The sequence below is a fragment of the Gorillibacterium sp. sgz306347 genome (assembly GCF_059735245.1).
This window is the reverse complement of sequence record NZ_JCAPET010000015.1, coordinates 1-57671: the sequence shown is the minus strand read 5'-3', so window position 1 is coordinate 57671 and position 57671 is coordinate 1. Positions and strand designations below refer to the sequence as shown.

The following is a 57671-nucleotide window of genomic DNA, read 5'->3' as shown; positions in this document are numbered from 1 at the left end:
AGGAAACGCAGCAATTTGAAGCAGCCCGCACACGCGGGAACGGACGGAGCAGCGGCTGAAAACGGCATCCGCCGGTTTCCAGCCGGACTGCCGGAAAGGCGGGAGGTAGCATGCCGGCTGGAGAGCAAAAGGCGCTCTTGCGCCGCGAAATGCTGGACCGCCGTCAATCGCTCGCGCCGGAGGAGCATAAACGGCTTTCCCGGCTGCTCAGCGAGCGCCTGAAGGATACAATCGCATCTTTACGGCTTTCGGGGAGTGAAACGACGCTGGTCTTCTTTCCGTTTCCACCCGAAGCCGACATTTCGCCGGTTATCGAATGGCTGTGGGCGGAAGGAAGAACCGTAGCCGCACCGGTCACCCGCAAAGAGCCGCGGAGGCTGGAATGGCGGGTAGTGCGCGGATACGGTGACCTGCAGCCGGGCGTATGGGGAATCCGGGAGCCGTCAGCCGGCTGCCCTCTTCTCGAAGCCCCGGAGCGGGCCGGTCTGATTCTGCTGCCCGGGCTGGCTTTTGACCGGCTTGGCGGGAGGCTGGGGTACGGCGGCGGCTTTTACGACCGCTTCCTGGGCGGAGCGGACCCGGCAGCCGCATCCCGGCCGGAGGGGATCAAGCTTTCGCCCGCGTTCGGATTTCAGCTTGTGGAGCGCGTGCCGATGGAGCAGCACGACAGCCGGTCGGATCTGGTGGTAACCGAGTCGGAGACCGCTGCGTGCACGGACGCGGGACAAGCCGCTTTTGGAGCCGGATAGCGGCAATGCGGGCTGTGGCGGGCGGGTAACTTGTTCGCTGCTTGGCTTACGTTCAAAAACGTTCATTATACTTGTTTCATTTATAGAAAGCGAGGAGACACCATGCGCTGGAAAGTTGCGATTTTGACAGCCAGCGACAAAGGATCGCGCGGAGAGCGGGAGGATACAAGCGCTCAGGTGATCCGGGAAATCGTCGAAGAGGAGCTGGACGGGGAGATTGTGGAATATCGCGTCGTCCCGGATGAGAAAAGCGATATCATGGCCGCGCTGATCGAGATGGCGGACTATTACCGCGCCGATCTGATTCTGACGACAGGCGGCATCGGCGTGGCGCCGCGGGATGTCACCCCGGAGGCGACGCTCGACGTAGCCGACCGGCTGGTACCCGGCATTCCCGAGGCAATGCGGCAGGCTGCGCTTCAGCGGACGCCGTACGCCATGCTTTCCCGCTGCGTCGCCGTCATTCGGGGCAGCTCGCTGATCATCAACCTGCCGGGCGAACCGCGCGGCGTGCACGAAAGTCTGGCGGCGATACTCGGCGTTTTGCCGCACGCCCTCAGCATGCTTTCCGGCGAGGACGCGCATTTTACCGAGTATTTCTAAGGCCTCTGGAGGGTTGGTGGCGAGACGCTCATACGAGCCTTCAGGACCGGTCTGCCGGTTGCAAGGATTGGGTAGCTCGGACAAGACTGTTGATAAAGTAAGTCTGCACCCGCCGGAGAGAATCCCGTTGATTGAACAGCAAGCTAACCGAAGAAAAGTTTGTCGATTGCTCAGCAAGCTAACCGGGGAAAAGTTTGTCGATTGCTCAGCAACCTAACCGGAGAAAATCCTGTCGATAGAACAGCGGGGGAAGGGCTTGCCGATTGAGCAGCCAGTCACCGGAAAGAACCCTGTGGAGTGAACATTAGCGAGCCGCATAGAAGCTTGCCGATTAACAGCAAGCCCGAGAAAAGCTTGCCGATTATTGCCGATTAAAGGATAGTCGAAAAAATCCCGGCGATAAAAAAAGCTGTCGAAAAAGATTCCGTCGGCCGGAAAACTACGGAGAGGGTCAGCATTGGGAAGGCGAACCTTGGGTTCGCCTTTTTTGCGTCGTGAGATCTTGGTGGATTGCCCTGGTCCAAGGCGCCAAAGCTTCGGAACCTGCAGCCGTTATTCTACCCGAAAATAACGCAACTTCATCGTCTGTGGTGCCCGCCAGGGCATGGGTGGCTAACGGTTGCCACAGCGCTTATTCGCCCAAAAAACCCCTGTTTCCATTTCTAACGGTTGTGGAAGCGCTTATTTGCCCCAAAAAGACCAAAACTCTCCCTCTCCGAGCCAAATAAGCTCCGTGGCAACCGTTAGATTTTGAAACGTCTCGTTTTAAGCCAAATAAGCTCGCTGGCAACCGTTAGAATTTGTCCGGCCCCTTCCGGCGCCCCATGACCAAAGCTCCCGGCGCGTGATGGACATTGGACCACGGCATAGCCAAAAAATCCACCCCGAAATAACGCGACTTTATTTTCATTTTCTGTGGTGCCCGCCAGGGACCACCATTTGCGATCACTGTTCGCCACTCATGCCCGCCGGGACCACCATTTGCGTTCGCTGTTCGCCACCCACGTTTGCGGGAGAGTTCCTTTTCGGGCGATGCGCTTTTTCAAAGCTGGACTATGGCGGTGGTCAAGCAATAAAATTATTTTTTAGCAATCCCACTATCCGACGAAAAAAGCCCTCCTTGCTGAACCACCCCGCCTCGTAAGAGTTTATCATGAAGGGTTTTCCATGTTCCCGATAAAACATACATATAGCGCGGGATGAGAGCGATTGTCTCTATACAGGCCCAGTCCCTCAGGCTCGATGGGCGATTTTGTCCGTGTGAGCGGGGGGAGGCCGTTTTTTGCATGCCGCTTTCCGGTATGGTACAGTTAAGCAGGTTGGGACAGAGGGATTTTTTATGGTTTTACCCGCCACCCCCCTTGCAAAATGATGCCAAAAACCGTATCATAAGAATTGTTGTTAGCACTAAGCATGGTCGAGTGCTAAACGCTACATATCAAAAGGAGGCAGTTGTTCCATGATTAAACCTTTGGGCGATCGCGTAGTAATCGAGGCAGTGGCGAAAGAAGAAACCACCGCAAGCGGAATCGTGCTGCCGGATACGGCGAAAGAAAAGCCGCAAGAAGGCAAAGTCGTCGCGGTCGGAAGCGGCACCCTCAAAGACGGAGAACGCGTACCGCTGGAAGTCAAAGAAGGCGACCGCATCATCTTCTCGAAATACGCCGGCACCGAAGTGAAGTTCGAAGGCCGCGAACTGCTGATCATGCGCGAAAGCGACATCCTGGCCGTCCTGTCCTAATTGGCGTACGGAGCTGGCTGCACGCGCCGCAGGCTCCGCCGCAACGAAACTTACTCCGCAGGTAAAGCACGGCGGAACAGCCGCCGATAGATAACACTATTTTTCGGGAGGTATATTACGCTATGGCAAAAGATATTCAATTTGGCGAAGACGCGCGCCGCGCAATGCTGCGCGGGGTTGACGCTCTGGCAAACGCAGTAAAAGTAACACTCGGACCGAAAGGCCGCAATGTCGTTCTGGAGAAAAAATTCGGCAGCCCGTTGATCACGAACGACGGCGTGACGATTGCCAAAGAAATCGAGCTGGAAGATGCGTTTGAGAACATGGGCGCTCAACTGGTTAAAGAAGTCGCTACCAAAACCAACGACGTCGCCGGTGACGGAACGACGACCGCTACGGTTCTGGCGCAAGCGATGATTCGCGAAGGTCTGAAGAACGTAACCGCCGGTGCGAACCCGATGATCATTCGCCGCGGCATCGAGAAGGCCGTAAAAGCCGCTGTGGAAGAGCTGGCCCGCATCTCCAAGCCGATCGAAGGCAAAAACTCGATCGCGCAAGTTGCCGCCATCTCCGCTGCTGATAACGAGCTCGGCCAGCTCATCGCCGAAGCGATGGAGAAAGTCGGCAACGACGGCGTCGTAACGGTGGAAGAGTCCAAAGGATTTAACACCGAGCTGGAAGTCGTGGAAGGGATGCAATTCGACCGCGGCTACATCTCCCCGTACATGATCACCGACACGGACAAAATGGAAGCCGTTCTTGACGAGCCGTTCATCCTGATCACCGACAAGAAGATCTCCAACATCCAAGAGATCCTGCCGGTTCTGGAAAAGGTCGTCCAACAAGGCCGCCCGCTCGTCATCATCGCGGAAGACGTGGAAGGCGAAGCGCTGGCGACTCTGGTCGTCAACCGTCTGCGCGGAACGTTCACCTGTGTGGCCGTCAAAGCCCCGGGCTTCGGCGACCGCCGCAAAGCCATGCTGCAGGACATCGCCGCTCTGACCGGCGGTCAAGTGATCACGGAAGAGCTCGGTCTGGACCTGAAAAGCACGACGATCGAGCAGCTCGGCCGCACGCGCCAAGTTCGCGTGACGAAAGAGAACACGATCATCGTCGACGGCGCTGGCGACAAGAAAGACATCGGCGCACGCGTCGCTCAAATTAAAGCACAATTGGAAGAAACCACTTCCGAATTCGATAAAGAAAAACTGCAAGAACGCCTCGCCAAGCTCTCCGGCGGCGTAGCCGTCGTCAAAGTCGGCGCCGCTACGGAAACCGAGCTCAAAGAGCGCAAGCTGCGCATCGAAGACGCCCTGAACTCCACGCGTGCTGCCGTGGAAGAAGGCATCGTCTCCGGCGGCGGCACGGCCCTCGTGAACGTCTACAGCGCCGTTGCGGCGGTTGAAGCCGCAGGCGACGAGAAAACCGGCGTCAACATCGTGCTCCGCGCTCTGGAAGAGCCGGTTCGCATCATCGCCACGAACGCCGGCCAAGAAGGCTCGGTCATCGTCGACCGCCTGAAGAAAGAAAACCTTGGCGTCGGCTACAACGCCGCCACCGACGAGTGGGTCAACATGTTCGAAGCCGGTATCGTCGACCCGACGAAGGTAACCCGCTCCGCGCTGCAAAACGCTGCTTCCGTAGCGGCCATGTTCCTCACGACGGAAGCCGTCGTCGCCGACAAACCGGAAAAAGACAAACCCGCTATGCCCGACATGGGCGGCATGGGCGGAATGGGCGGCATGATGTAAGAAGGCGCCAACGCCTTCTGCATCAAGGGCTCCTGCTTGCGGAAAACATGGTATGACCACGCTTTGATCACACAAATAACAAGGAAGCCTCTCAGAAGTTCTATGAACTTTTGAGAGGCTTCTTTTTGTTTGGGGATAACAAGGCGGAAGCAGCGGGATTGGGGAAAACGAGCATAGCCATTTCGTACAACTTTAGAATTGGGGGAACATGGTTCATTCCGAAGCCTCAGGGTTAAATAGAAGGGAATTCCACTACAACAGGAGGTGCCATCATGACGGAAAAAAACCATGTGATCTCCAAAGACGGGCAGCTGAATGAACAGAAGATCGGCGAAGCAGTGGAACGAATGGGCAGCGATCGCAAAGACGAAGTCTTAAGCGATTTTGAAGGGTTTAAATCGTTTTTAGCCAAGCGCATCAAAATAGGCGAAAGCATCGGCCTCGGCGAAGAGCAGCTGGCTGTTGCAGCGGAAAAAGTCGCCGACTATCTGGCCGCCAAGGAAGCGCCCCGAAACAGCGAAGAGCGGCTTTTGCAGCAGCTCTGGCAGGTCGGCGAAAAAGACGAACGCCACGCTTTGGCCCATATGCTGGTGCGACTGGCGCAAGCGAACTAAGCCGGTTCCTCAACGATAAAGAAACGAAAACAGCGTCAACGGGAGTTGACGCTGCATGCGCACAAAAAAGCGGGCTTCCTTCCCCGGAAGGCCCGCTTTTTCCAATTTCCCGTTACGCGTTACTCCAAGGGCTCTTCCGCTGCCAGCGCTTCGATTTCCTCCGCTTCTTGCGGATCTCTGGCAATCAGCTTGTCGTACCAAGCCTGGTCGGATTGGCCTTGCTTGGAAAGGGCGGCCAGATAGGTGCGCAGCACCTGAACATTTTCCGGCTCCTCCAGATTGTCGCTCAGGAAGGGCTGCAGCATGGCGGAAGCTTCGGCATAACGGCCAAGCTTAAACTGGGACTGAGCCACCGGCAGCGCCATGTTGCGCGTTACATCCAGCGGATTGTAGATGGTGATAACGTCAGGAATTTTTTCGGTTTTCGCTTTCTGCGCCAGCACCTTTGCATGCAGCTCGATGGCTTTATCCCAGTGACGGATGGCTTCACCCGTCTCTCCCGCCGTTCCTGCCCGTTCGCCGAGAATGTAGTGCAGCGTCATGGCTCTTTCGTAATAAGCGGGCTGCCAGGGGTTGAGGTCAAGCTGTTTTTCGATTTGCGCCAAAGCTTCATCAAACCGTCCTTGCTTAACCGCCCAATTATATCGGTATTCAGGAGCTTCGATGAGGAAAGGCTCCCGCTTGTCCAGCGCCTGGAGAATCTCTTCTCCTTTTACCATATAGTCCGTGTTTTCTCCTTGCATGAATGCCTGGTTATATAAATTGGCCTTTAACAGCTTGTAATCCGTATTGGTCGGATGCAGCTTGGAGGCTCTGTCCAAATCGTTCATGGCGTCCGGCAGGTTAATCTGTTTGTTGGAAAGTGCCGCAAGAACCGGCTTTACGCTGCGGTGTCCCATGTACATCCGATAGGAAACGACTATCATCATTAGAGCCATAACGCCGACAAGAGAGGGATAAAGCCAACGGGTGCGCTCCCAAAACGAAGGCTTTGCCGGTGTATCGTCTCCGACGGGCTTTCGCGAAGCGGCAAATACCGCGCCCAGGCACAGAAACACCAAAGCGGAGATGAAGGCGTAGCTCATATCAAAATCGATAAAAGCATGTGCCAGCAAGGAGGCGGCCAGAATGAAAAATACCGTATACTCTCGTCCGGCCTGTTTCGCTTTCAGCACATGGCTCAGGAAGAGAACCAGAACAGCAAGAATAAAGCCGAAGACAATTACCGTTCCAAATAATCCGACATCGTCCAAGACCTGAATCAAGAAGTTATGTGACTGGCGGCTGGTGTAGGGATAACTCTGGTAGATATGATAAAGAGCGCTCCAACCACCGCCGCCGGTCCCGAAAACGGGATAGTCTTTGAAAATCTTCAATGCATCCTCGTAAAAATAACCTCTTTCCAGAACGCTGTGCTGGTTGAAATTAATGTTCCCAACCCGCTGAGCCACACTCTCCGGCAAAAGGTTCACCAGCGGAGTAGTGACGAGAAGAAGAACAACAACAGCACCCAGCACCACGGCAGCCAGTGGAAACCAAATATTCGAAAACCGAAGGCGCCCGATTTTATCCGCTGCTTTTGACAGGTAGCGTTCCGTCAGCCAGTCAATGCCGACGGCCCCCACTGCAGCAAGAGCCGAAACGGCAAGGAGAATTCCCCAGGATTGAAGCATAAGGCCTTGCTCGTAAGCTTCCTGAAGCTTCAGGCCGTTTGAATTGGTCACGTTGGTGATCGCCAATGCAGCGACTCCGGAAAGCAGCAGGATGAGGGTTGCCTTAATCTGACGGTCAAAGCGCAAGAACAGCAAAACGAAAATAAAAAGGACCGGAAACACCACAAGACCGCCCCGCGACAGCGTGAGGAAAAGAGAAACAAAGGACGGCACCAGGAAACAAGCATGGTAGAAGACGCCTTTGCGTGTCGTGGAAGTGGCGCTCAAGTAGACCGCGGCCAAAAGGACCGCTAGCAAAAAGCCGGCGTATGTATTCGCATACGTAAAGATCGAGGTCAACCGAATGCCGGTCCCGTCATTGACGATGATTCCAGGCCTTGTAATGTTGGCGAACCAGTTCAGCATGCCATAAAGCACAATTAGATATCCGGAGAGCATAAGCCCTTGAGCCAAAACATTCGCTCCCGATTTATTCCGCGCCAGTACAGCTCCAATCAGGAAAAAGGCGGCGAACATCAGCTGCAAATAAGCTCCCTGCAGGGACATGAAAACGGAGACGCCCTGAAAAACCGAGATAAAGTAGGAGAGCGGAATCAGCCATACGGCCAGCAGCAGGTAGTCGCTTTTTTGCCGGATGGAGAAGAAAAAGTAGTAATAGAAAGAGAGCACAAGCAAAGCAAGAAAGACAAAGGTTAAAGCGATATAGAGCGGGCCTTGAAAAGAGATCGCCATTTGCGGGTTGAACTCGTTGCGGTTGGAAAGGAAGAGACCTTTCGAATAAGGGGCGATCAGGAAAAACAACAGCGTAAAACACATCAAGCTCCAGTACAAAATTGACGAACGTTGGGGATCCTGCCGGGAAGCGGCTAACCCGGTTTGCTTATTGCGGCTCATAATCGGCTCCTTCAAATAACAAAAGATTTCATACGAAAAGCCCGAAGTCGAGCTTTATTCCAATCTTATGACATCGTTTCCTATTAAGCAATGAAAAAGAGGCTGTCTTCTGTCGAAGACAGCCTCTTTTGAGTCCTTAGGCTCAGTTGATGAACTCTGCTTTGTGCAGGAAGTGGGTGAGAAGGGTTGCCGCTTCGGCGCGGGTCGTATTCCATTCGCTCTTCAGAGCGGTCGGCGATACGCCCAGCACGATGCCGGATTTAATGGCGGCGGCAAGCTTTTCTTTTGCCCAGCCGGAAACTCCCGCAGCGTCGTTGTACGGCGCATACAGAGAAGTTTGCTCGGCGGCCGTTACCGTAACTTCCTTATCAACGAAGGCGAGGGCGTTCACGATGATAACCGCTGCTTCTTCGCGTGTAATCTTGGCGTTCGGTTGGAACGTGTTGTTGCCGTAGCCGGAAACGAGTCCGGTCGCGGCAGCCGAGTTTACGGCATCCGCATACCACGCGGTGGATGCGACATCCGTAAAGCCGGCGGAAGAAGCGTCATTCACTTTCACGCCGAGCGCGTTAACAAGCAGCGCGACAAATTCGGCGCGGGTGATGTTGTTCTTCGGCTGGTAAGTACCGTTTTCGTATCCGGCAATTACCTGTTTGTTGGCAAGCGTTTCAATGAAGTTTTTGGCCCAGTGGGTCGAAACGTCACTGAAGGTCTTGTCGGAAGCAATCGCCGTGTACACGGAGTTGCCGATTCGTTTCAGCGTCAAAACCGTTTGGTCTCCATCCTGCGAGAAGACGGAAGGCACGAAGGTCAGCTCGCCGTTCGCAAACAGAACACCCGTAGACTGATCCGGAACGATCTGGCTAAACGGCTTGTCGATGTTGATCGTGCGCAGCGTGTACGTATTTCCGAAGTCGACCGGAATCGCCGTTTTGCCGGGGGCTTCCGCCAGGACTTCAAACTCTACGCCGTTCGTCAGAACCGTGCTGTCGCCGTAGGTAGCCGCGACAATCGCGGATTGCGTTGCCGCATCCACTTCCTCGATGGTCACGCGAATCAGCAGATCGCTCGTCGTCACGCCAAGCTTGGTTGCCAATGCTTGAGCATTCAGCAGACCGAGCGGAAGCGTGTAGGAGCCGGTATCATTTTGCACCTTCAGCGTTCCGTTCCCCGTAAGGGCGGAAGCCGGAAGAAGAACAAAATCGCTGGGGATGTCGAGCACTGCGTTCTGGCTGCCGGAAATCAGCTTAGCCAGATCGCTAGCATTGGCCTTACCGTCCGCACCGATGGCCACATTTCCGCCAGTGGTCGGCGGGAAGTAGATGGGGCCTCCTGTGTAAGGGGGGAGAGGAGTCTTGTAGACGGCAGAAGGAACGTCGACAAGCTTGACACCCTCGTCGTCATAGACAGCCAGCCAAACCGGATTGTAAGTATTGTAGGTTACACTGGTAACCGAGACAGGATCCCGGAAGGTGTAGCGGTAACCTTTTCCTTCTTCATAGTAATTGTCATAAGTAGCTTTAATTGCGCTGATGAAAGTCCCGTCTTCCTCATACACCGATACAAAAACGGTGTTGGCCTCCTCCGGTTCTTCATCTAAGTACACGGCTCCGCTTACAACCCCATCGCTGCTGTATTGTACATTTTCAAAGTCAGCAAATGCAAGAGCAGGCAAGAGAATCGAAAGCATCAAAAGCGTGGCCAAAAGCCCGGATGTTTTCTTAACAACAGTGCTCTTCAACAAGGTGACACTCCTTCCATAGGAACTACTATCATTGTTTGTATTGCTTTTTGTTGTATCCATTGTTTCACCTCCTATCCCAACTCTAGTATCTCAAGGGCATCCTTGAGATAATTTGTCTTTTTGTGGGAAAGACTTTACTATTATAGCATATTGCAAGCTTGACTTCATAATCCCTTAATCCATAGTTTCCCAATATAGTACTTACTCAGGTTTAGTATGTTTGAATCGGAAATTATGACCGGGAAGCAAATTTATGGAATGGTTGGAGAAAGAAAACGAGGAATTGTTCCTTAAAAGTAAGAGGTGTGATAAACTTATAAACTGATAATTGTGGATTGCTGGCTGCTTTCGTAATGCTATTCTTGTACTCAGAGGAGTTTTATGGGAATGAATACCTTTTCGTCATCAATAAAAAGTAAGTCCCTGTACAGGAACTTGATTGTTCAATTTATTAAAAGAGACATTTCAACCAAATATAAAGGCTCCCAGTTAGGCTTTTTATGGTCGGTTTTGAATCCTCTTTTAATGTTGACGGTTTACACTTTTGTTTTTAGTGAAATTTTCCAGGCGCGCTGGAGCGCGGCATCCTCCAATAAGATGGAGTTCGCCATGATTATTTTTACCGGAATATTAACCTACAATATTATGTCGGAAGTTTTGGTTCGTTCCCCCGGTATTATTTTGAGCAATTCAAATTATGTGAAGAAAGTGGTTTTCCCTCTTGAAATATTCCCGATCGTCCTAATTGGTTCTGCGTTAATTCAAAATTTGATTGGATTCGTTATCTTGATTATCAGTCTAGCTATCTTTTTGGGTGTAATTAACGTTACACTTTTTTTACTTCCTCTGGTATTAATTCCTCTTGTTCTCATAACGATGGGGCTAAGCTGGATGCTTTCGGCACTGGGGGTTTATCTTCGGGATATATCGCAAGTAGTAGGTGTAGCTGTGCAAGCGTTAATGCTCCTCAGCCCAATTTTTTATCCTATTGAATCAGTTCCGGAAGAATTGAAGGTCGTCTATAACTTAAACCCCGTTGGCTTTGTGGTGGAAGATATGAGAAGGATTGTTATATGGGGGGAAATGCCGAATTGGCATTGGCTTCTTGTTGGTTCGATAATCGGTTTGATCATCTCTATGGTCGGATACTTTTTCTTTAAGAAAAGCAAAAAAGGTTTTGCAGATGTTATTTAACGCAAGATAACGAGGTGTCCATATAATGAGTAATGGAAATTCCATTGAGGTCAGTAATTTGAGCAAAGCATATAAAATATACGAGAAACCGCATGATCGTCTTAAACAAAGTATCTTTCGAGGGAAAAAACAATTCTATAAAGAATTTTGGGCACTCAAGGATGTTTCTTTCTCCATTCTAAAGGGCAGAACCGTGGGAATCATTGGACGCAACGGTTCAGGGAAGAGCACGCTTCTTCAAATGCTAGCCGGTATTTTGGAGCCGACCGGCGGAATGAAAAGAGTGGAAGGAAGGATTGCGGCCCTGCTAGAGTTAGGAAGCGGGTTCAATCCGGACTTTACTGGAAGGGAGAACATCTATCTTAACGGGGCTATTCTGGGGATCGGCAAAGAAGAAATGAACAATAGAATGGAGGAAATTTTGGAGTTTGCCGAGATTGGGCCATTTGTGGACCAACCAGTAAAAACCTACTCCTCCGGAATGTTTGTAAGATTAGCCTTTTCGGTGGCGATTAGCGTTTCACCCGATATTCTAATTGTCGATGAAGCTTTGGCTGTTGGAGATTCCCGGTTTCAATTGAAGTGCTTCGAGCGGATAAAATCAATTCAAAAAGCAGGGGCTACGGTACTGCTGGTTTCTCATGATCTTCAATCCATCAGACAGTTCTGCGATGAGGTGATGCTGTTTGATAAAGGAAGACTCCTTGAACAAGGAGAACCAAATACAATTGTTAATCATTATACTAAGCTCTTGTTTTCATCCGAGCGCAACGAATTGAAAGAGCTTGATACACCAAAGGACTCAGATCCAATTGTAAATTCAGCCCAGCAAGTCGAACAGAGTGAATATCGTTACGGAAATGCGAAAGGGTATATCGATTCTTTTACGATAAAAAATCAAATGGGTCTGTCTCAAACCATATTTACTTCCGGGGAACAGGTTGCCATACAGATGTGTGCCAGAGCAGAAAAATTTGTTGAGAAACCCATTTATGCTATGACAATAAAAACCGTAAAGGGTTTGGAGGTTTACGGAACAAATACTTATTTCCAAGACATGCCCTTTAAATCATTAAATGAAAGCGAATCAGTCATGGTTGAATTTACTCAAGAGCTTAATCTGATTCCTGGGGATTACTATTTCTCTTTTGGTTTTGTGGAATTGGAGAATGATGAAATTGTACCGCTTGACCGGCGATATGACGCTCTTGAAATTAAGATTTTGCCGCGAGGAAAGGATCGAAGCTTCGGTTACGCAAACCTTCACACCAAAATCAGCGTTGAAAATTTAAAAATGACCGGAAACGAATAACTTCTTTACATTCTTATAGTTGATGAGGCGATCAAATGGTTATTAGAGATGTTATCGATCCCCTGGATGAAAAAGTTGTTATTTTGTCCGACAAAAGAGCAGTTGAGGACGATTATCAAGGGACCTATACCGATTTAAGTAGCGAGGAGGAACTTGCTGTTATCCAACAGCTGCAAGAGAAACCTTGGACACAGGTTGTAGCTGAGCAATATGCCGAAACATCCAGTTGGCTCTATCAGATTATAACGGATCTGGGCAGGGACGCTTTTCTGGAAGTCTTGTCTCTCCCTAAAGACGGGGTGTTTCTGGATGTCGGTTCTGGTTGGGGACAAGTTTCAGTTCCATTAGCACGACATGGGCATACAGTCGCTTTAGATTTAACCCGAAATCGGCTCGATATTCTAGAAGAGATTGAAAAGCAAGAAAAAGTTGAAATCATGAAGGCGCAGGGCAATTTTCTTACGTTTCCCTTTTCCAAAACAACCTTCGATCTTATCGTTTTTAACGGGTCTCTAGAATGGATCGGCGTTGGACGGGATAAACAGGAAACAATTCGGGCTGTACAGATTAAAGCTTTGTCCAAAGCCAAAGAATTGTTACGAAATGACGGGGAAATATACATAGGAATTGAAAACAGTCTTGGATTAAAATATCTGTTAGGGGCACCCGACGATCATACGGGTATTCCATTTTTGCCGTTTATGGCTGAAGCGGAAGCAGAGGAAATGTATTTGGCCGCAAATCAAGGGCAGCTGCCGGCGAAAACATGGAGTTTAAAAGAATATAAAGACATGGCCTTTGAAGCGGGTCTTGAAGTTCACAAAGTGTATGCCTGCTTTCCCGATTATAAAATCATACGAAATATGGTTGAATTGAAAGACGTCAATCAATTTATTCAAAAGGACCGCTTGGCTTCAAATGAACACTCCGGCATTGATGGAACGCGTTTGAGCTTCAATAAGCAGCTGGATGCTTTGTATAAACTATTGAGCTACAATGGGGTCGCGCATTTTTTTTGTCCGTCTTACGGATTGATTATGAAACCGAAGGGTTGACACCAAATGGGAATAAAGAATGCATTACTACATTCCGGTGTTTGTACAGAAAGCGAACTTAGGGATATCGAAATCAATCTCTCCATAAGCGACGGTACCCGGTCGAGAGATGCGCAAAGTTATCGTTATTTTGTCAGCCTAAATGATAATATGTTGTGTTCCGTCAAAAAAATCAAGAAAAACGGTTTCTTTGATGTTCATATGTTACTGGAAACCCAAAAGCAATACCGCTCACTGAATCCATTCACTGCACCCGAAATTATCGGAGTATACGAGAATGATCAGCACTATGTCTACCTTGTAGAAGAGTACATTGAAGCAAGCTGCACCCTTGAAGATATGGCAGCAAGAGGGCTTGCTTATCTGGAGGATGCTAATAAAAAAATTAGCGAAATCTATGAGCATGTGGCGCACATTGATGTACCGGAGCATTTGATTCCTGCCGTGCAAAACGAGGTCAATGAATGGTACCAAGCATGCGAATTGCTGTCGCTTCCAGATGAAGTGAAAGAAAGAACAATGCAACTGGTAAAAGACAATCTCAAAGATTTAATTTGGAAAGAAGTTTGGACTACACGAGATATTATTCCGAGAAATGTGCTTGTTATGAAAGACAAGATATACATTGCCGATTATGATCTCAGCCGTGTTACCCATTTTTTTTGGGTTGATATCCTCCGGCATAATTATTATTCGCAATGTAAAATTGATCTTAAGATCTTCAAAACCAGCATTAAGCTTGACGAACGCATCTACAAGTATTTATTTCAGCTAAGCGAAGTATACCTGCAGAGCCGGATTGTAAGTCCCGGACGCTTTCTTGTTGAAAAGGTCCCTAAGCGCCGGGAAACGTTACTTTTGGCTGATGCATTGTTTCATACTGAGTTTGCAGATATGGATACGATTGTTGAGAAGATAACACCGGTTGCCCCCATTAACAAATTGCAAGTTTTCTGGAGCGAGGACGACTTTTTTAAAGAAAGTAACTCAATCGTCATGCCTTTATCCAGGGACGGAAGCTGGTGCTCTTTTACCATTCCCGTATCGGCCAAACAAGGGAACTCTCTTCGCATTGACCCGGGAAACGAGATGTCGGTTATTGAAATAGATAAATTGCAAATTCAGAAAAACAATAAAGTAACCGATATTTTAAAGAAACCTTTTCTGGCCAGAACAAGTAATATGATCAGGTTGAAAAGGGAAGGACACAATGAGTCACTTGCTTATTTTTGCTATAACAATGATCCGCAAATCTTATTCTTCAACAATATAGATGGGGACGACGAGCAAACGACAGTTGCAATTCGGCTTCGTATATTTCCGGATTACCAGCGCTACTTAGAGAGTTATTTTGAGGACCTGAATAAAAATATCAATCATTTGAAATCTAGCTATGATGCCGCGGTATTGAAAAAATCCCAGGTGGATGCAGAATTGTATGAACTGAAGTCGACATGGGATCTGCTGAATCAGCGCATAAATGTTTTACAAAGTGAAAAAGAGCGTACGGAGCAGCAGCTTAATCAAGCCCAGACAGAAATCGAAATGCTGAAAAGCACATTTTCCTGGAAGCTAACCAAACCTCTACGTACCATAAGAAATGCTTTGAAAAGGTGATGAAGTTGAAATGAATTTCGCGGGAGTTAGTATTGTTGTTCCCACCTATAATGGTGGGGAGATTTTCAAAAAAAGTATGGAAGCCCTTCTTAAACAGGATTATCAGGGTGACAAGCAAATCGTTGTTATTGATTCCGGGTCAACCGACGATACTCTGCAAATCGCAAAGCAAGCAGGTGCCGAAATTACACAGATTGAACAAAAAGATTTTCATCACAGCAGAACGAGAAATTTGGCTGTTCAAAAAACAAAATACGAGAACATTGTGTTTCTGGTCCAGGATGCCATTCCCTTCGATCAAGCATGGCTAAGTAATCTTGTAGAGTCCTTAACAAACTATGATGTTTCAGCTGTATATGGAAAACAAGTTCCGCATGAGGATGCGGAGTTGTTTGCACGATTTGAGGTGGATTATCATTCCGCCTATCTTGGAGAAACGCCATACGTACAAAAAATTAACAACATGGACGAATTTCATCAGCTAACCTATGATGAAAGTTTGCGCAATATACGATTTGATAATGTTTGTGCAATTTACAAAAAAGGCGCCTTAATAAAGACCCCTTTTCCTGATGTACCCTTTGGGGAAGACATGGCATGGGCTTTTGAAACCCTTAAGCATAGGAATGCTGTATTGTACCAACCTGAAGCGAAAGTGTTCCATTCCCATAATCGAAGTCCACAATACCGCTTTCGGCGGGCGATTATTGATACGGTGGTTTGTGCCCAGACACTTGGCAGGACGCGTCAAGACCTTTCTTCCTTTACATATGCCGATTTGCTTTATCTTTCCGAAACAACAGAGGAGTTGGTGCAAAAGCATATCGGCGATCTGAAAAACCAATCGACTGATCAGGTTTCTGTTGTCGTGAAACGAAATATTTCACAATTGATAAGATTACCCCTAGTTAAAAAGATCGCTTGGATGCTTTTAAAGCAAATGCGCAGCAATCATTTTAAAAAAGCCGCTCTTCAGGCGGTTCTCGTTTCTTTTGATAATCATATCCGGTTTGTTTTGAATTATATTAGAGACCGATACGACAATGTAACAAATGAGGAATTACGCCAAGTAATTGAACAACTGTCCGGCTCAATGCAAGGTAATTTCTATGGAGAAGTCTATGCGAGTTACTTGCTAAAAGGCGAAGCTCCATCTCAATTAAGCACCTTCATCCAAGAGAATACAAAGGGGGTATAAGGAGTTGGCTAGGATTTTGCTTGCTTGTCATCAATTTTTCCCCAGATTCTATACGGGAACCGAAGTGCTGACGCTTGAAACGGCGGAGGAGTTGAGAAGGCGTGGACATGAAGTGAAAATCTTGGCCGTTGAACCCATACTTCCTGGAGATACGGTACCGGAAAAGGTTTCTATTCGTGAGGAATCCTATAGAGGATTTCAAGTATGGAAGATGATACTTCCCGATAAGGAAAATCAAATCCAAAGACTGGATTTTGAATCAGATGATCCTACTTTGATGGAGCCTTTTGATTGTATACTGGACGAGTATCAACCGGATATAGTCCATGTTTTTCATCTGATGAGACTTACGCGATCGTTCGCAAGCCGAGTAAAAAAGAGAAACATAAAGCTTTACTTTACCGCTACCGATTTTTGGATGCTATGTCCAACCTATCAATTAATTCGCCATAACGATAAATTGTGCAAAGGGCCAAAGGCTGATCGTTGTATGTCATGCATGGTATCCGCTTATGCGAAAGGGCTTCAGCCTGTCCCTGCCAAGTTCAAGCTCGCAATCAAATTTCCGAAGCTGGCGTCTGCCGTCAACTCATCCTCCTGTAAGTGCTATAAGATACTGAAACAAAGAAAAACAAGAAGTAGAAGCTGTTTTGAAATGTTTGACGGTGTGATTTGGTCGAATCCTTTTATCCAGAAAATGTTCCATTTAAACGGACTGCGTAACAACAATGAATACATCCTTCCCTTTCCTATACCGGAAGACTCTCGAAGGATGGTGGATCTTCCTGCTTTAAAGCCTAAGAGTAGCTTGAAGGTATCCTTTATCGGAACGATGAGGTCTTCTAAAGGGCCTCATATTCTTTTGCAAGCGGCTAAATTAGTGGACAACCGCAAGATTCATTTTGACTTCTGGGGTACATCGGACGATGAGCAATACATCAACAGCTTAAAGAAACAAGCTTCAGACATGACCAATGTTCATTTTAAAGGAGTATTCGCCCAATCAGATTTTCCAGAAGTGCTGAAAGATACGGATGCAGTCGTTATTCCTTCTATTTGGTATGAAAATACTCCCCTAACTGCTCTTTCCGTTCTTGCGGCAAAACGGATTCTAATTGTGTCCGATTTGGGCGGCTTATCCTCGCTGGTAGAACACGGGGTTTCAGGATACCGGTTCCCGGCAGGTGATTCCAGAGCCCTGGCTAATATTTTGAGTGATTTAGAACAATCCAAAGGAGAATTGGGGAAAATAACTTCGAATATTATGCCACCTTTGTTCATTGGACCTTATATAGATCAAATCATTAAGAATGTATGGAAAACGGATACTCTCGTGGAGGTAGAATGATGAACTGCCTGGTTCTTGGCGGCGGCGGTTTTATTGGCTCGCATTTGGTGAAAAAGCTGATCGAAGAAGGTCATAAAGTACGTGTCTTTAGCAAACAACTGCCGGAAAAAACTGCTTCAGGCGCTGAATGGTACGAAGGGGACTTTAATAATGCCGAGTTGGTCAATGATGTTCTGAATGACATAGACATGGTTTATCATCTAATCAGCACGACTTTGCCGAAAACATCAAATGAGGACATTGTTTATGATCTTCAAACCAATGTTATACCGACTATTCAACTTCTTGAGATGGCAGTAAAAAAGCGAGTGAAAAAAATTGTATACTTCTCTTCGGGAGGAACAGTTTATGGTATCCCAAAGGTATTGCCGATTACCGAAGAGCATCCGACCAATCCTATTTGCGCATACGGAATACATAAATTGGCGGAAGAAAAATATATCGCGCTCTTTCATTATCTGCACAACTTGGATTATGCCATCTTGAGGGTATCCAATCCTTATGGAGAGGGGCAATCCATTAGTAAAGGGCAAGGAGCTATCGGCATATTTTTGGATAGAGTGCTGAACAAGAAACCTATTGAAATATGGGGAGACGGCTCTGTGGTGCGAGATTATATTCACGTATCTGATGTAGTGAAGGCAGCTGTAATGGCTGCAGCTTATAAAGGGGAGAAAAAAATCTTTAATATCGGGAGCGGAGAAGGCGTATCTTTACGTAAGGTCATTGAAACAATTCAAAGTGCAGTAGGTTATTCCACAGAAATTACGCACCGTGAGTCTCGTTCGTTTGATGTACCTTCCAATATTTTAGATATTCGGACGGCTCAAAACGAATTAGAGTGGACACCTGTCATTGGTTTGGGGCCGGGAATAACTCAAATGGTGCAGAAAATGGACGAAGAATTGTGAGGTCGGATTTGTATGCTTATTAATAAGTTAAAGCAAAGGATTCTTCCAAAAAATTTATATGTTCTGTGGCTTTCTTTTTTGGTGAATGGTTTATTAAGCGGTTCATTATCACTTGGGGTATACTACTTGCTGCGTAAGTATGGCCATCAAAGTTATGATGATTTTGTTGTTGGAAGTATAACTTGGGTGGACTATAACAAAAGTGCCGATTATTTATTCATTATGTTTTTCTTTGCTTGCTTTATTGTTTTGTATCTTTTGACAATCCCTTTGTTTAATAGAATAGTGAACAAGGAACCCAAGTTAAAAGTTCCTGAAGTAAACAGTCATTTTGTTTTATTGTTTGTTGCGGGATTGATTACGTATATTTTTACAATGTGGTTTATTACAGGGACGATTCCCAAAACAGAGATTTTTGTATTGGCCATTTTATCAAGCTTATGCTTTTTCTTATATTCTTTTTATGGGAATGAGAAGGAAAAGCTAAATAAAGTTTTTAAAACCATCTGCTATTATGTATTGTTCATCGTTTTTATATATTTTTCCTATCAAGGTTTTATTATTTTTCTGCGCTTTATAAATCCTGCTTCTTTTGCTAATGACATTTTTATGGTTAAAAAGTTGGCGAAAGTAGTGCTGCTTCTTTCTTTGTTGATCGCTTTTGTGGTCAGTAAAATATCCAAGCGTAATAGGGATTACTCTTGGAAATTGCTTTTAGGGGTTTCACAACTATTTTTACCCTTGCAATTTTTAATTATGGGAAATTTTACTTACCAACAAAACTTGACCTTTTATCGGCCCGAGCTGCCAATCTTTACAAAAGGTCTTTTGGCTGCTGCATCGATAATCGGAATTATAGTTATTTTGTCCAAGCTTTTAAAGCTGAAAAAAAACAATAACGATATAAAGCTATCCACTTTGATTTATGTTCCATCCATTCTCTCTATCTCATGCTTTTTAGCCTATAGAAATCCTGCTTACAGCCCTTTCGCGCATGATGATTTTCACCTCGGTGAACTGATGCTTCCTTGGCAGCAAATCGTGGAATTCAAACAACAGATGTATACTGATTTCGTGTCTGTTCAAGGATTGCTGGGATTAGTTTATGGTGGAATTAATCAATTTTTGTTCAGCGGCAATGGAGCTACATTTCCTCTTGCATTAGTCACTCTCCCAGTGCTGGTTTCCATTCTGGTCAGTTACCTTATGAGTCGCTTCCTCGGCACGGGGTGGGCGTTATTGTTGTGCCTTGTAACATTCCCGGTTGCGGATAGAAATTCCTTGGTCCTTCCGATTTTAATAATTCTTCTCATGCCTTCATTGTTGAAGAAACCTATCCAATGGATATTGGCTTGGGGATGGCTTTCGCTCTTGCATTGCTTTTATAATTCATCAAGCGGCGGTGCATTAACGGCCGCAACTATACCCGTCTTGATCTATATGCTGGTGCAAGCCTATAAAAAGAAAGAATTTCAAAAGCTTTATAAACAACACCCTCTTCAACTGGTCTTGACTGTTATTGTCCATATTGCTTTGATTGTGTTTCTTCTTCCCGGCATAATTGGCTTGATCCAGTTTGTACGAGAAAATGGTGCGGCGAATGCGGTGGCGTACGGAATCGGCTTAACACAGGTTGGGCAAAGCATCCCGGCGTGGTTTCCGCATTGGTTTTCAAATCAGATCCTGGAATACCTTTCTTGGGAAGTACTAAGGACCGGCGGCTGGATAGCGAGCGCAATCATATTGCTCTATTATCTTGTAAAAACTCAAATGAAAAGCCATTTAAATGAAAGTGAAAAGTTGAAATCCAAGCAAATCGCATTCTTATCATTGGCCGGCTTTTTATATGTGCTAATTTTAGTGCCTTACAGCATGGGGAGAATTGATCCAGGAAGTCTAAGCAGAACGGGATCCTCCTCGCTCATGGCGGTTGGATACTTTTTGCCGCTGGTTGTTATTTTGGATATGGCAAACAAACGCTTTAAATTAGTAAGCGCAGCTTTACTAGGGATTTTTCTAGCATACCGAGTTGCATTTATTTACATTGACTTTGAAAAGCTGCCTCTTAGAACGGTAGAGGCGATTGCTGTACCCCAGGAGGCGGTTTTCTTTGAGGATACCAATAACTATCCCAACATTGGAAAAACCTTTATTCCGGCAGAGAAATTGAATGAGATTACACAGTTTAGAACTGCTTTGAATGACATCCTTAAGCCAGGCGAGACATACTTCGATTTTACAAATAAATCGGCTATGTACTATTATCTTGATCTTAAGGAACCAAGCCCATATTCTGCCGACTTTGTGGCAGCAAACTATGAAATGCAATCCAAAGTGATAAATAAAATAAGTGAAAACCCTCCTCCTGTTGCTCTATTGGGACCCAATAGCATTCGACACGATGGGGGCACTGCTTCCTTGAGATCTTATAGGACGTATAAATATTTTATTGCTTCTAATAACTATACGTACTATGAAAAAGATGGCTTTCAGCTCCTATTACGAAATGATCGCTATAACGAACTGGGGCTCCCAGAAAAAGAAGCGGGACAGAATACATCAGAAATTTCTCGGATATTTGCCCAAAAAGAATTGATGGCCATTCCTCTGGCTTGGGGGAATAGTGAGTCAGAGTTAAGCCAACGATTTAGTAATGACAACCTTGCTTTAACAGACGATGGATTAAAGGGTGCGGTAGTAAATGATCTTCAAAGCGAAGCAGATGGCTTTTATAAGGTCTCGGGAAGTGATCCTTTCTTCGAATGGAAGCTACCTCAAACAGCAGAAGGCTCCAAATATGATTTTCTTGTTTTGCAGGTAGAGACAAACGGAAACAAGCAAAATTTTAGAGGTCAGGTGTTTTGGAAAGAAGAAGGGCGAGATGAATATAGCGAGGATCAATCATTCCAGTTTAACGCGCGGGAGGGAACGCTAATTCTTCCAATGGGGTCGCATCCTTCCTGGCTTGTAAAGGAGGGGATCACTCATCTCAGATTTGATATAGATGGTTATAACGATAAGTTGGCGATAACAAAGGTGAGTTTAAACAAATTGGATAAATAATTTGTAATCCCGGTAGTTTGGATTTAGGGTAATCCAACGAATAGGAGAGTCGCAGATTGAATATTACTGAAATCAAAAAAAGCTGGATCGTTACGATATTACTTGCTGCTTTATTCTTCTTTTCAATTCTACTGCGGCTCCCTATATCAAATGAGGAAATTGATATTCAAAATATTGATGCCTCTTATCACGCTCTCTTTACAATTGAAGCGATGAAAGAAAATCCGATCAATGTTCATCGTTTATTACCGATTGTCACTTTAGGAGGTGAAGCAGACAAGTTTATACCGTGGGGAGCTGCAGCAGAGGATGGTAATGGAAACTACTTCTATACATCCTTTCCTCCACTGGGATTTGTCGTTCCCTTTCTTTTTTTTAGTGTGTTTCATTTGCAATCGAATCTGGATAACCTGCTACTTTTTAATTTGATTATTCACTTTTTGGCGTCAGTAGTGTTAAGCAGGTTGTTGCTGAAAATTTTAGTAAAGGGTTTTCCTCGTTTAGCCATTGTCCTCAGTTGCATAGGAGGGGGCATTTATATTTTTAATATTGAGGGGTTATTCTCCCATGGATCAATATATTGGGGGCATTCCCTCTTTCAACTCTTTTGGGTTTTACAACTTCTGCTTTTTGAAAAGATTTATAATAAGACTGAAAAGCCTACAACGTATATCTGGCTCTTCATCATCTCGTTTCTCACTATTTCTACAGAGTGGACAGGGTATTTGGGGAATTTTATTATTTTTGTATTCCTTTTCATTCAGTTTATTAGAAAAAAGTCAAGTTTTTACCCTTCACTAATTGTTTTTGTATCTTCTATATTGGCACTGTTGTATTTTCTTTTTTCCTTTTCTACCGTTCTTGGATGGGGGAAGTTTTTAGAAGCTCTGGAACAGAGGTTCTTCGCAAGGAATATTACTTCTTCAGTTGAACTCTCCCAATTATTTAAAGGTTACTGGGAGTCGTTCGGAGTATATATAATCTTGATCATTTTTTGTTTTCTCCTTGTTTTTTCCTTTGCTGCTTCTCGCCAAGAGTTTATGCAAATTGCAAAAAAAAATATAATTTTATTAATAGCGATGATATTTCCCTTGTTTGAAAACATTATTATGAAACAACATGCTATCGCATATTCATTTGACAGATTGAAATTATCCGTTCTACTAATCACCTTACTTACATTTCTCCTGGCATCTATGAAAAGTCTTGTTAAGAGCTCCCTCTTTTATGGAGGATGTACTTTTATATTCGCCGTTTGCATCCTTGTGGTTTCCTATCAATTCATACACTCAAATAGAGTTTCCTCGTTACCAGAGCTAGCCAGTAATCAATTATTTCAAAAAGAGATGCAAAAGTACGAAGACTTCATTTTTATGGAGTCCGGAAACGTGCGTGGATATTCAAATTTGACACTTCACCATGGCATTTATGGAAATGTTGAAAGTGTAGAGACGCTGGAAAATGTGAGTCAGCACAGGGAGTCTTCAAATGTTGTTTGGATATTAGGCAATGAATGGCCAAATCAAATCAAACTTTGGAGAACAGCGATTATTTATAATAGTAAGTTACAACAAATGGAAGTCATCAATTTGATTACAAATAAGGATATTGAGGCAAGTAAGTTTAATATTAATCCAGTCGTCTCCGAGCAGTTGGTTGTAAATGGAGTTGATAAATTGAAGGGAGAAGACGGAATATACTTGGATATCGAAAAGATTGACGGTGGAGAGGTTTACTTTAACGAAAGTGCGACAAGTAGCAAGAGTCAATTATATAGTGCCGTTATAGATTTGAAAAATACAAAATTGACAACTAGCAATTTTACCGATGAGAACTGGGATTCAGGAGTATTGAGGGAAGGAAACACATTGCTTTTTGACAATACCATCGTAAACCGTATTCTATTAAAGTCAGGATTAATTATCATTTGTGACGCAGGATTAGAAATGACGATAGAGTCTGTTGCCACTAAAGGACAATGGATTAACGTATCGGTTAATAAACAGCAGATGTCTTCGTTAACGTCTTTTCGATTTCCTGCTTCTATACGCGTAATGGCAAACCCCAATGCTGATGATTTACGATGAGTCATTGTTGCTACATCATGATTAAGCTATAATTACCTTGTTTGTTAAATCAATGGAGGTCATTTATGACAATAGCTTTACTGATTCTCGCCATGGTTTTTAATATCGGAGCTCAGTATTTATTAAAAAATGGTGTAAGCGGGATACGGTTTGACGGTTTTTCTTCAAATGTTCTTATGAAAATTTTCTCTTCTCCGTATATATGGATAGGCGCTATTTCGTATGGGATTAGTTTTTTGTTTTATATTCTTGCCATCTCTCGAGGAGAACTGAGTCGAATCTCCCCGGTATCGCAAGCCTTAACCACCCTTGGTGTGGTAGCAATGTCCGTCATTTTCTTTCAGGAATCGTTGTCGTTATACAAAATTGTGGGTGTTGGATTTTTGTTGATCGGCACAATAATAATTTTCAAATAAATGAGGAGTATGGTGAACATGCATGTATGAAAAGTACGACTATCTCATTTTTGGGGCCGGTATTTATGGATTGTTCGCGGCAAAGTTTCTTGGTGAAAAAGGGCTTAAGGTTGCTCTGATCGAATTCGACCGGGAGGCGTTAACGAGAGCAAGCTACATCAATCAAGCCCGGGTTCATAACGGATATCATTATCCGCGGAGTGTCTCGACTGCAGCCAAGTCGGCCAAGTATTATCAGCGCTTTAACGAGGACTTCTCCTTTGCAGTAAATAGCAGGTTTAAAAAGGTATATGCCATCTCAAGCGCGGATTCGCTTACAAACGCAGATCAATTTTTGAGGTTTTGTGAATTTGTTAACATTCCGGCTGAGGAGATCAATAGCCGACCTTATTTTAATCCAGGGGCGGTTGAAGCTGCGTTCGATACAGTGGAATATACTTATGATGCCATCATCATTCGAAAATGGTTTGTGGAGGAACTAAAGAAGTTCCCCCATGTTCATGTGTTCTATGACATGAGACTGGAAGACCTGCAAACCGGCTCCGGGTCTTATTTCCTGGAGTTTAATAATGGGTTGAAGATAGAAACGTCCGCTATCCTTAACTCAACATACGCCAGCGTAAATCAGATTTTAGACCGTTTTCAGTATGAATTGTTTAATATAAAATATGAAATTTGTGAAATTATTCTTACTCACGTCAACCCGAAACTGGAGAACGTAGGGATCACGGTTATGGATGGCCCGTTCTTCTCGGTTATGCCTTTTGGTTTGAGCGGAACGCATTCCTTAACGTCAGTAGGACACACACCGCATGATACATCATATGAAAAGTTGCCTACCTATGAATGTCAAAAGTTTAACCCGGCGTGCACGCCAAAAATCTTGCAGAATTGCAACCTGTGTCCAAGCAAGCCGAACACAGCCTGGACAAGAATGCATCAATTAACCAAAAAGTATTTGGTTCCGGAAATCGAAATTTCTTATAAGGAATCGTTGTTCTCCGTAAAGGCAATTATGAATGCGGCAGAGTTGGATGATTCGCGGCCTACCGTTATCCGGAAATTTTCGGACTCTCCGTCTTTTATTTCAGTACTCTCGGGTAAATTCAATACCATTTACGATTTGGAGGATGCTCTTTTATGAAAGCCCCGAAGGAACATGTATTTGTTTCTGCAGTCGTTTATACTTGTAATGATGAAACGACTGTGGAGGATTTTCTGAAGAAGGTTGATCATGTATTAAGTGAAACTTACGAAAATTTTGAAATTGTTTTAATTAACGATTTCAGTACCGACGCAACGCTAACCAAGGCAAGAAGTGTGGCCAAGCAGCTCAGAGGGAATGTAGTTATCATCAATTTGTCCCGGAGGCATGGGGTAGAGCATGCGATGATGGCTGGCTTAAACAAATCGATGGGGGACTTTGTTTATGAATTCGAGTCCACCGTTATTGATTACCCGCTTGAGATAATTGCAAATCTCTATAAAACGGCAACCGGCGGATACGATATTGTCTCTGCTGCGTCCACATATGTCTCCCGAAATTCGCGTTGGTTCTATAAGCTGGTAAACAGGTTCTCCTACCTGGAGATGGACCTTTCGACAGAAAGGATTCGCTTGGTCACGCGCAGAGCATTAAACAGCATGTTAAACTTGAAAGAGAAAGTTCGTTATCGTAAAGCCCTATATGCTTTTACCGGTTATGCTAGAACAAGAGTTATGTATACGCCTTCCGCAAAAGCACAGAACAAGAAATTTAACCGGGAGAACATCAAGACGGCCTTTGACGTTATTGTTTCTTTCTCCAATTTCGGTTTAAAAATCTCTCATTATCTATCTTTTTCCTTTTTTGCTTTTTCGATATTTATGTTAGGGTATGCTTTGTATCAATTTATTTTCAATAAAAGCGTTGTAGAGGGCTGGACGACGCTGATGATTTTGATCAGCATTGGATTTTCCGGAGTGTTTTTTATCTTTGCCGTGATGGGCGAGTATATTTCAAGAATCTTGATTGAGACGCAAAACCGGCCGACCTATAGTACCCGATCGATAGAACTGTTTAAAGAGAAAAAGGATGTTCAATTGGCCGAAGCCGAGATTGCGCAAGCAGAAGTTGCGGCCACAAACAACTAATAGGGAGGAACGGTTATGGACGGATTGATTGGATATACGGGATTCGTAGGATCGACACTGCTGACCCAAAGAGACTTCAATAAATGTTACAATTCCAAAAATATAGGAACCATAGAAGGCGAACAGTTTGATCTTCTTGTTTGTGCCGGAGCTCCCGCTGTCAAATGGAAAGCCAACCAGGAGCCCGCTGCGGATCTGGACAATTTGAAGGTATTAATGGATGCCTTATCAAAGGTTGAGGCAAAAGAATTTATTCTAATTTCCACCGTGGATGTTTATCCGACACCTTCGAATGTAGATGAAGATGTTATTATTGATCCGGAGGCTAACAGCGCTTATGGCAAACATCGCTACTATTTGGAACAATTCGTTCGGGAGCGGTTTCCGGAAGCGTTAATTGTCCGTTTGCCGGGACTGTTTGGCGAAGGCTTGAAAAAGAACTTTATTTACGATTTGATCCACACTAACTGCTTGCATCTTACCCATAAGGACAGTAAATTTCAATTCTATGATATGTCGCGATTGTGGCAGGATATTTTAATTGCCCAAAAAGCCGGGGTCAAGCTGATCAACTTTGCACCCGAGCCTGTCATTGCTAGAGAAGTAGCTGAAAGAAGCTTTGCGCTCGGTTTTGAAACCGTTACGGAAAAAGAACCCGTTTTCTACGATATGAAGAGCAAGTTCACTTCTTTGTACAATTCATCGGGAGACTATATGTACTCAAAAAACCAAGTCCTGGAGCAAATCCGCGAGTTTGCCCGCCGTCAACAAGGTGTGGTATGAAGCTAGCCATCTCGAATATCGCTTGGGATCTTGCCGAGGACAATGATATCGCCTTGCTTTTAAAAAAGTATCATGCAGATGGAATTGAAATAGCGCCGACCAAAGTGTGGAATCCCCCGGTTGGTCAGCCTGACAGCCAAATTTCCGAGTATAAGCATAATTGGGAATCGCAGCAGATACAAATGGCAGCTATGCAATCCCTGCTTTTTAACCGACCGGAACTAACCCTATTTGAAAGCGACTTAAAAAGAACAGAAACTCTCCTGTTCCTGGAACAAATTATTGAGTTGGCTAGTAAATTGGGCATTCGTGCTCTAGTGTACGGTTCTCCTAAAAACAGGAAAAAAGGCGGCATGAGTAAAGAAGAAAGTTTTGCTGCTGCGATTCCGTTTTTCCGGAAGGTTGGAGAGATCGCCCAGGAGAAGAATGTGGTCTTCTGTATAGAGCCGAATCCGGTGCAGTATAATTGCGACTTTATCACGACAACTCTTGAAGGCGTAGAACTTGTAAAAGAGGTAAATCAGCCGGGCTTCCGCCTGCACATGGATACCGGGACGTTGATTCTAAATGAAGAACCGGTTGAGCAAACAATAGAGGCAGCCTTTCCTTACCTGGCGCACTTCCACATAAGCGAGCCTTATCTGGGACAAGTCGGGGACGCACACCTCGATATTCACAGCCGTATCGCCAAATGCTTGAAAACATGCGGGTATCGGCATTGGGTTTCCATTGAGATGAAGAACGGACTCATGGAAAAGAATGCAGATGCAGTAGAAAAGGCTTTAATCCTCGCATCCAGTCTCTATAAGGAGTAAGGCCATGGATAAACAACAATGGGAAATTCCAAGCCACACGGTTCATGAACTTAGAGAAAAACGGACGAAATATTGTGTGTGTGTGCCTGTTATTAATGAAGGAGAGAAAATTAAGAAGCAGTTGCAAAAAATGAGCCTCCTTTCAAGCGCAGCAGATATCCTTATTTTGGACGGAGGCAGCACCGACAGATCTTTAGAGCCGGAGTTTCTGACAGCTCAAGGAGTACGTACCCTATTAACGAAACAAGACAAAGGCAAACTTAGCGCTCAACTAAGGATGGGGTTTGCTTATGCCATGGAACAGGGGTACGAGGGCGTCATCACGGTGGACGGAAACAATAAGGACAGTGTGGAAAGCATCTCGTTATTTATTGAGACGCTTGAGGAAGGGTATGATTTTGTTCAAGGCTCACGATATGTAAAAGGGGGAAGCGAGGTAAATACTCCGCTTAGCCGTAAATTAGCGATTAAACTGATCCACGCCCCTTTTTTGTCTCTCGTTAGCGGTTTTCGCTACACCGATACAACCAACGGCTTTCGTGCCCATTCCAAAAGGTTATTGCTGCATCCCCAGGTTCAGCCTTTTCGCAAAGTGTTCGACACTTACGAGTTGTTGGCTTATATAAGTGCAATAGCTCCAAAAACTGGTCTGCGGGTAAAAGAAATTCCGGTAAGCAGGAGTTATCCCGTAGGGAAAATACCAACCAAAATTAGTCCGCTTCGTGGAAACATACTCTTATTAAAAACACTTTGGAATGTGGCTTCAAAAAAATATGCTCCAAAGCCATAAGCCATTGACTATTACGGGAGGTTACGCATGAAAGGCATAATCCTGGCCGGAGGAACCGGCTCGCGCTTATTTCCATTGACAAAAGTGACGAATAAGCATTTGCTGCCCGTAGGGAAATATCCAATGATTTTTCACTCGATACATAAGCTCAAACAAGCAGGGATTGAAGACATTTTGATCGTGACCGGCAAAGAGCATATGGGCGATGTGGTGAATCTACTGGGAAGCGGAAAGCAAATGGGCACATGCTTTACTTACAAAGTTCAGGATGAGGCAGGCGGAATTGCACAAGCACTCGGATTGGCAAAGCAATTTGTAGGCCATGATCGGATGGTCATTATTCTGGGTGACAATGTATTTGAAGATGATATTGCGCCGTTTGTTCAACGTTATCAAGAACAGCCTTCCGGAGCCAAAATTTTGATTCAGCAGGTCGAAGACCCGCAGCGGTACGGAGTTCCCGAGTTGGACGGCGACCGGATTGTGGGAATTGAGGAGAAGCCCGCAGAACCCAAAAGCAATTATGCCGTTACAGGAATTTATATGTTTGACGAGCGAGTATTCGATATTATTGATACCTTAAAGCCGTCCGCGAGAGGCGAACTGGAAATCACGGATGTTAACAATGCATATATTGAAAAGAATGAGTTGAGTTACGATATTCTACAGGGTTGGTGGACAGACGCCGGAACGCATGCTTCCTTGGCTTATGCGAACGAACTGGCGAAGGATATCGCAATGGGAGAAGAGTTTGGAAAGTTGAAGCTGTAGTGAACTTGACCAAAGAATGGATGAAGGTGGTTCTATGAATATAAACGCTACCTTACTTAAAGACGCTTATCTTGTTGAACCAGTCGTTCACGGAGATCACCGCGGTTTTTTTGTGGAGAGCTACAATGCCAGGCTGTTCGCCGAGGCAGGCTTGCACTACGAATTTGTTCAAGACAACCATTCTCTGTCGGTTGAGACGGGCATTCTTCGCGGGCTGCATTACCAACTGAACCCTAAAGCTCAAACAAAGTTAATTCGCGTGACGGCAGGAGCCGTTTACGATGTGATTGTGGACATTCGCCGGTCCTCCCCCACCTTTGGCAAGTGGCAAGGCTTTATCCTTAGCGCGTCCAACAAACGGCAGCTTTTGGTTCCCAAGGGATTTGCCCACGGCTTCTGTACATTGGTCCCAAACACAGAAGTGCAATACAAGGTCGATGGGTATTACTCTCCCGAGCATGACCGAGGAATCCTTTGGAACGACCCTTCACTGGGAATTGATTGGCCTGTGACAAAACCGATTCTATCAGCCAAAGACGAAAAACATCCCTTGCTCAAGGATGCGGAATTTAATTTTGAATAATACAGAGTCATCTTGTTATTCACACTTGTAAAGCGAAGTCATCATCGTATGGATGGGAGCGGCAAACGAATGAAGGTTTTGGTTACCGGCGGTGCCGGGTTTATCGGAAGCAACTTTGTTTTGCATCTGCTGAAGGAGCATCCTGATTATGAGGTTGTGAATCTGGATGCGTTGACGTATGCGGGCAACTTGGAAAATTTGCGTTCGGTAGACGGCAATCCCCGCCACACCTTTGTAAAAGGCGATATTGCGGACGAAGCATTCGTTGATTCGCTTTTTGCCAAAGGGCTTGATGCTGTGGTCAATTTTGCCGCCGAATCCCATGTGGATCGGAGCATTACCAATCCGGATATCTTCGTTCGGACGAATGTGCTTGGAACGCAGGTGCTCTTGGATGCCGCCAAAAAATACACCGTGAAGAAGTTTGTGCAGGTGTCAACGGACGAAGTTTACGGCACGCTTGGGGAAACGGGACTGTTCACGGAAGAAACGCCGCTTGCGCCAAACAGCCCTTATTCCGCCAGCAAAGCAGGCGGAGATTTGATGGCCCGTGCTTACCGGGAGACGTACGGGATGCCGATCTGCATTACCCGCTGCTCCAACAATTATGGTCCCTTTCAGTTTCCGGAAAAACTGATTCCGCTGATGATCGCGAATGCTTTGGCCGACAAAGAACTTCCCGTTTACGGGGACGGACTGAATATTCGCGACTGGCTGTATGTGGAGGATCATTGCCGGGCGATCGATCTTGTTTTGCATCAAGGGGTGGACGGGGAAGTCTACAATATCGGCGGCAACAATGAGCGGACGAACATCACGATTGTTAAAACCGTTTTGTCCGCGCTGGGGAAACCGGAATCGTTGATCCGCTACGTTCAAGATCGTCCGGGGCACGACCGCCGTTACGGAATTGATGCCGGCAAAATCACCCGCGAGCTTGGCTGGCAGCCGCGTTATCATTTCGAGTCGGGGATCAAAGCGACGGTTCAATGGTATCTGGACAACCGGGAATGGTGGCAGCGAATTCTCAGCGGAGAATACCGGCATTATTATGAGCAGCAGTACGGAGAACGGCTTCAGGGAGAAAAGGGAGACGGAATCCCGGAGGCCGGCAAATGAAGGTTTTGGTGACAGGTGCGAGCGGGCAGCTCGGAACGGATTTGGTTCGGCTTTTAAGTGCGTCGCATGAAGTGATGGGAACGGACCGGAACGAAATGGACATCACGGACCAGAATGCCTGCATGGCGGTTATCGGAGCGTTCCAGCCGGATGTGGTGATTCACGCAGCCGCTTATACCGCGGTCGATCAGGCGGAGACGGATGTTGACGGTGCTTATCGCATCAATGCGGTGGGAACGCGGAATGTAGCGGCGGCAGCGGAACGGGTTGGCGCGAAGCTGTGTTATATCAGCACGGATTATGTCTTTGACGGCCGGGACAACAAACCGTATAACGAGTATGATCATACGAACCCCGAAAGCATTTACGGGAAGTCGAAACGCGCCGGCGAAACGCTTGTACAAGGGCTGTGTTCCCGTTATTTCATTGTTCGTACTTCCTGGGTGTTTGGACTGCACGGAGCAAACTTCGTGAAAACGATGCTAAGGCTCGGAAAAGAGAAAGGCCGGGTTTCCGTCGTCTCCGATCAGTTTGGTTCTCCCACCTACACGGTGGATTTAAGCCGCTTTTTGGCGGACTTGGCGGAGACGGAGAAATATGGCATCTATCATGCCTCCAACACCGGGACCTGCTCCTGGTACGAGTTTGCTCTGGCGATCTACGAGGAGAGCGGGCTGAAGGTTGAGGTTGAACCGTGTACAACGGAACAATTTCCGCGTCCGGCTCCGCGCCCCAAGTACTCCGTCATGGATCATTCTTTTATCCGCACAAACCATCTTCAGGATTTGCGCCCTTGGCGGGAAGCCTTGCAGGCCTTTTTGCGGGAGCTTCAGGACGCCGAAGACAAGATTGGCGGCAACGCGTAATAACCCGAGGGAGATGCCTCATGCCTACGGTTAGTGTACAGATCGTAACTTTTAACAGCGGAAAAGATATTTCGGCGTGCTTGCAAGCTGTGTTAAACCAAACCTGTCCTATTGTGCAAATCACTGTGGTGGATAATCATTCTTCCGATGAGACCCTGTCTGTGCTGGAGCGCTATGCGGATCAGGTGAAGATTATCGCCAATGAGGAGAACAGGGGATTTGCTGCCGGGCACAATCAGGCCTTGCCGCTGACCGACAGCGATTATGTGCTGGTGTTGAATCCGGATGTTATTTTGCATCCGGATTATCTTCATATCCTGGTCGAATATGCGGAGCAGCAGTCTCGGGCAGGCAATTTAACCGGGCTGCTGCTTTCCGCTTCCCGGTTAGGCATCGTGGACAGCGCCGGTCTCACCATGAAACGGTCACGCCGCGCCTTTGACCGGGGACAGGGAGAAGAAGCATCGGGTTACATGATTCCGGCGGAAGTGTTTGGCGTTTCCGGGGCGGCAGCCTTGTACGCCCGCCGGATGATTTCGGAAATTGAGCAGAACGGGCAGTTTTTTGACGAGGCTTTTTTTGCCTATAAGGAAGATATCGATGTTGCCTGGCGGGCGCGGTTGGCAGGATGGAAGGCTTACTTTGTTCCCGGAGCGACTGCGACGCATGAACGAGGCTGGAAAGCCGGAAGCGAAGGACGCTCCCGGCGGCCTCTGTTTGTAAGGCGGCATTCCTTTGAAAACCGGTATCGTATGCTTCTCAAGAATGAAAAAGGCTCCCGCTTTTTACGGGATTTGATTCATATCCTTCCGTTTGAAGTGGCCCAGCTTGGTTACCTGCTGCTGAAAGAGCGGGATTTGATACCATCCTATTGGCGAATGCTGCGTTTGATTCCGCAACTGCGCAGGCAAAGAAAGAGAGAAGAGGAGCAGTCCGCAAACTCTCGTGAATATAAAAACGCTTATTCTTTTTTCGAGTAATGAAGCTATGGTATAATAGGATTACAAGTTTTTACAGGTGATGACATGGATCTGAGCATAATTATCGTCAATTACAATACGATCAAGTTAACCCTTGACGCCATCGAGTCGGTCTTTCAATCAGAGACCGGCTATTCCTATGAGGTTATTCTGGTGGATAACGCTTCTTCGGACGGCACGGTTACAGCCGTGAAGGAACGGTATCCGCAGGTGCGGGTTATTGAGAATTCGGAAAATGTCGGCTTTTCCCGGGCGAATAATCAGGGAATGAAGCTTGCGGCCGGACGCTATGTGCTGCTGCTTAATTCCGACACGATTGTACCTGCGAATACGCTGGATGCCATGCTGCGCTTTATGGAGGAGCATCCGGATGTCGGGGCGAGCGGCTGCAAAATTGTGCTCCCGGACGGAAGCTTGGACAAAGCCTGCAAACGGGGCTTTCCTACTCCGGCGGCATCCTTCTATTATGCTTTCGGCTTTTCAAAGCTTTTCCCGGACAATCCTCGTTTTAACGGCTATCAGCTGGGGCATCTGAATCCCGATGAATCGCAGCCGATTGACTGTCTGGTGGGCGCTTTTATGCTTGTCAGGCGTACCGCTATCGAGCAGGCCGGAATGCTGGATGAGACCTTTTTCATGTACGGAGAGGACATTGATTGGTGTTACCGGATCAAGCAGGCCGGTTGGGGCATTCATTATCATCCCGCCGTGCAGATTGTCCATTACAAAGGGGCCAGCAGCCGGCGAAAACCGGTGAAGATCGTCTATGAATTCCATCGCGCCATGTACCTGTTTCACCGCAAGCATTTCGCAGAGCGCTATTCTTTCCTGGTGAATGGGCTGGTGTACGCCGGAATAACCGTGAAGCTGGGAGCGGCGCTTGCCAAAAACCAGATGAAACGTATGGGAAGGGGGAGCGGACATGATTCGGAGAAATCAGCACCTGCTGTATAAAATTTACGCTTTGTGCGATTTTCTGATCATTCAGCTTTTCTTTCTGGTTACGTGGTTTTATAAATTCGAATCCGCTTGGGCCGAGGTGGAATCGACGGGACGGCTGCCGTTTTCGCGTTACTACCAATGGGGTTTTGCTTATGGCGTCATTATTGTAGCTGTCGGCTTCTTCATGCATTTCTATTCGCCCAAACGCAAGAAGACGTTCGCATTCGAAGCCTGGAAGGCTTTGCAAATTCATGCGGTCGGCTTTCTGCTGCTGCTCAGCTTTTTGTATGTGGCAAAAGAACTGGACGTCTCCCGGGAGTTTTTGATTCTCTTTGCGGCTTTCAGTATCTTTGGCACCATTTTGTATCGGCTGTGGGTCAAACATCTGCTTCGCCACATGCGCCGGAAAGGATTTAACAAACAGTTTGTTTTGATTCTCGGCGCGGGAAGCCTGGGGCGGCGGTTTTACAAAAGCTTGGAGCAGAACCCTGAGTTAGGGTATGAAGTGGTCGGGTTTCTCGATGATATGGTAACGGAGCATGACGCCGCGCATCGGCACTACAAGCCCGTTCTCGGAAGATTGTCCGAACTGGACGAAATTTTGAGCAGTGTTATGATCGACGAAGTCGTTCTCGCGTTGCCCTTGTATGCGCACGACAAGTTTGGCCGCTTGATCAATACCTGCGAGAAAGCCGGCGTCCGGACCATGATCATTCCCGACTTTTTCAACTACTTGCCGGCGCGGCCGCATTTCGATAATTTTGCCGGGCTTCCGCTTATTAACGTCCGGGATATTCCTTTGGACAACTTGAACAACCGGATTTTAAAAAGAGCGTTCGATCTTGTTTTTTCGGGAGCTGCGCTGGTGGTGACCTTTCCGGTCATGCTGGCGATTGCGATCGGCATCAAGCTGACTTCTCCGGGGCCTGTTCTTTTTAAGCAGGAGCGTGTGGGGCTAAACCGCCGCACGTTCTTTATGTACAAGTTTCGCACCATGGCGCACTCGGACCAGAAAACGGCGGATACGGAGTGGACGGTGGAAAACGATCCGCGAAGGACCGGATTTGGCGCGTTTTTGCGCCGCACCAGCCTGGATGAGCTGCCGCAGTTTTTTAATGTTTTGATGGGAGATATGAGCGTGGTCGGCCCCCGGCCGGAACGGCCTTATTTTGTCGATCAGTTTAAGGAAGAGATTCCGAAATACATGGTGAAGCATCACATTCGGCCCGGCATGACGGGCTGGGCGCAAAGCAACGGCTTGCGCGGAGATACGTCCATTCGGGACCGGATCTCGTACGATATTTACTATATTGAAAATTGGTCTTTTTTCTTCGATATTCGGATTATTTCACAGACGGTTTGGAAGGGCTTGGTGAACAAAAACGCGTATTAAAAACGGGGAGGCCGAGAGCCTTCCCGTTTCTTTTTGTATGTCCAATGCGGATCTTATAGGCTGCCGCAGCGAAAGTGAAAGTCGCTAGGCGGATAAACTTAAGCGGGGTTATCCTCGACCCTAACGTTCAATCCACGCCTCCTCCTCCGCCTGTGTCAACCCCGCCGCCATCGAAGCCGCCTCCGCTGTCGCCGCCCCAATCGCTGCCGCCACCGCTGTCCCAGCTGTCGCCACCGCTATCCCAGCTGTTCCCGTCGCTGCTCCAGCTGTCCGAGCTGCCGCTATCGGAGGAGTCGCTTCCGGGATCGCCGCCCGTATCACTGTCGTCCCCGGTGTAGGAGTCGCCGCTCCCGCCTTCCGGGTCCTGCTCTTCCGTGCCGCCGTTCCGCTCTTGCTCCTCTTCTCCATTGGATGCGTCGGAGCCTGCGATCATGGCTCCGGCGATGAATGCGCCTGTCGGGTCCGGCGTGAACCCTTGATTGGCGTGCGCGTTTGAGCGAATGCCCCTGTGCGGACTGCCTTGCGTCGGTCTCTGCTGCCGCATCGTTGAGTCGCGTCCTGTCGGCCGGTTGCCGGAAGTTCGTTGGTTGGTGTTGCCACTGCGGGAAAATGCCACTAAAATGAAGACGATGACAACAAGCGCAAAAATCGCAAAAATCCACATTTTTCGCGTCCCTCACTTTTCCTTTTTCTTTATTTTATCACGGGCACCAGCTTTTTGGAGGGTTCTCCCGCAAGACGGGTTAAAATATAGTAGAAAGGCAAGGATAGAGAAGAGAGATGCCGAAACATTCAAACAGCAGGAGACGTCCTTTTAAAGGAGGTGCCTGGAAAATGCGACGGGATGAGGAACACAGCGACCCGGTTGCGCCGGGCAGAGGGATCGTTTACGGAGTATTGGCCGGAGCCGTCATCTGGGCGGTTATCATCGGCGGAATTGTGCTTTATTTGAGGTCTTAGAGAAAAGCGTTTTGAGAAGAACTGTGCCGCCGGGTCTAACGACTCGCGGGCAGTTCTTTTTCTTTGGGCCGAAACTCGCGGATGTATACAGAAAAGATTCCCATTTACCGATATATGAGGGAGAGGACAAGCAATCCGATTGGGAAGGAGGAACGAACCGGAAGCTTGGCGTTTTGTTGTTGTACATATGTGAAAAAAAGCGCAAGTGGAACCGCAGTTGTAGAACTTTGATGACGAAAAGGTGGACACGGAGCATGGACCAAGCTTTCGGAAAAGGATATGCAAAAACAATGAAATGGTGGACCTGCCTGCTTCTCTTCGTCACGCTGGCAGGGGCCGCCCTTGCGCACCCGGCGGGAGCGGCCGCCGCGCCTGTCAAAGCGGCGGTTTACTTCACGGCCGAAGACGGGGCGCTGTACAGCGTGCAAAGCGACGGCACCAAAGAGCAGAAGCTGGCAGACGATTACGCGGGCGATATCCCCGTGGCGGTCGGGAATTATCTGTATTACCAGGCGCCGGGGAAAGACGGGGACGACCTTTGGCGTGTTCCCAAGAGCGGAAAAGTGCAGAAACCGGTCCGTATAGCGGCTAATGTTCACCTGATTCATTCCGGACTGGACGGCTACTTGTATTACTTGACGGGCGCCGGAGACATTTACCGGATTGCCGGCAACGCGGCCAAGCCGACGGATGGGAAGAAGATCGCCGCCGGAGGGGACACGGAAAACGCCTTGATGCTCGTCTGGCAGGGCTATCTGTATTACAACGCCGGAAATGACGGAAAGTCGTCTGCGGTCGTTTCCCGAAAAGCGGACGGCAGCGGCAAGGAGCAGCGTGTTGCGACGGGGGCGTTTTTCGATTGGAATGCCGAACTCGACAAAAAGACGTTGTATCTGATCGTCGACACCGACCCGCTGGCCCAAGAGGAAAATCCCGAGACCGTCGCCCTGTATGCCGCCCCGAGCGGCGGCGGAGCCGGCAAGGCAGTAAACGGAAACGCCCTGCTGGAAACGAACGCCCTCCTTGGCGCTGCATGGGCGGGGGCGTACTTCCTGCACAACCCCGGTGTATCGCTTGATCCGAACAACGAAGAGGGCCTTTTTGCACAGGCAGCCGGCGCGCTGCTGAAGACCAACGGGACCGTCATCCCGCTGCATGACAGCGCGGTGCTGGCGATTGCCGAGGCCGGAGCCGACCGGTTGGCTTTTCTCGACGCAAACGGAGACGCGTATGTCAGCACGCTGAAGAACGGCCAAGTGGTCAAAACGGTCCAGCTTGCGGTAAGCGATGGGATTGACCTGAACAGCAACCTGGCGGGCGGCAAAACGAAAACCACTTTGATCGCCGCCGAGGATGGCGTTTATAGCCTTGCTGCCGGCGCAACGCTCAAAAAATTGATCGGCTCGAATTGGCTCAGCTATCACATGGAAGCTGCCGTTCCCGGGATCTTCTATTTGACGGGAGACGAATACGGCCAGTTGAACTGGATTAGCGTTGACGGGAAACAGAAGAAAGTTCTTTCCAAAAAACCGGTTGAGGCCATCCTCTTGGTTGAAAAACAATAAATGCGGGGGTCCGTTTGGATTCCTCGATCGGCTCAGCCGTTCCTTCGGGGAAGCGGCCGTCTTGAGAGATAGGTTCCTTGATTCAAGGCTGTTTCTTATCGGGACAAGGCAAGCCGTCGACTGGGTCCAGGGTCACGGAAGAGCGTTCAAATTGGGAACGAAGCAGCTTTTTCCGCGGGGCCGGGAAACCGATAAGAGAAGGGAAGACTTGGAAACCCTGAAACCGGATGAGAGGGGGCGTCTCGGCTAGTTCTCCGTACATAATGAACCGAAAAGGGATCCAAAAAAAGAAACATAACGTTACAACCAGAGAGCGAAAGCGAGGATGACAGAAACCATGAAAAGCAAATTTCAATGGATGAAGCAAGCGCTGTGCGCCGTGCTGGCGCTTGCGCTGCTGTTGGGCGGAGCGGCCCTTGCTCCGGCAAAGACAGAGGCGGCCGCGGCTGCGGCTAAAGAAGCCTATGTGTACTACACCTCCGAAGACGGCCTTTACCGGGTGCTCGGCAACGGAACCAGAGAAGAGAAGCTGCTGGACGAGTTTTACGGGACCAACGTGATGGTGCTGGGCAATTATCTGTATTTTGAAGACGAAGAGCTCCCGGGAGACCTGCTGCGCATTCCGACGAACAGCGCGGGCGTAGTGGAGCAGCCGACCCGGTTTGCCACAAACGTGGCGTATTATGAAGTGGTCGACAACTTCCTGTATTACATGACCGCCCAGGGCAAGCTGTACCGCGCGACACCGGCGGCGACGGCTTCTTCGCAATCCCGGCTTATTGCCGATGCGGGCAACACCGAATATCCCGAGTTTGCCGTCGTGGACGGCCGTGTTTACTACAGCGCGCTGAAAAACGGCAAGCCTTGGGTCGCGGCGAAATCCCGCGACGGCAGCGGAAAGGTGCAGTGGCTGGCTGCCGGCGCTTTGGAGGACAGCAGACTGGTGAAGGCGGACGCTGCGGCGGTGAATTTCCTGGTGAACACCAAACCGGAAGAAACGTTTTATTCGACCGACTGCATGGTGTTCTATTCGATCCCCCGCAAGGGCGGCAATCCGAAGGCGGTCAACCTGAAGCTGCCGATGGATTACAATGAAATCACTTCCGGCCTGTATACGGACAAGTATTACGTTTGGAACAAAGACATCAAGCTGGATGAGAACAAGGACAGCGACTACACCACCGGCAAGGGCTTTCTCATGAAACTGGGCGGCAAATCCATCGCCATTCTGGACCGGGCCGTGTATGACGCCGCCGATCTTGGCGCCGACAAGGTGGCCATTGTGGACGGCTACGGCAAGGCTTATGTAAAAGTGCTGAAGAACGACAAGGTCATCGCCACCAAAACGCTTCCGGTGAGCAACGCGTACGGCTTCAATCCCATGTACTCGAACGGGAAAGTGCGGGGCGTCCTGCTGTCGGCCGCTGACGGCATCTATCTCGTGAATGCCGATATGACGGTGAAAAAGCTGGTCGGCGAAGAGTGGGATTCTTACTGGGCGATCGATGATGTTTCGGGTATTTTCTACCTGAACGGGGACGACTGGGGACTGTACCGCAAAAGCGAGGACGGCAAAACTAACCTGAAGCTTACGGATAACGAAGTGGACGATATTGTGCTGGTTACGAAAGCCTGATTCCTTTCCCTTTTCATGACAGACTGAACGGTAGGGTCGAAGTCCTGATGGCTTAAAGCTGCGGCCGCATGATGAAAAAAGTCCTTCGCCGCTTCCAGACCGGAAGCAGCGAAGGACTTTTTTATGGAGGGGCGCCGGGTCAGGAAACGTCTTGTTTTTCCCCGCAGAGCGCCTGGCATTCCCGGAAGGCGTTGTGCCGGCAGCCGGCGCACTTGCCGGCGTCGAGCGCGCTCAGGGCGCGTGCCAGCGCGTCTCCCGTGCGCTCATAGAAGTTCGTCTCCCCGATCCGATTCCAGAGCCCCGTTTTCATCAGCATTTGTTTGGGCTGAGGCTGAAGGTCCGCGACCAGAACGGTACCGCCGGCTTTTTGGAACCGGGTGACGAACCGGAACAGCTTGGACTCTCCCGTTGTGTCGATGAACGGCACTTTTCCCATGCGGAGGATCAGGCACCTGGCTTCCGCCTGCTCAAAGAAGCGGCTTTCGAAGGCGGATGCGGCCCCGAAAAAGAGCGGGCCTTCGATGCTGTAAATGCCGATTTGCGGACAATCGTGATTTTCGGTCACCATGTGGGCTTTTACTTTCCCGCTGGCGGCGCTCGGGTCGGGCAGCACCTTGTCGACGGCGGCGAGCCCGCTCATGTGCTTGACAAAAAGCAGAACGGCGATCGCCAGCCCGATCTCGACGGCTGTGGTGAGGGTCGTAAAGACGGTCAGCAAAAAGGTGATCAGCAGGATGACGGTGTCTCCGGTGCGGGTTTTCAGGATGTGGGCGAACGCTTTGCGTTCGCTCATATTCCAGGCGACCATCATCAGAACGGGAGCCATGCTCGCCAGCGGAATGCGCGACGCATAGGGCGCGAACAGCACCAGAACCAACAGCACGACCAGCCCGTGTATGATCCCCGACAAGGGGGAAGCGGCGCCGTTTTTGATGTTGGTGGCGGTGCGGGCGATGGCGCCGGTGGCCGGAATGCCGCCGAACAGCGGAGCGGCCATGTTGGCGATGCCCTGCCCGATCAGCTCGCGGTTGCTGTTGTGGCGGTCGCCCGTCATTCCGTCGGCGACGACGGCGGACAGCAGCGACTCAATCGCGCCCAGCATGGCGATGACGAAGGCGGGCGCCAGCAGGGACTCCATCCGCTCCCACGAAAGAGCGGGGAAGTGGAAGCCGGGGAGCTTCGCGGGAATATCGCCGTAAGCGGAACCGATGGTGGCCACTTCGCCGGGGTACAGCCAGACGGCGGCCAGCGTGGAAAGGAGAAGCCCTACGAGCGAGCCCGGCACGCGCGGCAGGTAGCGGGGCGTGAGCAGAAGAGCGGCCAGGCAAATGCCGGCGGTCAGAATGCTGTACCCGTTGATCGAGGAAAGGTGAACCGCCAGCTCGCGCATATTGGGCAGAAACGCTTCATGACGCTTCAGGCCGGCGAGCCCGAGGAAGCTGCCGATTTGCCCCGCAAAAATGGTGACGGCGATCCCTGCCGTAAAGCCGATGGTCACCGGGCGCGGAATGAACTTGATGAGGGCGCCAAGCTTGAACACGCCCATCAGAACCAGCATGACGCCGGCCATAAACCCGGCGATCAGCAGGTTTTCAAAGCCGTATTGGGCGACAATCGCGAACAGAATCGGAATAAACGCCCCCGTGGGGCCGCCGATCTGAAACCGGGAGCCCCCGCACAGCGAAATCAGAATCCCGGCGACGATGGTGGTGTAAATGCCGTATTCCGGCTTGACGCCCGAGGCGATAGCGAACGCCATGCCGAGCGGGATGGCAATGATGCCGACAATGCTGCCCGAAATCAAATCTTTGCGCAGCATGCCGGCCTGGTACCCGGCAAACCGCTCATCCTTCCACTTCATCCGTAACCCTTCTTTTCTTGGATTGTCTGATTATTGCTTTTCCTTGCGCATTCCTTCGAGGAGCGAGATGGCGTCCACCAGATGATTGTCGAAAATGCGCTTGGCCACCGCCAGAAGGTCCTTGATCAGCGGATCGCGGAGCGAATACGTGACGGTTGTGCCTTCCTTGACGCTGCTGACTAGATTTTTGGCCCGCAGCACGGCGAGCTGCTGGGAGACTGCCGAGCCTTCGGAGCCGAGAACCGTTTGAAGCTCGTTTACGTTATGCGGCCCCAGACTCAGCACTTCCAGGATGCGGATTCGCATCGGATGCGCCAGCGCCTTGAAAAATTCCGCTTTGAACTGCTGAATGTTTGCTTCCATGCCGCCTCCCCCTTATGATCTTTATCTCTGAATATTTGAAAATACAAAATTACTATACGCCCGGGAGAAGGCCTTGTAAATGTCCATTTTCGCACAACTGATGATGACAAGGAGACGACTATGCGAAAAATCGCTTCCGCTGCCTTGAAAATAGAAACGGCTGCTGCCGGGTTTCTGTCCCGGCGGCAGCCGTTTCATTTATATAGGAACTTGAAGCATAACTCACGGAAAGAGGAAGGGGTCCCTTTTGACAGGGGATGGAAGCGGAAATTTAAATTGTCGTATTGACATTATAAAAATTTATTAGTATCATAACGATATAATCAAATTGATAATATAAAATTCGGAAAGCGAGGAATGAGCATGTTCGGATTTCGGTTTGTGAAATTTCAACCCAGCGAATACGTCATGAAAATGCGGAGCGGCAAGGTAGTGCGGGAAGGCATCGGGTTGTCCTTTTTCTATTACGAGCCCACAACCTCGGTTGTCGTCGTCCCGGTTTCCTCGCTCGATGTGCCGTTTATGTACCAGGAGATGACGAGCGATTATCAGACCGTTACGGTGCAGGGACAGCTGACCTGCCGGGTCGCGGATTACCGGAAGATCGCCCAGATGCTCAATTATACCTACAGCCTGAAAAAGAATCAGTACCTCTCGGACGATCCGGGCAAGCTGCCGCAGCGCCTGATCCAGATCGCCATGGTGCAGGCCAAAAAGCATCTGGAGCGGATGCCGCTGCGGGAGGCGATTCAGGCAGGGGAGCGTCTGGCGCACGCGGTCGGGGAAGAGCTGGCGCGGAACGAGGAGCTGGCCAAGCTGGGCGTCGAGCTGATGGGCTTCTCCATTCTGGCGGTGCAGCCCAACAAGGAGACGGCCCGGGCGCTTGAAGCGGAGGCCCGGGAGGACATCCTCCGCAGCGCCGATAACGCGCTGTACGAACGGCGCAACGCTTCGATCGAGCAGGAACGGCGGGTCAAGGAGAACGAGCTGAACACGGAGCTGGCCGTCGAGGCCAAGCGCCGGCAAATCCGCGAGGCGCAGCTGGACGCGGAGCGGGCTGCGAACCGGAAGCAGAATGAGATGCTGGAGGAGCAGCTTCGCTTTGACACGGAGCTGGAGGAGCAGCGGCGGGCGCTGATCGAGCTTTCGGTCGCGGGCCGCAAGGCCGAGGCGGAAGGCAAGGCTTACGAGCTGGCTGCGGTCATGGGCGCGCTGCGCGAGGTCGAGCCGAATGTGCTGCAGGCGATGGCCAACCTGGGAATGGCTCCGGACAAACTGATCGCCATCGCGTTTCAGGGGCTGGCCGAAAACGCGGCGAAAATCGGCCAGCTGACCATTACGCCGGATTTGCTGCAAGGCCTGCTTAACGGAGATGCAGGCAGCGGCGGCCGGACGAAGACCGGAGGCGCGCGATGAACGGGGCGGCTGGGGCGGGCCCGGACCGCAAGCTGGTGCTGATCAAGCGGCGGACGCGGCTTGAGGAGCTGATGGTGCGCTACAACACCGTGCAGCAGGCGAAGTTTTATCTGGAGCGCCTTGGGGCGGACTTTGGCGATTATCAAGCGGAGGACGCCGTCTACCGCCAGGCGGTGAGGGAGGCGGCCGAAGCGCTGCATCCGTTCGGAAGGGTGCAGGTGCTGGACCGGGAGCATGTGCCGAATTTTCTTTTCGGGCCCGACGACACGGTGGTCGTGCTGGGACAGGACGGTCTGGTGGCCAATACGCTGAAATACGCGGGCGAGCGGCCTCTGATCGGCGTGAACCCGGACCCGGGGCGGTGGGACGGGGTCCTGCTTCCCTTTACCGTGAGGGATTTGTGCAAGGTGGTGCCGGAGGTTTTGGGCGGCCGCCGGCAGGTCCGCGAGGTGACGCTGGCGAAAGCCGAGCTGAACGACGGCCAATGCTTGTATGCGGTGAACGACCTGTTTATCGGGCGCAAAACGCATGTGTCGGCGCGGTATCGCCTTCGTTTGGAGGACCATGTGGAGCAGCAGTCGTCAAGCGGCGTGATCGTGTCCACCGGCCTCGGCGCGACCGGGTGGCTCAAAAGCGTGCTGGCGGGCGCGGCCGGCATCGTCGGCGGAGCGACGCGGCGGCCGCTGACACTATCGCCGGAGCTGGTGGCGGGCGAAGCGGTGGAGATGCCCGGACGGGACCGAGGGAACGGCGGCGGAGTGGAGCGTGCGGGACAGCCGGGGGTTGCCTGGGACGCGCCGCAGCTGTATTTTACCGTGCGGGAGCCGTTTCCGAGCCGCACCACCGCGGCCGGCCTCGTGTTCGGCCGGATCGGCGAAAACCGTCCGCTGCGCATCGAATCGCAGATGCCGGAGGACGGCGTGATTTTCAGCGATGGAATGGAAAGCGATTTTCTCGCATTCAATGCCGGCGTCGAGGCCGTAATCGGTCTGGCCGAACGGAAGGGCCGTCTGGCCGTCTAGCCGCCCCCCCTGTCCGGGCGGAGGGCCAAGCCGGAACTCGTCTGCATAACGGTCCAAGTTCCCACATAGACATGTTATCAGTTGTGCTTAGCCTATGTGAAGAGAGGATGGATGGGAATGCGACGGACCCTTTGGATTGCCGCGTCGGTCATTCTGTGTCTGGCGGTTCTGCTCTCCGGATGCGGGAAAAAAGACGCGGGGGCGGTCATCAAAGACCTGGATCAAACGCTTAACAAACTGGACAGCTACGAGGGCAGCGGCCGGATGGTGCTGATGACCGGACAGCAGCAGCAGGAATATCAGGTGCAGGTATGGTACAAGAATCCTCATTTTTACCGCATTGCCCTGACCAATGACAAGCAGAATGTCAACCAGATCGTGCTGCGCAACAACGAAGGAGTTTTCGTGCTGACGCCCGCATTGAAAAAGAGCTTCCGCTTCCAGAGCGATTGGCCGGAAAACCAGGGCCAGTATTATTTGTACCAGTCGCTGGTTTCGAGCATTCTGGACGATCAGGAGCGGAAATATACGGCGGACGGCGAGGATCTCGTGTTTGATGTAGCGGCCAACTATACCCACTCGTCTCTCGCGCGGCAAAAAATCTGGCTGGACAAGAAAAGCTACAAGCCCAAGCATGTCGAGGTGCGTGACACCAACGACAACACGCTGGTCACGGTGGATTTTACCGCCTTCGAGTTTGGCAAGAAATTTGACCCGGATTCGTTTGACACGAAGAAGAATCTGGCGGGCGCCGGGCTGAATGCCGATCCGACCCTGGGCGAAGCCGGCGATCCGGCGGCGGATGCGATGGCGGACGCCGACGGACAGACGACCGATGCGGACGCTCCGGCGGCCAGCCCGAAAGACGGCGGCAGCAGTGCGAGCCCATCGGCTTCGGCGCTGCCTTCGCCGAGCGGTACCGCTTCGGGCGCGGCCGCCGCGCCGGACGAGTCCGAAGCGGATTCCGCCGCGGGCGGGCCGGCTGACGGGGATGGCGCGGCCGCCGATGCGAACGGCGAAGCGGGTGTGGACGGTGCGGCTGCTTCCGCGGACGACCCGGCCGGAAACGGTGCCGCACCCGAAGGCTCCGGCAATGGAACGCTCGCCGTCGGGGAACAGGGGCTTCCGTTCCTTCAGCCCGACCTGCCGGGCGGGGTAGCCCTGGAAAGCACCGATGACGTGACCCTTGGCGGGGAGCCGGCCGTGCTGAGCCGCTACGCGGGAACCTACAACTTTACGCTCGTGCAGTCGCGTCCCGAATCGCAGGAAATGATGCTTCTTCCGGGAGCCAGCGTGGATCTCGGGTTTACGATCGGCACGCTGACGGGCAGCGACAAGCGGACGCTGACCTGGACCTACAACGGAACGCTGTTCCGCCTGTCAAGCGCGGACCTGCCGACGGAAGAGATGATGAACATCGCGCAAAGCCTGCAGGGAACGGAAGAAAAGTAAACCGGGACAGCGAGCGGGCGGAGGACGACCGGCTTGGGGGAGCGCGGAGGGTCCGTCCCGTCCGCACGCGGGCGAAGAGACGCGGAGCAAACCGGCCGGCGGCCGGTTCTGTGCTCCGGAAACGTTCTAGGCCCGCTCAAAATGCGGGTTTGACACTTCCCGTTAATGCGATTAACATGAAATGAGCGGTCGCGTTTCCGGCCGTCATTCCCGAACAACCAGGGCACCGGGGGCCTTCACTGGCCTGCCGGAGCCCTTTGTCATGGGAACAAACCGCGAGCCGCAGCGCGCGAGGCTCTTGCAGCCTTCCGTCCGGCCGCGACAACGACTGAAGAAGGTGGAGTTTGTGGATTCCTTTTATCGTCCGACCCGGGTGGAGATCTCGCTGGACGCGCTGCATCACAACCTACGGGCATTCCGCCAGGCGATTCCCGAATCAATCGGCCTGATGGCCGTGATCAAGGCGGACGCTTACGGGCACGGAGCGGTTCAAGTGGCGCGGGAAGCGCTGGCCTGCGGCGTCGGCTACCTGGCGGTCGCCTTTTTGGATGAAGCGCTGGAATTGCGCCGGGCGGGCGTGGACGCCCCGATTCTGGTGCTCGGCCATACCCCGGTGGACGGCATTGCGCTGGCCGCCGAATTCGGCATTACCTTGACCGTTTACAGCGACGACGCCCTCGACGCGATCGCCGCTCTTCCCGCAGGCGGGCTTCCGGTATCCGTCCACGTTAAGATCGATACCGGCATGGGCCGGCTCGGGCTTTATGAAGAGCAGGACGCCGTCCGCTTTATAAACCGGGCCATGCAAACGCCCGGCGTTTCCGTCGAAGGCTTGTACACGCATTATGCCTGCGCCGACGAAAGCGACAAAACCTGCACGCTCGAGCAGTACCGCAAGCTGAAGGCGGTTGTCGATCATTTTGCTTCGCAGGGTATTGCATTCCCGTATATCCATGCCGGCAATACCGCGGCCGCAATCGATACCCCGGAGCTTACTTATAATATGGTCCGGCTGGGCATCGGCATGTACGGCCTGTACCCCTCCGAAGAAGTGAACAAGGAACGCATTGCGCTGAAGCCGGTCCTGAGCATCAAGACCGGCGTGGTGATGCTGAAGCCGCTTCCCGCCGGTTCGGGCATCAGCTACGGCCACCGCTATCACACCAGGCGCGACGGCGAACGGATCGCCACTCTGCCGGTGGGCTACGCCGACGGCTTTTCGCGCATGCTGACCGGCAAGGCCGAAGCGCTTATCGGCGGGCGGCGGGTGCCGGTCGTCGGCACCATCTGCATGGACCAATGCATGATCGAAGTAACCGGCGTGCCGGAAGCGGCGGTCGGGGACGAGGTCGTCATCCTCGGCGTGCAGGGGAATGAAGCGATCACTGCCGAGGATTTGGCGGCCCGCCTCGGCACCATCAACTATGAGATCGTCTGCATGATTTCGCACCGGGTTCCCCGCGTCTATATCCGGGACGGCAGAGCGGTGCACATCGTCAACCACCTGCGCCACGAGCTTTCCGCATCCGAATCGGCCGGCATCCGGTAAACCGGCCGTATCCCAAAACGAGGCGTTTGCGGCGGCGGAAAATGACGTTTTTTTGCATGAAAATGTACCATGCGTTTCCTTGATCCGCCAAAAATTATGGGACGGGCTCTTGCATCTGCGGAGAATCCGGTATAACATACTTGATATATGGACCGCATATAACTATCCTTGCATAAGGACTTTGCGGTAGCTCGTTCTGCATGCTATGATGCTTGTAATGTCTTTGGGGGTGCGATGCCTGTGTCAAACGTGAATACGAAGAGGATCATGATCAGTCTTCCGAACAACCTGCTTCAAGAAGTGGATGGGATCGTGGAAATCGAGAATTCGAACCGCAGCGAGCTGATTCGCCAAGCCATGAAGCTGTACCTGATGGAGCGGAAGAAGAGATTTTTGCGCGAGTCTATGCAAAGAGGCTACATGGAAATGGCGAAGATTAATCTCCACATCGCTTCGGAGGCGTTTCAGGCGGAAGAAGATGCAGGTATCAGCGTGGGCCGCTTAGTTAGCGGGGTGTGAACTTGATAGTCAAACGTGGCGATGTGTTTTTTGCCGAACTGTCCCCTGTGGTCGGTTCCGAGCAAGGAGGCTTGCGTCCGGTTCTGGTGATCCAGAACGACATTGGCAACCGCTTTAGTCCGACGGTCATCATCGCGGCCATCACGGCGCAAATCCAGAAAGCCAAGCTTCCCACGCACGTGGAGATCGACGCGGCTTCCCATGGATTCGACCGGGATTCCGTCGTTCTGCTGGAGCAAATCCGGACGATCGACAAGCAGCGGCTGACGGACAAGATCACGCATCTGGATGACGAGATGATGAAACGGGTGGATGAAGCCCTGCAGGTGAGCCTCGCGCTCATCGATTTTTGAGTGCAAGCAAACGAACGGCACAAGAGGAAAACGGGGGCATGCCCTCGTTTTTGGTTTTTTACCGGGACTAACGCGCCTGGAACGGAATACATACAGACCAGAAAAAAGGATGGATCGACGTATGGCGGAACGGCCGGAACAGACGGAAACGGCGGCGCAAAAGGATACGGAAAAACGGGCGGCGGCGCAGCCCGGAGAAGAGCGGACGCGTGCGGAAAAGGAACGGCTGCTTGCGCAGATGGCGTCCGAGCTGCAGCTGCCGGGCCACAAGGTAAAAGCGGCGGTGGCGCTGCTGGACGAAGGCAACACCATTCCCTTCATTGCCCGCTACCGCAAGGAAATGACGGGGGAATTGGACGAGAACGAGCTGCGGGCCATCGAGGAGCGGCTGCAGTACCTGCGCGGCTTGCAGGAGCGCAAGGAAGAGGTGCTGCGGCTGATCGGCGAGCAGGGGAAGCTGACGCCGGAGCTTGCCGATGCCGTCGCCCGCGCGGCGAAGCTGCAGGAGGTGGAGGACCTTTACCGCCCGTACCGGCAAAAGCGCAAGACGCGCGCCAGCGCTGCCAAGGAACGCGGCCTCGAGCCGCTGGCGGACTGGCTGCTGAAGGAGCCGCGCAAGGGCGATCCGGAGGAGGAAGCGGCGCGGTATGTCGACGCGGACAAGGGCGTGGGCTCCGCCGAGGAAGCCCTTCAAGGCGCGATGGACATCATCGCGGAGCTTGCGGCCGACGACGCCAAAATCCGGGCCTGGGTACGCAGGCACACGTGGGATAACGCGGTGCTCGTCACCGAAGCGAAGGAAAAGGAGCAGGATTCCGTCTACGAGATGTATTACACGTACAGCGAGCCGGTCCGCAAGCTCCCGCCGCACCGGACGCTGGCGATCAACCGCGGCGAACGGGAAAACGTCCTGAAGGTTTCGCTTGAGCTGGCCCCCGACAAAATCCACGAGTTCATCGCCCGCCGCTTCATCCGCTGGGACTCTGCGGCCAAGCCCTATCTCCGGCAGGCGGTGGAAGATGCGTACAAACGCCTGATCGCTCCCGCGATTGAGCGGGAAATCCGCGGCATGCTGACGGAGCAGGCGGAGGAGCACGCGATCCGCATCTTTGCCGAGAACCTGCGGAATCTGCTGCTGCAGCCGCCGGTCAAGGGGAAGGTAGTGCTCGGCGTCGACCCCGCCTACCGCACCGGCTGCAAGCTGGCCGTCGTGGACGAGACGGGCAAAATGCTGGAGGTGGCGGTATCGTATCCGACGCCGCCGCACAACAAGGTACGCGAAGCGAAGGAGATATTCCGCCGGCTGATCGAACGGTACGGAGTGGAGCTGATCGTGATCGGCAACGGCACCGCGTCGCGGGAGACGGAGCAGTTCGTAGCGGATCTCCTGCGCGAGACGGATGCGAGGGGCCTGGCCTACATCATCGTCAGTGAAGCGGGCGCAAGCGTATATTCCGCCTCCAAGGTGGCCCAAGGGGAGTTCCCCGACCTTGATGTGGCGGAGCGGAGCGCGATTTCCATCGCCCGCCGGATGCAGGACCCGCTGGCGGAATTGGTCAAGATCGACCCGAAATCGATCGGGGTCGGCCAATATCAGCATGACGTAACGCAAAAACGGCTGGAGGAGAGCCTGGGCGCCGTGGTCGAGTCGGCGGTCAACCACGTCGGGGTCGACGTGAACACGGCCTCTCCGTCGCTTCTCGGCTACGTGGCGGGGATAAACGCCACCCTCGCCAAGAACATCGTCAAGTACCGCGAGGAGAACGGCAAATTCGAAGCGCGCAAGGAGCTGCAAAAGGTGCCCCGGCTCGGAGCCAAGGCGTTCGAGCAGTGCGCCGGTTTTCTGCGCATCTCGGACGGGGGGAGCGCGCTCGACAATACGCCGATTCACCCCGAATCGTATGAGGTCGTGCAGCGGCTCTTTGCCGAGCTGGGGCTGAAGCAGACGGATATCGGCTCCGCGGCGGCGCGGGAGAAGCTGGCCGAGGCGCGTCCCGAGGATTACGCGGAGCGGCTCGGCGTCGGCGTCCCGACCCTGCGCGACATTCTGGACAGTCTCCGGCGCCCCGGCCGCGATCCGCGCGAGGAGCTGCCGCCGCCGATCTTCCGCACGGACGTGCTGAAGCTGGAAGACCTGCGCCCCGGCATGGAGCTCACCGGGAGCGTGCGAAACGTAATCGATTTCGGCGCGTTTGTGGACATCGGGATCAAAAACGACGGCCTGGTCCACATCTCGCAGCTCAGCAGCCGGTTTGTCAAGCATCCGATGGATGTGGTGTCCGTGGGCGACACGGTGCAGGTCTGGGTGCTGTCCGTGGACGAGAAGAAGGGGCGCGTCAGCCTGACCATGCGTCCGCCTGCCGGAGCGGCCGATTGACCGCGGCGCCGGACCTCGGGAATCACAATGCGCAGCCTCTAAGACGGCAGACTGAAATGAGAACGGGCGGAAGCAAAAGGAACGCGCGATAGCAGCAAAACCAAAAGGGAAGCCCGCGCGGCTTCCCTTTTGGTTTTGCTTTTCCCTTCCGGTTTTCTTATCCGGTCTCCCCCTCTTCAGGCGGCCGCCGTTCCGCCGGAACCCCAAAGGGGATGCAAGGCTTTTTGTCATGTTTCCTTAAACCCGTTCCTTGCCGCTCTCCGACGGCCAGCGCGCCTGGCCTTCCTCCTGCGACCGGTAGTAAAACCAGCAGTCCCCGAGCAGCTTGATTTTCCGTACGTTTTTCGTCTGGAACGCCCGCATCAATTGATTGCACAACCAGTGAGGCACCGCACACGCCCCTTTCCGCGACTGTATAGTTTCACTATATGAAGGCGCCCTGAAAGGAGTTCCGGGCCGCGGGCAAAATCATCGGTGCTCCCTGCATAGCGGTTTGCTTTCCGGGGCAACCTCGGAACAACGAGGCGCCAAAAGCAAAAAACGCACCGTCCCGTGTACGTCCGGGGACCGGTGCGCCGCTGAAGCGGGCCGTGCCGCTTTCGGCCTTATTCCATTTCTTCCTCATATACCTGCTCCAGCTGCGCCTGCAGGGCGCGGATTTCGGTCAGCAGGGAAATCAAGGGGTACTCGCTTTCGGGGATGGCGGCAAACGACCGCTCCAGCCGGTTTATGTAGTCCAGGCCGCCGTGGACCGGCTGCGTCCGGTCGATCAGCTCCAGATTGTCGAATTCCGCTATGACCTTGGGCAGCTCCGGCGTCCCCGCGCTGGGCAGCTTCCCGATCTCCTTGTGCAGGCGGACGAACAGAGCGGTAAGCTGGTACATATGTCCGGCCGGCATCTCGACCAGCTCGAATCCCGCGCCTTTGCTCAGCAGCGCGTACCGTTTGTCAAACGTCATCGGTCAAGTTCCCTTCTTTCGTGCCCGAAAAACCGGGCGTTTCTCTTGACAGTGTAGCGTAGATTGCGGTAAAAATTCAAGAGAACAAGAACAAGGCCGCGGGGGCGGCGGAAAAGCGAGGAGAGGAAGATTTCCACGAACAAAGGGATGGACGACGCAGAGCTGCAGCAGTGGGTGGAAAAGGTTTCTCTGGAGAGCTTCGGATGGCCGTTCCGGCACAAAGCCGTCTTTAACAGCCGGCTGCGGGCGACGGGCGGGCGTTATTTTACCAAATCGCATCATATTGAAATCAGCTTGCGGCATTACGAGGCCTTTGGCCCGGCGGAGACGGAGAAGATCATCAAGCACGAATTGTGCCATTATCACCTTCACCTGCAAAAGAGGGGCTATCGGCACAAGGACGACGATTTTAAAATCCTGCTGAAGCGGGTGGGAGGCACCCGGTACTGCTCGTCCCTGACGGTCGACCGGAAGAAGGAGCCGTACCGCTACAAGCTTCGCTGCGTCGACTGCAGCATGGAATATTTGCGCAAGCGGAAGGCAGATCCGAAGCGCTATGTATGCGGCCGATGCAGAGGGAAGCTGCGTTTGGAAGCGCTTGACTTGTCTCTGACCCCGTGATACGATGAAAAAAAGGCGTTCCCCGATAGCTCAGTTGGTAGAGCACTCGACTGTTAATCGAGTTGTCACAGGTTCGAGTCCTGTTCGGGGAGCCAGTGGTTCCATGGAGAGATACCCAAGTTGGCCGAAGGGGACCCTCTGCTAAGGGGTTAGACTGAGCAATCGGTGCGAGGGTTCGAATCCCTCTCTCTCCGCCATGGTTTTACCCGACCGACCGCGAGACGGGCGGTTTTTTTATGCTTTGCGGCGTTTTCAATAAGAACTGAAGCGATGACCTGCAAGTGGGACACTTTGAAAAAAAGTGACCTTCTTCCAGGTCTTTTGTGTTTTAATCAAACTATCGAAGAAGGAAACCAAAGGTGTGAGGAAATGAGACGGATACTTGTTGTAGAAGATGATGCGATGATGAATTCCGGGCTGTGCTATAACCTTGAGCTGGACGAGTATGAGGCCGTACCCGCCCATGACGCGGCAGCCGCTCGGGAAAAAATAAAAAACGAAGCCTTTGACCTGATTGTTCTGGATGTGAATCTGCCGGACGGAGACGGCTTTGAATTGTGCAAACAAATCAAAACGGTCCGGGATACCCCCGTGGTGTTTCTGACCGCCTGTGACCTGGAAGCCGACGTGATGGCGGGCTTTGATCTGGGCGCGGACGACTACATTACAAAGCCGTTCAATATCCACATTTTCCGAAAAAAAATAGCCGCCGTGCTGAGACGGTCAAAAAAGCCGGAGAACCCAAGCCTCTACGAATGCGGCGAGCTTGTGATCGACTTCGCCAAGCTGAAGGCATCCGTCCAAAATGAACCGGTGCTTCTTACGCCTACCGATTACAAGATTCTGAAAATTTTCACAAGCAATGCGGGCATCCTTTTGACGAGGCGGCTCCTGCTTGAAAAGCTGTACGATGTAGACGCCAATTTTGTGGAGGAGCATGTTCTGACCGTCAACATCAACCGGTTGAGAAGCAAAATTGAAACCGGCGAGAAAAAATACATCCGGACCGTTTTCGGCATGGGGTATATATGGGCTGGTGAGAAGGGATGAAGAAGAATCTATCGACAAAAGGGATTTTTACCGGTGTCGGCACGGCTTTTTTTCTTCTTTCCGCCTGCTTCCACCTCCTTGTTTTTCGCCATACCGAAGGTCTGGTGATTCGGAGCGCGGCCGTCGTCTTTTCCCTTCTGGTCTTGCTGCTGGGGATTCTCCTGATTGTTCTGGTTAGAAGGAAACTGGTGGCCTTTTCCGATTCCCTGAGCGCCTGTCTGGATCGCATCATGAACGGAGACGAGGATGCGGCGTTCGATCTGGAATCGGAAACGCTGGCGGGCAAATTCCATGCCAAACTGAAACGACTTTATGAAATTATGCAGCGCGGCAAAGAGCAGGTTCAGGAAGAAAAACAGTCTATTCAGGAGATGATCTCCGATATCTCGCATCAGGTAAAAACCCCGGTAACGAATCTGAAGATGTATAACGCGACCCTGCTGGAACGCCGGCTTCCTTATGAGAAGGCACAAGCCTTTCACAAGCTGATGGAAACGCAAATCACCAAGCTCGATTTCCTGATGCAGGCGATGATAAAGAGTTCACGGCTGGAGACCGGGATTATCGCGCTTTCCGTTTCTCCTGCGCCGATTTACGATACGGTGGGTCTTGCCCTCGCAGACATCGAACGGTCAGCCGAGGAAAAAAGGATTGGCGTATCCGTAACCTGCGATCCCTCCCTGCTGGTGCCGCACGATAAGAAATGGACGGCGGAAGCTCTGTTTAACATTTTGGACAACGCCGTGAAGTACACGCCGCCGGGCGGCAAAATCACCGTAACGGTGGAGCGTTGGGAAATGGCGACGAAAATTGACATGACCGATACAGGAAAAGGAATAGCGGAGCGGCACTTTGCGCAGATCTTCAAACGGTTTTACCGGGAGGCGGACGTGCATGATTTACAGGGAGTCGGCATTGGCCTTTATTTATGCCGCGAGATTATTTCAAAACAGGGAGGATATATTCAGGTAGCCTCCGAGGTAGGGAAAGGCTCCACGTTTTCGGTATTCCTTCCAAACGAAAAGCAGCTTTAAGCTGCTTTTTTGCTTTGCCGGGTGAAAGGTCTCAAGACTGTGAGAATGTACGACGGGATTGATACTTTTTGGTGACATTTGCCCTTCATACTGAGACAAAACCGCAATGGAGGCTTTTCTATGAGTATATTAAAGACAACCGGGCTGAAAAAAACGTATGGCAGAGAGCCGTATAGTGTGAAGGCTTTGGGGGGCGTCGAGCTGAATGTTGAGCCGGGAGAATTCGTTGCGATTGTCGGCACATCCGGAAGCGGGAAGTCTACCCTGCTGCACATGCTCGGGGGGCTGGACCATCCCACCTCCGGCAGTGTGGAAGTGGACGGGAAAGAACTGTCCCGGATGAACGATGATCAGCTTACCATTTTCCGGCGCCGGAACATCGGGTTCATTTTTCAGAACTTCAACCTTGTTCCGATCCTGAATGTCTATGAAAATATCGTCATGCCCATTGAATTGGACGGCGAGAAGCCGGATGAAGCGTTTATTAACAAAATTGTAAAAACGCTTGGGCTGACCGAAAAGGTAAATCATCTGCCGAACAACCTGTCCGGAGGCCAGCAGCAGCGTGTGGCGATCGCACGGGCGCTGGCGACCAAGCCTGCCATCATTCTCGCCGACGAGCCAACCGGAAATCTGGACAGCAAAACCAGTCAAGAAGTGTTGGGCCTGCTGAAGATGACAAGCCAGCAGTTTCATCAGACCATCGTTATGATTACGCATAATAATGAGATTGCCCAGCTTGCCGACCGGATTGTACGAATTGAAGACGGCCGGGTCGTGGCATAAGGGGGCGGAAGGATGTTTCAGAACAACAACAAGGCCGTGGCCAAGCGGCTTGCCAAACGCAGCCTGTACGCGGACAAGCGCAGAAATATCATTGCCGTTATCGCCATCGCCCTAACCGCCCTTTTGTTCACCAGCGTGCTCACGATGGGATTTGGCCAGCTGGAAAGCATGCAGCGGGCAACCATGGTCATGTCCGGAGGGGACGGCCACGCGTCAATCAAATATGTGACGGATGAGGAATACGAAACGATCCGCCGCCACCCGCTGATCAAGGAAATGGCATACGGCCGTTTGCTCGGCGACAGCGTAAACAACGAAAAGGTTGCCAAACGGGTTACGGAGTTTTGGTATTACGATGATACCGGCTTGAAATTCGGGTTCGCGGAGCCGACCGGCGGGCATAAGCCGGTGGCCGAAAAGGAAGTGATTGCCGATACAAAAACGCTTGAGCTGCTGGGTGTACCGCTTGAGGTTGGCGCGCCGGTCCCTTTGCAGCTCACGGTTCACGGCCAGCAGGTTCAGCGCGATTTTATTTTGGCGGGCTGGTGGGAAAGCGACCCCGGCTATAACGTCGGACAAATCATTTCCTCCCGTGCTTATATGGATGCCCATTTGGATGAACTGAAAAACACCTACTATCAGGATGGTTCAACTACGGGAGCGATCACAGGCTATATCAAGTTCAAGAACAGCTTGAATATCGAGAAAAACCTGGAGACCGTGCTGACGGAAAGCGGCTACTCCATGGACAAACACGCGCCCCATTACATCGAAACCGGCATCAACTGGGCCTACATCTCCACCGGAACGAAACTCGACGGCGGGACTGCAATCGGTCTTTTGTGTGCCATGGCGCTGTTCGTGTTTGCGGGCTATCTGATTATCTACAATATTTTTCAAATATCCGTTCTGAAAGATATACGCTTTTACGGACTTTTGAAAACCATCGGGATGACCCACCGTCAATTGCGTACGCTGATCCGTCATCAGGCCATGCTGCTTTCCTTGCTGGGCATTCCTTTAGGGCTTCTGGGGGGATTCTTTATCGGCAAAGCCTTCGTACCGGCCTTAATGGCGCATTCCTATTATGCGGGCAGCGCGGTGTCCGTCACTCCTCATCCGCTTATTTTTGTCGGAGCCGCCTTGTTTGCTCTGGTTACAGTCTTTATTAGTACCTATAAGCCGGGAAAAGTCGCCGCCGGCGTATCCCCTGTAGAAGCAATCGGTTATAACGAAGTCACGCAGGGCGGCCGGAAAAAAGTGAAAAAATCAAGAAGCGGCGCAAGGCCGGAACGAATGGCCCTGTCCAACCTGGGACGCAATAAAAAGCGCACCGTTCTGGTTGTTGTCAGCCTCAGCCTCAGCATCATACTGGCGAACACGGTGTTCACGCTTTCGCAAAGCATTGATGTGAACAAGGCGCTGGAAAAGTTTAATGATTCGGATTTCCTGCTCGGCCACATGGATTATTTCAAGTACATGTACAACGGCGAGGACAATGCCTTGAGTGAAAGCTTTATTGGCGCGGTTACCGGGCAAGCGGGCTTTGAAGAAGGCGGACGCTTGTATGGCGCTTGGGGGACTTATTCAAGCCAAAGTTCCGGTCAAACGATGAACATGCAGTCTGACGGGTCTTTTTTGACATCATTCTACGGACTTGAGCCCTTTCCGCTCTCCCGCCTTGATCTGGTTGACGGCGAACTGGACGGGACCAAGCTTGCTTCCGGCAGCTATGTTCTGGAAGGGGTATTGGCGGATGATAACGGAAATGTGCGAACAGGCTCCATGAACCACCAAACCGGTGATAAACTAACGCTGCATTACGGAGACAGCAGCCGGGAAATGACCGTGCTGGGACATGTGGTCGCCAAATCGGAAACCAATACCGACGGAGTCTGGAGCGGATCCGCCCTCTACATGCCGGCCAGTGTTTTCACAAAGATGACCGGGATTGAATATGCCATGAGTTATGCCTTTGACGCCGCAGGAGAGCAGGAACACGATATAGAGCGTTTTTTGAAACAGTACACCGGCAATGTGGAGCCTGCCATGAGCTATTCGTCAAAGTTTACGGAACTCTCCGGGCTTGAAGGGATACGGAATACGGCTATCCTGATCGGAGGCGCTCTGACGCTGATCATCGGGTTGATCGGAATACTCAACTTCATCAATGCGATTCTCACAAGCATACTGACTCGCCGCCGGGAATTTGCCATGCTGCAAAGCATCGGGATGACACGAAAGCAGCTAAAAACCCTGCTGTGCTGGGAAGGGGGCTTCTATGCCGTTTTCACTGCCATCGTTTCGGTTTTCCTCAGCGTATGCTGCTCCCTGCTGATTATCCGGCCTTTCAGCGCCAATGTATGGTTTATGAGTTTTAAATTTGTATTTTGGCCTTTAGCGGTTATCCTGCCGGTCCTGCTTGTGCTGGCAGCGTTGATTCCCATGATCTCGTACCGTACCGCAGATCGGCAGAGCCTTGTGGAGAGGCTGCGGGAAGCGGTTTAGGGTATAAACGTATGAAGCCTGAAGCAGACTGAATAGGCCAAGGGAAACGACGGCAACTCGCTGTCGTTTCCTCAGCTTGTCGAGAAACCCGGTTCATTTTTGTTACCAGGGGTAATCCGTTTTGTTTGTCATCGTTGTAAAGGGGAAAACGAGGGGGTTACTGACTCCGTTTATCTCAGCGATCCTGTTGGGTCGCCATCTTCTTCCTATTCTGTACGTCTACGGTCATCCGCGCCTCCCCGTTTGCCTCGTTCTCCTTCCTTTCTCTCTGCTTGTGGCGGGCACAGGCCAACGGAGCCAAGGAAAAAGGGCAAATAGGTGCACAGCGACACTTATTTCCGATGATGTTTCGTTCCAATCGCGAAATAATTCCCTGCACGCACTTAATTCCGACTAAACAAGCGATATCCGGAGATAAACGGAGAAATAATTGCTTTTTCGTATCTAATCGCAGTAGACTTGCAAAAAAACTTACATGGTGCCTGTAAGAGGATA

At 50.8% G+C, this 57671-nt stretch carries 49 protein-coding genes and 2 tRNA genes; 44 read left to right on the top strand and 7 right to left on the bottom strand.

Going from position 1 to position 57671, the window contains the following annotated elements; genetic code table 11:
- The first annotated feature begins 110 nt into the window (after positions 1–110).
- The 5 genes from AC6I6H_RS10315 to AC6I6H_RS10295 all read left to right on the top strand — a co-directional run bounded on the left by AC6I6H_RS10315 (position 111) and on the right by AC6I6H_RS10295 (position 5458).
- On the top strand, positions 111–749 hold the full coding sequence (locus AC6I6H_RS10315; RefSeq protein ID WP_497953677.1) for a 5-formyltetrahydrofolate cyclo-ligase: 639 nt from the start codon (positions 111–113) through the stop codon (positions 747–749).
- 102 nt (positions 750–851) lie between these two features.
- Entirely contained in the window at positions 852–1352 is a 501-nt protein-coding gene (locus tag AC6I6H_RS10310; RefSeq protein WP_497953676.1) for a MogA/MoaB family molybdenum cofactor biosynthesis protein, read from the top strand.
- 1459 nt (positions 1353–2811) lie between these two features.
- The gene (groES, locus tag AC6I6H_RS10305) at positions 2812–3093 is read left to right on the top strand and encodes a co-chaperone GroES (RefSeq protein WP_497953675.1); all 282 of its coding nucleotides are present in this window, start codon (positions 2812–2814) and stop codon (positions 3091–3093) included.
- 122 nt (positions 3094–3215) lie between these two features.
- Entirely contained in the window at positions 3216–4844 is a 1629-nt protein-coding gene (gene groL / locus AC6I6H_RS10300; protein ID WP_497953674.1) for a chaperonin GroEL, read from the top strand.
- Between the two features lie 272 nt (positions 4845–5116).
- On the top strand, positions 5117–5458 hold the full coding sequence (locus tag AC6I6H_RS10295; protein ID WP_497953673.1) for a DUF3243 domain-containing protein: 342 nt from the start codon (positions 5117–5119) through the stop codon (positions 5456–5458).
- A gap of 119 nt (positions 5459–5577) precedes the next feature.
- On the opposite strand, the gene AC6I6H_RS10290 is transcribed toward AC6I6H_RS10295, so the two are convergent.
- Both AC6I6H_RS10290 and AC6I6H_RS10285 read right to left on the bottom strand, forming a co-directional pair.
- Positions 5578–8025 (bottom strand): O-antigen ligase family protein, encoded by a 2448-nt coding sequence (locus AC6I6H_RS10290; RefSeq protein WP_497953672.1) that lies wholly within the window; start codon positions 8023–8025, stop codon positions 5578–5580.
- Between the two features lie 142 nt (positions 8026–8167).
- On the bottom strand, positions 8168–9766 hold the full coding sequence (locus AC6I6H_RS10285; protein WP_497953671.1) for an S-layer homology domain-containing protein: 1599 nt from the start codon (positions 9764–9766) through the stop codon (positions 8168–8170).
- A 390-nt stretch (positions 9767–10156) separates the two neighbouring features.
- On the opposite strand from AC6I6H_RS10285, the gene AC6I6H_RS10280 reads away from it, so the two are divergent.
- The 22 genes from AC6I6H_RS10280 to AC6I6H_RS10175 all read left to right on the top strand — a co-directional run bounded on the left by AC6I6H_RS10280 (position 10157) and on the right by AC6I6H_RS10175 (position 35145).
- Positions 10157–10963 carry an ABC transporter permease gene (locus AC6I6H_RS10280; protein WP_497953670.1) on the top strand — a complete coding sequence of 269 codons (807 nt, stop codon included), beginning with the start codon at positions 10157–10159 and terminating at the stop codon, positions 10961–10963.
- A gap of 25 nt (positions 10964–10988) precedes the next feature.
- Positions 10989–12275, top strand: a complete 1287-nt coding sequence (locus tag AC6I6H_RS10275) for an ABC transporter ATP-binding protein (RefSeq protein ID WP_497953669.1) — start codon at positions 10989–10991, stop codon at positions 12273–12275.
- A gap of 35 nt (positions 12276–12310) precedes the next feature.
- On the top strand, positions 12311–13330 hold the full coding sequence (locus AC6I6H_RS10270; RefSeq protein ID WP_497953668.1) for a class I SAM-dependent methyltransferase: 1020 nt from the start codon (positions 12311–12313) through the stop codon (positions 13328–13330).
- A 6-nt stretch (positions 13331–13336) separates the two neighbouring features.
- Positions 13337–14947 carry a hypothetical protein gene (locus AC6I6H_RS10265; RefSeq protein WP_497953667.1) on the top strand — a complete coding sequence of 537 codons (1611 nt, stop codon included), beginning with the start codon at positions 13337–13339 and terminating at the stop codon, positions 14945–14947.
- 10 nt (positions 14948–14957) lie between these two features.
- Positions 14958–16145, top strand: coding sequence for a glycosyltransferase family 2 protein (locus AC6I6H_RS10260; RefSeq protein ID WP_497953666.1), 1188 nt, complete (start codon positions 14958–14960; stop codon positions 16143–16145).
- Between the two features lie 4 nt (positions 16146–16149).
- Complete coding sequence (locus AC6I6H_RS10255) at positions 16150–17493, top strand: glycosyltransferase (RefSeq protein WP_497953665.1); 1344 nt, start codon at positions 16150–16152, stop codon at positions 17491–17493.
- On the top strand, positions 17493–18404 hold the full coding sequence (locus AC6I6H_RS10250; RefSeq protein ID WP_497953664.1) for an NAD-dependent epimerase/dehydratase family protein: 912 nt from the start codon (positions 17493–17495) through the stop codon (positions 18402–18404). The genes AC6I6H_RS10255 and AC6I6H_RS10250 overlap by 1 nt, the downstream gene beginning before the upstream one ends.
- A 12-nt stretch (positions 18405–18416) precedes the next feature.
- Positions 18417–21467 carry a hypothetical protein gene (locus AC6I6H_RS10245; RefSeq protein ID WP_497953663.1) on the top strand — a complete coding sequence of 1017 codons (3051 nt, stop codon included), beginning with the start codon at positions 18417–18419 and terminating at the stop codon, positions 21465–21467.
- Between the two features lie 56 nt (positions 21468–21523).
- Positions 21524–23554 (top strand): hypothetical protein, encoded by a 2031-nt coding sequence (locus AC6I6H_RS10240; protein WP_497953662.1) that lies wholly within the window; start codon positions 21524–21526, stop codon positions 23552–23554.
- Positions 23555–23619: 65 nt separating this feature from the next.
- Positions 23620–23970 (top strand): EamA family transporter, encoded by a 351-nt coding sequence (locus tag AC6I6H_RS10235; protein WP_497953661.1) that lies wholly within the window; start codon positions 23620–23622, stop codon positions 23968–23970.
- A gap of 22 nt (positions 23971–23992) precedes the next feature.
- Entirely contained in the window at positions 23993–25114 is a 1122-nt protein-coding gene (locus AC6I6H_RS10230) for an FAD-dependent oxidoreductase (protein WP_497953660.1), read from the top strand.
- Positions 25111–26103 carry a glycosyltransferase gene (locus AC6I6H_RS10225; protein WP_497953659.1) on the top strand — a complete coding sequence of 331 codons (993 nt, stop codon included), beginning with the start codon at positions 25111–25113 and terminating at the stop codon, positions 26101–26103. The genes AC6I6H_RS10230 and AC6I6H_RS10225 overlap by 4 nt, the downstream gene beginning before the upstream one ends.
- A gap of 15 nt (positions 26104–26118) precedes the next feature.
- Positions 26119–26886, top strand: coding sequence for an NAD-dependent epimerase/dehydratase family protein (locus AC6I6H_RS10220; RefSeq protein ID WP_497953658.1), 768 nt, complete (start codon positions 26119–26121; stop codon positions 26884–26886).
- Positions 26883–27701, top strand: coding sequence for a sugar phosphate isomerase/epimerase family protein (locus AC6I6H_RS10215; protein ID WP_497953657.1), 819 nt, complete (start codon positions 26883–26885; stop codon positions 27699–27701). The genes AC6I6H_RS10220 and AC6I6H_RS10215 overlap by 4 nt, the downstream gene beginning before the upstream one ends.
- Before the next feature lie 4 nt (positions 27702–27705).
- Positions 27706–28491 carry a glycosyltransferase family 2 protein gene (locus AC6I6H_RS10210; RefSeq protein ID WP_497953656.1) on the top strand — a complete coding sequence of 262 codons (786 nt, stop codon included), beginning with the start codon at positions 27706–27708 and terminating at the stop codon, positions 28489–28491.
- 27 nt (positions 28492–28518) lie between these two features.
- Entirely contained in the window at positions 28519–29262 is a 744-nt protein-coding gene (locus AC6I6H_RS10205; protein WP_497953655.1) for a sugar phosphate nucleotidyltransferase, read from the top strand.
- Between the two features lie 34 nt (positions 29263–29296).
- A complete protein-coding gene (gene rfbC / locus AC6I6H_RS10200; RefSeq protein ID WP_497953654.1) occupies positions 29297–29845 on the top strand; it encodes a dTDP-4-dehydrorhamnose 3,5-epimerase in 549 nt (182 codons plus the stop codon).
- Positions 29846–29914: 69 nt separating this feature from the next.
- The gene (gene rfbB / locus AC6I6H_RS10195) at positions 29915–30964 is read left to right on the top strand and encodes a dTDP-glucose 4,6-dehydratase (RefSeq protein ID WP_497953653.1); all 1050 of its coding nucleotides are present in this window, start codon (positions 29915–29917) and stop codon (positions 30962–30964) included.
- Complete coding sequence (gene rfbD / locus AC6I6H_RS10190) at positions 30961–31830, top strand: dTDP-4-dehydrorhamnose reductase (RefSeq protein ID WP_497953652.1); 870 nt, start codon at positions 30961–30963, stop codon at positions 31828–31830. Before rfbB ends, rfbD begins: the two co-directional genes overlap by 4 nt.
- Positions 31758–32810: a glycosyltransferase family 2 protein gene (locus tag AC6I6H_RS10185; RefSeq protein ID WP_497953651.1), complete on the top strand. Its 1053-nt coding sequence runs from the start codon at positions 31758–31760 to the stop codon at positions 32808–32810. The genes rfbD and AC6I6H_RS10185 overlap by 73 nt, the downstream gene beginning before the upstream one ends.
- A 45-nt stretch (positions 32811–32855) precedes the next feature.
- On the top strand, positions 32856–33764 hold the full coding sequence (locus AC6I6H_RS10180; RefSeq protein WP_497953650.1) for a glycosyltransferase family 2 protein: 909 nt from the start codon (positions 32856–32858) through the stop codon (positions 33762–33764).
- Positions 33733–35145 carry an undecaprenyl-phosphate glucose phosphotransferase gene (locus AC6I6H_RS10175; protein WP_497953649.1) on the top strand — a complete coding sequence of 471 codons (1413 nt, stop codon included), beginning with the start codon at positions 33733–33735 and terminating at the stop codon, positions 35143–35145. Before AC6I6H_RS10180 ends, AC6I6H_RS10175 begins: the two co-directional genes overlap by 32 nt.
- A gap of 127 nt (positions 35146–35272) precedes the next feature.
- Here the strand turns inward: AC6I6H_RS10175 and AC6I6H_RS10170 are convergent, their stop codons facing one another.
- Positions 35273–35689: a hypothetical protein gene (locus tag AC6I6H_RS10170; protein ID WP_497953648.1), complete on the bottom strand. Its 417-nt coding sequence runs from the start codon at positions 35687–35689 to the stop codon at positions 35273–35275.
- A 290-nt stretch (positions 35690–35979) separates the two neighbouring features.
- Here AC6I6H_RS10170 and AC6I6H_RS10165 point away from each other — a divergent pair, with 290 nt between their 5' ends.
- From AC6I6H_RS10165 to AC6I6H_RS10155, 3 genes are all read left to right on the top strand, one after another.
- Positions 35980–36105 (top strand): hypothetical protein, encoded by a 126-nt coding sequence (locus AC6I6H_RS10165; protein WP_497953647.1) that lies wholly within the window; start codon positions 35980–35982, stop codon positions 36103–36105.
- A gap of 290 nt (positions 36106–36395) precedes the next feature.
- The gene (locus AC6I6H_RS10160) at positions 36396–37670 is read left to right on the top strand and encodes a DUF5050 domain-containing protein (protein ID WP_497953646.1); all 1275 of its coding nucleotides are present in this window, start codon (positions 36396–36398) and stop codon (positions 37668–37670) included.
- 337 nt (positions 37671–38007) lie between these two features.
- Positions 38008–39306, top strand: a complete 1299-nt coding sequence (locus AC6I6H_RS10155; RefSeq protein ID WP_497953645.1) for a DUF5050 domain-containing protein — start codon at positions 38008–38010, stop codon at positions 39304–39306.
- Between the two features lie 139 nt (positions 39307–39445).
- Here AC6I6H_RS10155 and AC6I6H_RS10150 read toward each other — a convergent pair whose 3' ends face one another.
- Positions 39446–41167: a SulP family inorganic anion transporter gene (locus AC6I6H_RS10150; protein ID WP_497953644.1), complete on the bottom strand. Its 1722-nt coding sequence runs from the start codon at positions 41165–41167 to the stop codon at positions 39446–39448.
- 30 nt (positions 41168–41197) lie between these two features.
- Entirely contained in the window at positions 41198–41530 is a 333-nt protein-coding gene (locus tag AC6I6H_RS10145) for an ArsR/SmtB family transcription factor (protein ID WP_497953643.1), read from the bottom strand.
- Positions 41531–41893: 363 nt separating this feature from the next.
- Here AC6I6H_RS10145 and AC6I6H_RS10140 point away from each other — a divergent pair, with 363 nt between their 5' ends.
- From AC6I6H_RS10140 to AC6I6H_RS10110, 7 genes are all read left to right on the top strand, one after another.
- Positions 41894–42946: an SPFH domain-containing protein gene (locus AC6I6H_RS10140; RefSeq protein WP_497953708.1), complete on the top strand. Its 1053-nt coding sequence runs from the start codon at positions 41894–41896 to the stop codon at positions 42944–42946.
- Positions 42943–43968, top strand: a complete 1026-nt coding sequence (locus AC6I6H_RS10135; RefSeq protein WP_497953642.1) for an NAD(+)/NADH kinase — start codon at positions 42943–42945, stop codon at positions 43966–43968. The genes AC6I6H_RS10140 and AC6I6H_RS10135 overlap by 4 nt, the downstream gene beginning before the upstream one ends.
- Positions 43969–44085: 117 nt before the next feature.
- Positions 44086–45420: a LolA family protein gene (locus AC6I6H_RS10130; protein ID WP_497953641.1), complete on the top strand. Its 1335-nt coding sequence runs from the start codon at positions 44086–44088 to the stop codon at positions 45418–45420.
- A 346-nt stretch (positions 45421–45766) separates the two neighbouring features.
- Entirely contained in the window at positions 45767–46969 is a 1203-nt protein-coding gene (alr, locus tag AC6I6H_RS10125; RefSeq protein ID WP_497953640.1) for an alanine racemase, read from the top strand.
- A gap of 234 nt (positions 46970–47203) precedes the next feature.
- The gene (locus AC6I6H_RS10120; RefSeq protein ID WP_497953639.1) at positions 47204–47488 is read left to right on the top strand and encodes a CopG family ribbon-helix-helix protein; all 285 of its coding nucleotides are present in this window, start codon (positions 47204–47206) and stop codon (positions 47486–47488) included.
- Between the two features lie 2 nt (positions 47489–47490).
- Positions 47491–47841, top strand: a complete 351-nt coding sequence (locus AC6I6H_RS10115) for a type II toxin-antitoxin system PemK/MazF family toxin (RefSeq protein ID WP_497953638.1) — start codon at positions 47491–47493, stop codon at positions 47839–47841.
- 238 nt (positions 47842–48079) lie between these two features.
- Positions 48080–50218, top strand: a complete 2139-nt coding sequence (locus tag AC6I6H_RS10110; RefSeq protein WP_497953707.1) for a Tex family protein — start codon at positions 48080–48082, stop codon at positions 50216–50218.
- 237 nt (positions 50219–50455) lie between these two features.
- On the opposite strand, the gene cmpA is transcribed toward AC6I6H_RS10110, so the two are convergent.
- Both cmpA and AC6I6H_RS10100 read right to left on the bottom strand, forming a co-directional pair.
- Entirely contained in the window at positions 50456–50608 is a 153-nt protein-coding gene (gene cmpA, locus AC6I6H_RS10105; protein ID WP_497953637.1) for a cortex morphogenetic protein CmpA, read from the bottom strand.
- 215 nt (positions 50609–50823) lie between these two features.
- On the bottom strand, positions 50824–51177 hold the full coding sequence (locus tag AC6I6H_RS10100; protein WP_497953636.1) for a hydrolase/acyltransferase: 354 nt from the start codon (positions 51175–51177) through the stop codon (positions 50824–50826).
- A 147-nt stretch (positions 51178–51324) separates the two neighbouring features.
- On the opposite strand from AC6I6H_RS10100, the gene AC6I6H_RS10095 reads away from it, so the two are divergent.
- From AC6I6H_RS10095 to AC6I6H_RS10065, 7 genes are all read left to right on the top strand, one after another.
- On the top strand, positions 51325–51798 hold the full coding sequence (locus AC6I6H_RS10095; RefSeq protein WP_497953635.1) for a SprT family protein: 474 nt from the start codon (positions 51325–51327) through the stop codon (positions 51796–51798).
- 19 nt (positions 51799–51817) lie between these two features.
- Positions 51818–51893, top strand: a tRNA-Asn gene (locus AC6I6H_RS10090).
- 10 nt (positions 51894–51903) lie between these two features.
- Positions 51904–51995, top strand: a tRNA-Ser gene (locus tag AC6I6H_RS10085).
- A 172-nt stretch (positions 51996–52167) separates the two neighbouring features.
- The gene (locus AC6I6H_RS10080) at positions 52168–52848 is read left to right on the top strand and encodes a response regulator transcription factor (RefSeq protein WP_497953634.1); all 681 of its coding nucleotides are present in this window, start codon (positions 52168–52170) and stop codon (positions 52846–52848) included.
- Positions 52845–53882, top strand: a complete 1038-nt coding sequence (locus tag AC6I6H_RS10075) for an ATP-binding protein (protein WP_497953632.1) — start codon at positions 52845–52847, stop codon at positions 53880–53882. Before AC6I6H_RS10080 ends, AC6I6H_RS10075 begins: the two co-directional genes overlap by 4 nt.
- 120 nt (positions 53883–54002) lie before the next feature.
- Positions 54003–54668: an ABC transporter ATP-binding protein gene (locus AC6I6H_RS10070; protein WP_497953631.1), complete on the top strand. Its 666-nt coding sequence runs from the start codon at positions 54003–54005 to the stop codon at positions 54666–54668.
- A gap of 408 nt (positions 54669–55076) precedes the next feature.
- On the top strand, positions 55077–57176 hold the full coding sequence (locus AC6I6H_RS10065; protein ID WP_497953630.1) for an ABC transporter permease: 2100 nt from the start codon (positions 55077–55079) through the stop codon (positions 57174–57176).
- The last annotated feature ends 495 nt before the right edge of the window (positions 57177–57671 follow it).

What these genes read in the sequence shown, in the direction of transcription:
- AC6I6H_RS10315 (WP_497953677.1), top strand. Translation starts at nt 111, where the DNA reads ATGCCGGCTGGAGAGCAAAAGGCGCTCTTGCGCCGCGAAATGCTGGAC.
- AC6I6H_RS10310 (WP_497953676.1), top strand. Translation starts at nt 852, where the DNA reads ATGCGCTGGAAAGTTGCGATTTTGACAGCCAGCGACAAAGGATCGCGC.
- groES (WP_497953675.1), top strand. Translation starts at nt 2,812, where the DNA reads ATGATTAAACCTTTGGGCGATCGCGTAGTAATCGAGGCAGTGGCGAAA.
- groL (WP_497953674.1), top strand. Translation starts at nt 3,216, where the DNA reads ATGGCAAAAGATATTCAATTTGGCGAAGACGCGCGCCGCGCAATGCTG.
- AC6I6H_RS10295 (WP_497953673.1), top strand. Translation starts at nt 5,117, where the DNA reads ATGACGGAAAAAAACCATGTGATCTCCAAAGACGGGCAGCTGAATGAA.
- AC6I6H_RS10290 (WP_497953672.1), bottom strand. Translation starts at nt 8,025, where the DNA reads ATGAGCCGCAATAAGCAAACCGGGTTAGCCGCTTCCCGGCAGGATCCC.
- AC6I6H_RS10280 (WP_497953670.1), top strand. Translation starts at nt 10,157, where the DNA reads ATGAATACCTTTTCGTCATCAATAAAAAGTAAGTCCCTGTACAGGAAC.
- AC6I6H_RS10275 (WP_497953669.1), top strand. Translation starts at nt 10,989, where the DNA reads ATGAGTAATGGAAATTCCATTGAGGTCAGTAATTTGAGCAAAGCATAT.
- AC6I6H_RS10270 (WP_497953668.1), top strand. Translation starts at nt 12,311, where the DNA reads ATGGTTATTAGAGATGTTATCGATCCCCTGGATGAAAAAGTTGTTATT.
- AC6I6H_RS10265 (WP_497953667.1), top strand. Translation starts at nt 13,337, where the DNA reads ATGGGAATAAAGAATGCATTACTACATTCCGGTGTTTGTACAGAAAGC.
- AC6I6H_RS10260 (WP_497953666.1), top strand. Translation starts at nt 14,958, where the DNA reads ATGAATTTCGCGGGAGTTAGTATTGTTGTTCCCACCTATAATGGTGGG.
- AC6I6H_RS10250 (WP_497953664.1), top strand. Translation starts at nt 17,493, where the DNA reads ATGAACTGCCTGGTTCTTGGCGGCGGCGGTTTTATTGGCTCGCATTTG.
- AC6I6H_RS10245 (WP_497953663.1), top strand. Translation starts at nt 18,417, where the DNA reads ATGCTTATTAATAAGTTAAAGCAAAGGATTCTTCCAAAAAATTTATAT.
- AC6I6H_RS10235 (WP_497953661.1), top strand. Translation starts at nt 23,620, where the DNA reads ATGACAATAGCTTTACTGATTCTCGCCATGGTTTTTAATATCGGAGCT.
- AC6I6H_RS10230 (WP_497953660.1), top strand. Translation starts at nt 23,993, where the DNA reads ATGTATGAAAAGTACGACTATCTCATTTTTGGGGCCGGTATTTATGGA.
- AC6I6H_RS10225 (WP_497953659.1), top strand. Translation starts at nt 25,111, where the DNA reads ATGAAAGCCCCGAAGGAACATGTATTTGTTTCTGCAGTCGTTTATACT.
- AC6I6H_RS10220 (WP_497953658.1), top strand. Translation starts at nt 26,119, where the DNA reads ATGGACGGATTGATTGGATATACGGGATTCGTAGGATCGACACTGCTG.
- AC6I6H_RS10215 (WP_497953657.1), top strand. Translation starts at nt 26,883, where the DNA reads ATGAAGCTAGCCATCTCGAATATCGCTTGGGATCTTGCCGAGGACAAT.
- AC6I6H_RS10210 (WP_497953656.1), top strand. Translation starts at nt 27,706, where the DNA reads ATGGATAAACAACAATGGGAAATTCCAAGCCACACGGTTCATGAACTT.
- AC6I6H_RS10205 (WP_497953655.1), top strand. Translation starts at nt 28,519, where the DNA reads ATGAAAGGCATAATCCTGGCCGGAGGAACCGGCTCGCGCTTATTTCCA.
- rfbC (WP_497953654.1), top strand. Translation starts at nt 29,297, where the DNA reads ATGAATATAAACGCTACCTTACTTAAAGACGCTTATCTTGTTGAACCA.
- rfbB (WP_497953653.1), top strand. Translation starts at nt 29,915, where the DNA reads ATGAAGGTTTTGGTTACCGGCGGTGCCGGGTTTATCGGAAGCAACTTT.
- rfbD (WP_497953652.1), top strand. Translation starts at nt 30,961, where the DNA reads ATGAAGGTTTTGGTGACAGGTGCGAGCGGGCAGCTCGGAACGGATTTG.
- AC6I6H_RS10180 (WP_497953650.1), top strand. Translation starts at nt 32,856, where the DNA reads ATGGATCTGAGCATAATTATCGTCAATTACAATACGATCAAGTTAACC.
- AC6I6H_RS10175 (WP_497953649.1), top strand. Translation starts at nt 33,733, where the DNA reads ATGATTCGGAGAAATCAGCACCTGCTGTATAAAATTTACGCTTTGTGC.
- AC6I6H_RS10170 (WP_497953648.1), bottom strand. Translation starts at nt 35,689, where the DNA reads ATGCGGCAGCAGAGACCGACGCAAGGCAGTCCGCACAGGGGCATTCGC.
- AC6I6H_RS10165 (WP_497953647.1), top strand. Translation starts at nt 35,980, where the DNA reads ATGCGACGGGATGAGGAACACAGCGACCCGGTTGCGCCGGGCAGAGGG.
- AC6I6H_RS10160 (WP_497953646.1), top strand. Translation starts at nt 36,396, where the DNA reads ATGAAATGGTGGACCTGCCTGCTTCTCTTCGTCACGCTGGCAGGGGCC.
- AC6I6H_RS10155 (WP_497953645.1), top strand. Translation starts at nt 38,008, where the DNA reads ATGAAAAGCAAATTTCAATGGATGAAGCAAGCGCTGTGCGCCGTGCTG.
- AC6I6H_RS10150 (WP_497953644.1), bottom strand. Translation starts at nt 41,167, where the DNA reads ATGAAGTGGAAGGATGAGCGGTTTGCCGGGTACCAGGCCGGCATGCTG.
- AC6I6H_RS10145 (WP_497953643.1), bottom strand. Translation starts at nt 41,530, where the DNA reads ATGGAAGCAAACATTCAGCAGTTCAAAGCGGAATTTTTCAAGGCGCTG.
- AC6I6H_RS10140 (WP_497953708.1), top strand. Translation starts at nt 41,894, where the DNA reads ATGTTCGGATTTCGGTTTGTGAAATTTCAACCCAGCGAATACGTCATG.
- AC6I6H_RS10135 (WP_497953642.1), top strand. Translation starts at nt 42,943, where the DNA reads ATGAACGGGGCGGCTGGGGCGGGCCCGGACCGCAAGCTGGTGCTGATC.
- AC6I6H_RS10130 (WP_497953641.1), top strand. Translation starts at nt 44,086, where the DNA reads ATGCGACGGACCCTTTGGATTGCCGCGTCGGTCATTCTGTGTCTGGCG.
- AC6I6H_RS10120 (WP_497953639.1), top strand. Translation starts at nt 47,204, where the DNA reads ATGCCTGTGTCAAACGTGAATACGAAGAGGATCATGATCAGTCTTCCG.
- AC6I6H_RS10110 (WP_497953707.1), top strand. Translation starts at nt 48,080, where the DNA reads ATGGCGTCCGAGCTGCAGCTGCCGGGCCACAAGGTAAAAGCGGCGGTG.
- AC6I6H_RS10100 (WP_497953636.1), bottom strand. Translation starts at nt 51,177, where the DNA reads ATGACGTTTGACAAACGGTACGCGCTGCTGAGCAAAGGCGCGGGATTC.
- AC6I6H_RS10095 (WP_497953635.1), top strand. Translation starts at nt 51,325, where the DNA reads ATGGACGACGCAGAGCTGCAGCAGTGGGTGGAAAAGGTTTCTCTGGAG.
- AC6I6H_RS10080 (WP_497953634.1), top strand. Translation starts at nt 52,168, where the DNA reads ATGAGACGGATACTTGTTGTAGAAGATGATGCGATGATGAATTCCGGG.
- AC6I6H_RS10075 (WP_497953632.1), top strand. Translation starts at nt 52,845, where the DNA reads ATGAAGAAGAATCTATCGACAAAAGGGATTTTTACCGGTGTCGGCACG.
- AC6I6H_RS10070 (WP_497953631.1), top strand. Translation starts at nt 54,003, where the DNA reads ATGAGTATATTAAAGACAACCGGGCTGAAAAAAACGTATGGCAGAGAG.